Genomic DNA, 57,671 nt, shown 5'->3' with positions numbered 1-57,671 from the left:
CTCTGATGCTAGACATTTAATCAACTGCTAACGCTTTAAATACTGCATCTACTGGGTCAACGTAAAACGATGTTTGAAATTTAGCAAACAACTCTGGTGGAACACTGGCTAAATCAACCGCACTTGCCATTGGTAGAAGGATACGTTTTGCTCCTGCATCAAAAGCTACCTGTAGGCTACCTGCTAAGTTACTCACTGGGGTAACTGTGCCACCCAAGGTCATTTCACCAAAGATAGCTAATTGTATTTGTACACTGCGTTTGAGAGCAGCAGAACACAAAGATATGAACAATGCTAATCCACTTTCTTGGGGTACACCAGTGCCTTGTAAGTCTAATAATTGTAGTAAAAAATCCCAATTGCTTGGGTGGATGCTACTGCTAACCCGTTGAGCGTTAGCCTTAAAGTAATTCATGGCAATGTTTAAACTGTCTTTGATTTTTGTAGCACTGGCCACGCCTGTACGTGTCAGCTTGCCACTACCTGGAACTGCTTGCAGTTCCAATTTGAAAGCACCAATGATACCGCTATCCCCACTACTGATAAAGTGCAAGTGACCCGGAGTGAGAATATCTTGGCTAATTAGAGTTGACCCCCCCTGTTCTGGCACGGAAACAAAATGCTCATCCATTGTTTCCAAGTCAATGTAGCTGAAGTGAACATCGTAAAATTCCATCCCACCAATTTTCTTGAGCTGTTCCTTCACCCGTCGGCGCACTCGCAGCGCATATACCAGAGCATCACGTACATCTTCTTTACTAAACGAACCATCAGGGAAAAGTAATTTGAGTAATCCTGAGACAGTTTTACGTACTGCTTGTACATCCCGTTGTTTAAGGTTATTACCCAAGCGAAAGTAGCGGTCAATAGCATCAGCAAAACTGCGTTTCCGCATTTCCCGCAGCCATTCTGCTAAATAATCAACAATAAAACCATATTGATTGGTAAAATTTCCTGGGCTGAATTTGGGAATTTCCCAACCAGGGATGTAGGCGTGAAAGCGGTCAAAAAAGGCAGTATCAATCATGGCTTCAGGAAAGGGAGCTAATAAGTGAGAAGTTTTGACTAAAGATTCCACGCTTTGATCAATATTACCCACAAAAACCATAGAGGCATTAGCGGTAATTTCTGCTTTACCCCGTGCAAAAGAACCTGAAGCCATGTAGTCTTTCATGATTTGCACACCATCATTGTCATGAAAGCTGATACCTGCTACTTCATCAAAGGCAACTACATCAAATAAACCCACCAATCCAACGCGACGGGTAGACATATTGTAGAAAAGATTGGCTACTGTGGTTTTACCACCAGAAACGAGGATAGTGTTGGGAGAAACTTCTTTATAAACGTGGGATTTACCTGTGGAACGTGGCCCAAGTTCACAGCAGTTATAATTATTCTCGCAAAGAGGTATTAAGCGAGCTAGTAGATGCCATTTTACTTCTTCGCTAACTATTGTTGGTTCTAGCCCTGTTGACCGAATCAAAAGGTCAATCCATTCATTACGGGTAAAAGCTGGACGACTTGTAAATATTTCATCCATGTCCACATTCGGCATTTGAATGGGTTTGAGACTGGCCACAATAAAGGGGCTAGGTTTTGTGCCTGCTTCGTACTCCATCTGCAAAATACACCAAATCCCACTACCCAGGAGTTTGGAATTTAGCTTGACGATTTCTGGGTCAATTAGTATACCCTTAATACCCAGATTTGTTAGCTCACCTTGGTAAATATCATTTTTTTCGTTGAGTGTTACTGTTACTTGGTCAATGATTGTGAAACGTCCTAATTCCCTAATTTTAGATTTGACTAGCTCTGCTTCATCGGGACGAACATAATTTTGAGCGAGGATATTTTTGACACGAGTAACACCTTCCTCAATAGTGGTTTCGTCATCCGTGGCACAGTACATACCCAATAGATACTCCAGCACATAAACGGGTACATTTGCACCTTCTTTAATGCGTTTTGTCAGGTCTTTCCGTACTACCTTTCCAGGGTAAATACTGTTTAGCTTTTTGTTGAGGTCATCCATTGGGGGTAAGAGGGGAGAGGAAGAAGGATTAAAGGGGGATTAAGTAAATATTTTGGTATTGAATTATCAAAAATCGCCAAAGTCATTGGCAATCCCTAAGCTAATTGTCCATGTTTCTCGCAGCAATTCGCTTTCGTCATCTGCATCTTTGACAATTAAATAGGCGTTACTGGGGGGACTAGCAGTGGTTACAGTTAATCTTAAGCTAACTTCTCGATCGCTCGGATGAGGGCTTGTACTGGTTAAATTCGCTCTAGGTACATCTGTAATCGGGGTGTTGGTTTGAGGGTCATACAGGGCAACTGTAATTTGACGCGATCGCCATCTGCCCTCTACAGCTTCAGTTTGTACTAATGTTAATTTAAAGCGATTGTTTGTCACTCTTCGCACGGTAGCACTCACCTGTACCCCCACTTTTCGGGCTAGTCCTTCATCTCCTTTGACTGCCCGTTGGTGATGGTAACTAATTACAGGTACACAAATTTCTTGCAGGGATGCACCACCATGTACAAATTGTGACCCTGCACCCTGCACAGCAAAACGTAATGTCCCACGGGGGACTATGGCCAACAGATTTTCTGTGACGTAAGGTAAGCTGAAATGCAGTAGTGTGGAATCACTTACTTGGTTTGTTGCTAATAAGTAGCGGCGTTTACTTTCCAATACAGCTTCATCGCTGGGTATGGGTCGTTTATCTGCTTCTTGAATGGGATGACGTTGATATAAAAAACCATGATCTGCGGTAATGATCACGTTTGTACCATTGAGGGAATTGCAGATTCTTTTGACTAATTTCAGCAATTCTTTAATTGCAGTGTCGCAAGCAGAAAATACTTGGCGTTCACTGGATGCTTGATCTCCAATGGCATCAATGACGTTGTGATAAATGTAGATTAGACGATAAGGTTGTACTGCTGCTCTTCCTGCGTCTGTATTCATATCGAGCAAGTCCTTAGCACTGAGTACCGTTGCCTCAGCACGACTATTTTGGCTGAGTACCTTTTGTCTCGCTCCTGTGCCTTTGGTACTCATACCATCCAGCAGTACATCATCATTAGCTGGTGTTAATTCTAACTTTGACCCTGGTAAAAGTGCTGCCATTCCCAAGCGGGTAACACTCGGTAAAACACCCAAAACGGGTTCTAAGTTAGTGTCACCCCGTACTTCTTTTTTAATTACTGCTGCTAGTTCGCTGGCCACTTCATAGCGCAAAGCATCAGAAATAATCACAAAGGCTTTTTCTTTGTCGCTCCGGTCTAAAATTGGTAATACATATCTACCAAAGAATCTATGTTGTGGTGGAATGTCTGCCACTTCCCAAGTGTTCCCTAGAACATCTGACCAAGCTGAACCTAATTCATCTAAAAACCATTGGGTGTAGAAATTTTCTATATCTTCGATTAATGCTTTGAGGATATCGCCTTGAGCTTGATCACTGGCAAGGATAAAATGGCGATATGCTTGGTCAAATTGGTATAAATCGCTGGCGTAAGCTTTAAATAAAACTGGGGCAGGTTGGCGAAATCCTGCTAAATACTGCTGTTGTAACTCCCAAATTGCGATCGCAGCTTCTAATGCTTGGTAAATTTTCTCATAATTAGGAAACCAAATCAAAGTATAACGAGCTTTTAGCCAGTCTTTCCACTGTGTTATTTCTACTGTTGGTGTTCCTGTTCCGGGAATGGAAATTTGAGAAAAACCAGTTCGCAGCGTTTTCACACAAGCGCGAATTAATACCTGATCAACAACTTCAAAACTGGATGCTTCATATAAAACTGCTGGTGATTCATTTTCAATTACATCAAATATATGTAATTGATCTGCTATTTCACCGCTTAATTTTTGCCAATCAGGGGAATCTTGTTGGTCACGCATCCACTGGTCAATAAAAGCATAAGCCCGTTGCCCTGGAGTGATAACTTTGTCTGCTAACTGTGCTGGAAGCTCACCATGCAAGGACTTAGCAAAATGGGTAACGAGCAAATGGACAAATAATTTATTTAAACTGGGGTTTGGGGAAGCAAAACCTGTGTGTTCTTGAACCACATCCCAGAAAGCTTCCGGGGAAATAAACCGTACAATGTCAGACCATAGAGGATTATCAGATTCTAATAATCCTTTTAATAGTACCCGGCGGATCAAGGCACTAGCATCGGGGACTTTTAAACTGGCGAGAACAGAAAGCATGGCTAAAAGTAATCCCCGTTCGTCACTGTCGGGAGAAATAGCCATTGCTTGCAGGTCTTCAACCCGCTTTTTACTGTTAAAGAATTTTAAGTGTTGACGAATGACTTTTTCTAAATGCCGCTTATGTAATCCTAAATCGGCATAAATCAAAGCGGCTGGGTCAGCAGAGAAGGTTAACCCGCTTTTTTGGATATCTAGAAGCCAATTTTCTTGGGGTTCTGGTTCAGGAAAGGGAGCATAAAGCAGAAAATTTTGATTGGGGTACTCGATCAGTAAGCGATATTTGACTGTGAAGGGAGTATCAGCAAGTTCGAGCTTTTCGACTTCTTCTATTTGTATTTCGCTGAAGATGCTGGCAAATTGCTGGTCGGGGTCGTACCAAAACACTATCCGCCTTTGTGAGTGTAGCCAACGGGCGGAATCTTGGAAGAGGTTTTGGAGTGTGTTTTGGATACGGTTGGTGTTCATTCAAGTAATTAAATCAGTAGTCAAAAAATCTAAGGGTAAATAAACTGCCTCAAAAATTACAATTACTCATTATCTTCTTCATTAATTTCGCCATCATTCTCCTCTGTTTCTACCATTACTGGTAAATTTGTAGGAGCAGGTTTAGATTCTTTAGAACGTAACTGTTCTAAGATATTTTTTATTTCTTCAGGAATATCGTTAGGCTCAAGACATTCAAGAATAGCACTTCGTGATAACTTAAGTTTCAAGTCACTATTTATCCAATTTAAAAGAGCTTTTAAGGCTTCTTTGCCCATACCAACAATTAATAGATTATCTATATCAGTCAACGTTTCATAACTATCTAATATTTTTTTTGATGCACTTTCTACTTCGTTAAAACTACGGCAATATGGTTCTATTTCTAATAGTTTAGATATTTTGGAAATACTATTTTCCATTGTTTTATTATAATTGTAACCTCTCAGCCTAATAGTATCTCTTAGCAGTTCTCTAATTTTTCCTTGTATAAATGATATATCTGGAATTTCTTTATCTTGATTTTTTATTTTTAATGCTTTATTTATTAATGTGGAATTAAGGAGATAGTTTTCAATTTCATGCCTTTGTAACTGATGAAGAATAACATTTTTCTTGCAAGCATATTCTGCGAGATAATTACGCCACTCTGGGTTAATTCCATCTCCATCTAAGATAAAATGTATCTCAATTTCCCGCCCAACAAACTCACTTAAAATTTTATTCATTTGAAAAGGAGTTTTATCATCTTTCCCTCTACCTTTGGAGACGGGCACGGTGTTTGCTCCTGAAAAACATCCTGTATTTATGATTTTATCAAATGCTTCAATAATATCTGTTTTGTAGTCTTCAATAAATACTATTTTACCGCTAATTACTGATTTACCTAAATCATAGGTCGTTAAATCATAGTTATCAATACGAGCTAAGATTTGTTCTTCTACATCATTTGAGTTAGCCAAAGGTTTGTTTTGTCTTTCTTTTGCTGAAATAGGAATTACCTCTGATGGATCAGCAGCTCTAATAATTGAAGTAGAATGTGTTGAAATTATTATTTGAATTCCAAGTTCCTTTTGTATGTCACGTAATGTATTGGCTAAAGAGGCTTGTAAGTTAGGGTGTAGATGTGCATCAGGTTCATCAAGTAATACGACTGAAGCTTGCTCAGGACAAAAACGATAAATGGGTGCAAGTATTTGTAGAACTTGCATAAAACCGCTACCCGACGAGTTAAAATCTAGTGCTATTCTTTGTGATGCACACAAATCGCTATAGTATGCAGATATATTCAGGTCTCGATTTGGATCAAAAGAAATATCATCTAAATAAAAATTAAAGTCTCTTTTTAATCTCTCTTTAAGACTGTTAAATTTTTCAGGTGATTGTACTTTAGTATCAAGTAACAAATTTCTAATAATTGCACTGACTTGACCAGAGCGAAGTCTATCTTGTATTGCTACAGGGAAGACACGTTCTTCCAATGATAACAGCCCAACAAATCCAGAAATAAATAATGGTGGTTTTAAATGTAACTCTGGATTATTATTGAGGTCTAATTCTCCAGAGGTACACTTAATATTAAATGCTCCATATAAAGACCTAATTTGTAATTTATAAATGTTATTTTTTGTATCAACAAGTTCTATATTGGCAGAAATTTTAGAGCCAGATTTTTTTGCGTAAAAAATTTCTCGATAATCTGAAAAATTTAATCCAGGTAAAGATGCTAAACCTACTCCTTTATCCTTGATTCTTAAGAAATTACTATTGTCTACATATATAAATTGATGAATAAAAAAACTACTTAATGCTAAATTCACAGCTTGTAAAACTGTTGTTTTACCTGAACTGTTTTCACCCATTAATACCGTAAATGGACGAAGATAAACTTCTAAGTCCTCAAATTTTTTGAATTTTTGAATATTAATTCTGTCTAGCATTTTTAGATGTTTTTATTAAGTGAACTAAATTGATAACTTGATTAAAATTGCCTAATTGTCTAATTTTTTATTGAATGTCTTTGATTTATGCTTTAGGCATCAAAGGTTTAGAACAAAGTAATGCACTATTGGTTAGCTAGTTTCAATAAGTCCTGTTTCCACTGCGAAGCTTTCTCTAAATCTGCCATTTTTAAATCTGCACCTTCATAAACCAACCCCTTAAAGCGGGTGTAGTTGTATGCTACTCCATCATCAAGGTCAAGTTTAATACGCGCATCCGCTAGATGTTGCAGTTTGGCTTGGTAGTCACGCAGTTCTAATTGTTGGTCTTGCAGTTCTTTGAGGCGTTTATTGGCAGCTTTTTTGGCGGTGGTGGAGGTGGCGGTGTCTAGTTGTTGTTGCGCTCTGGCTATTTCTCCATCAAGTTTTACTTGTAACTCTAATACATAATCTGTACGGAGACGAGCAAGGGTGTCTTCATTGTAGCGGTGCAGGTAGACTAATGCGCCAAAGGCTCGTTTTTTACCACTGGTGAATAACCAGTAAATGGGGCGTTTTTTGTAGGTTTGGATGTGGTCAGATATGAACTCTTGCAGGAAGTAGCGGCGGATGCGTTCTAGGGGGCTTTCGCCGTTTTTGAGGATGAGGGCGTTGGCGATAAAGTTGAGGTTTTCGGTGAGGGTGTCGGGACTGTAAGCGACTCGCAGAAATTCCACGAACCGGGTAACGATGTCGTGATCAAAGTATGCTTGGTCTGTAATGGGAATTATGGCATCACTGCTGGCGGGGAATGATTGGTGTAGCCCAGGGTCAAAGGGTTGTCCGGCGTGGATGAGTCCGGGTTTGTCTAGGCTATAGCGTCCCATGATACAGCCGACAGCGTAGGAGATGAGGGAACGAATATCTCTGTTTAAGTCGGCGCGGCGGATGGTAATTTGGTCGTCGGGTACTTCTGGGTTGAGTTCGTCTTGTAAACCGTAGGTTTCTATCCAGTAGCGGTTATTTTCTTCTTCTAGGGTTTGGAGTGCGCGGAAGGCCGTTTCTGCTTGGTTTTTCCAAATGTCGAAAGCTTCGCTGAGGTGTTTGGTGTTGTGGCGTAATAATGGGTGGGTTTGGAAGTCCCAGGAGGTTTCAAAGTTATCCCAGTCTTGGCGGGAGATTTGAATTAGATTATTTAAAATTGTTTCTAAAATTTTTCCTTTTGTTAAGTCACTGTAAAGTAGTGGTAGTTTTTTTAAATCCCCAACTTGAGTATTTAATGTAGGATTTAAACAACTTAGGTAAATATAACTAATTTTTGAATTGAGAAAAGTTAGGCATATTGGTAGATTTTTAACTTCTGGAAAAGCACTAGAACCACCCACATCAAAAATAAATCCAGTTGGCATAAATCTACAACTAAATATACCTGAAGTTATTAGTCCCCAAGTTATACCTTTTTTAAAATAAAGGCTTTCACTTCTTGCAACATTAGGATTTTTGTTTTTTATGTATTCTTTAATCTCTTGTCCATCAGCAAACCAATTAACTACAAATTCATTATTTCCGTACCAACGCCTAAATTCGCCCCCTTTATTATAAGGAAACCACTTTTGACAAGATTCTAAAGCTATGGCTCTATTTTCTGCATAAAAATTAATATTTATAACTTGAACTTCGTGCCAAAATCTGACAAATCTATCATTGTTAGTGGTTCCCAAACCTTGACGCGGAGTAGCAATTATTTCTAAAAAAATACCTTTTTGGAAACCTTCTCTAACCTTACCGCTAACCCAGTATGCGATCGGACTCCCTGGAATCTTTACAAAATCAGCAGGTTTAGTATAATAATCGCTGTTATTGAAAAATCTTTGCTCTAATTCTTCATTACTAGCTACACTTCCTTGTTTATCGAATAATCTTTTAAATACACCTAATCCATTATAATCAACCTTGTTACGAATAATAAATGAACAACTACCAAAATCTGAACCAAAAACACCCCGGCCATTATGAACTAAACTTTCTAAAAATGTTGTTTCTAAAATTGATTTACGTAGTTCTTCAAAACCTGATAAAAACATCCAATTAGGTATTGTTAGCATTGCAATTGATCCATGATCAATGCAAAATTCAATATTTCTAATAATATAACAAGCGTATAAATCTCCCTTACCATTTTGATAATTTTTATTAACGAAATTTTTAACTACATCATTAAAAGAACCACTTCCCATATAAGGCGGATTAGCTACCACAACCCAATACTTGTTTCTCAATAGTTCAGCTTGAGAAATTAAATGATATAAAGGAATAATACTTTCTTTAAAAATAGGACTGCTGATTTCTAAATCATCTAATTGCTTCTTCAACTTCTCAGCATCAAAATTTGGAGGAGTAATCAAACTTCCCAAATTATCCGCATCCTGAAAAGCCTCAATTAACGGTTGCCAATCTTCAGGATTTAATTCTGCAACCGATGGTAAAACCTGCCCACGAGTAGAACGCACAGCCATAATATTTAAAGCCGGAGGTTTCCGCAAAATACGAGAATTAACTGCCCTTGCTTTCATCAAAACTGCAAAACTCGCCAACTGTGCTGCACGTTCATCAATATCTAACCCATACAAATTATGAGTTAAAATCAGTGCCGGAATATCTCTTTCTAAATAACCTTGTTCCTTATAAATTTCCAACAATAAATCAAAGGCATATACTAAAATATGTCCACTACCACAAGCTGGGTCAATTACCGTTAATTCTTGCGGAGTTAGGGGAGGATGTAGGGAGGAATTATTTACTCTTATTTTCTCTGCTTGTTGGAGAAGATTAAGAAGAGGTTCTTTGGTTGTTTCCTCTACAGGGGAGATAGAGTTAGAGAGAGGTTCTGAATTTTCTAAAAAATAGGGCATTTTTTCCCGCAATTTTGATTCCGGGTGAGACTCCAACCACAACCGCCCTAAGCTATTCTCTACCATATACTGGACAATCCAACGCGGGGTAAATAATTGCGTTGCGGCGGGTATATCTTTAGCTTCTACTTTGGATTTTGCACCAATTACTTCATCTTTACGTTCAGAAATATAAAACTGATACAACCAACCAACTACTTCAATATCTTGCCAATCTTCTTCAGCAATTTCCTTCACCAATCGTCGCACAATTGAATCTTGATTGAGTATATTTCCTGGTAAGAATAAAGCTTGGTAATTTTTACGTTTGTCAAACAAAACTGGAATACCTGCGGCTAAACCTTCACATTGAGCTAACAACAACCGCCGATAAAGATACTCATCGGGGTTAGGTTCTCGACTGGCAAAATTACGCCACTGGCTGAGAGTTTCTAAATTCAATCCTGGTAATTCTTCCATCTCCGCAATAGAGTAAGCATCCCGCAAAATATCAGGGTCTACTAAATTGGGGTCGCTACTACTCAAAACCCGCCCAATATACCCGTTTACTTCCATAAATCGCAATGCGGCTAAACGGTTAAACCAGGTATAGGCAATTTCATCAATTAACAAATCTACCGCTTTCGTCAGTTTTTCTGCTGGAGTTTTGGCGTTTTCTTGTTGTTGCAATAAATCATCTAAATGTAATCTCAATTGTTGATATTGGTTTGCTTCTGTAGTGTTGAGTGTTTGTCCTGCGACTAATAAACCCCCAGAAACAGTTTGCGGTTCTGTAATTTTTTTCTGAGTGATACCAAATTGAGCAGCACGGGCTGTTACTTGTTCTCTCAGGTAGCGACGCGCCCAAATTGCGAAGTTTTTAATAGCAGTGCGGTTCATAATCTCACAGGTAAATGATAAAGCTGAGGTACAGAAGCAAAGGTGATGATTATTCGAGACGGACGCGGTTATTTTGTTGAATCTTGTCTAGTAACTCTTTCCGCAATGCTTCGACATAAGCATCAACGTCTTCAGGAGTTTCTAGCACTAATTTCGCGGTAACTCTTGCTACCTGTACCGAAACAATGGGTTTAGTTTTGACTACTGGTGTCGGGTTATCACCTGGCGTTTGTAACTGACTTTGAACAATCTGCTCTGCTTGCTGGTCTACCTTTGTCAGCAAGGGTGTGAGCATTTTTTCTAACTCTGCTTGATGTGCGATCGCAGAATCGATACTTGCTACTTGAGAACCTGAATTAACAACCTGCTCAAGTTCCTGTGTAATACTACTGAGGTCTAACTTCTCAGCAACTTCTGGATGAGCAGAGGTAACATATTCGGCTACCTTTTCCCGCACTTCCTTACTCTTAGTCTGTACCTGATAGATTTGTTGACTCAAAACCTCCTGTACTTTGTCTTGCACAGGTTTAAGCAGTATTGCTAATTCAGGAATCTTGGCTGTGGGGTCAGGCATTGCTAAAATTTGTTTAACTGACTCCACCCGCTTGAGTAATTCCAGGTCTGTAATGTGGCGCAGTTCTGGTTCTAAATTCCTCAAGTCCTGTCGCGCTTGTTGAAATAATTTAATCTGTACAGTAAAGAAAGATTGCAGCTTTTGTACATCCTCAATATGTTCTTCTATTTCATCTCGTTTAGCACGAACACTACCAAAAAATTCGGCTGCACTGTCTTTAGTTACCAGTTCTCCCAACAAATCCAAATTAGTCTGTAATAATTGCACAAAAGGCAATCCATTTTGAGCTTGAGTTAACCATACTTCTAGTTGTTGACTGCGTTCTGATAAAGTTTTTTTGTAACTATCAAATAATAGTTGAGGGTCACTAGATATATTTCCATTCAGTAACTCATTAGCTAAGTCTTTAGCTATTTTTAAGCTTGCTGGGTCAATAACATCAGCCAACCGCACGGTATATGTGTCTAAACCTTGACGAGAACGTAATATTTTAACTAAGTCTTTTTCTCGGAGATTGACATTACTTTGTGCGTGTCGCAATTCGACTACACTTTTATTAGCTAATTCTGCCATTACTCCTAAAGTATCCAGTTCTGACCATCCGTAAGGACGACCAGCAAATTTATTGATTAATGCTCTGATAGTAACTTGGCGATGAACACGAGATTCTTCCTGTAACCAAGTTCGCATTTCACTATGAGCAGCTGCATTAGGTGGTTGTTGAGTAATTGTTTGTTCTTCGCTATCACGAGTTAAGGCAATAGTGACTTGTTCTTCTGTTTCAAACCCACTAGCAACATAACCCAATTTTTGATAAACGTTATTGACTAAATAGGTTAATCCTTCTATTAACAAGTTTTTCGCATCACGGTTACGAATTTCAACTTTACTACCATAAGCAAATACATCAGCACCTGCAATTAAATTTTCTAAGGTAGTTTTTATATCTTCACGCCGCTTGTTATTCTCATCTCCCCGTGCTATTAAAATTCTTTGGATACTGGGAGTAAGATTACTACTATTTTTTAGACGCAAATATTCATCTGTTTTAACTAAGGTGTTGAGGTCGTCAAGCAAGCGTTGGTCATCACGTAATCTCACTAATACCTCATAACCTGCTCCCGTAGTCCCCAGACAAAAATTATCATCCTGCATTGCAGCATAACTTTCTGCATAGGGGGTAATAATATGCAGAGTCAGATCGTTTGTTTGCTGTCCAAAGGTTTGTTCATCTAGCTTGCGATTAAATGAATACCTATGACGTTGACTATATTTTAGTTCTTTGTCAGTAAAAATTGAATTCCAAACCAATGTTTGCAGTTCTTTGAGAACTTTACTAGCATCAACTTGCGTATTTTTAATTTCTCTACCAATGTCTTGTTCTTCATGGGTGAGGAAAATATATTCATCACCGTTGCGCTGAATTAAAGTTTGTCTTTCTAAACGTCCTAATGCTGCTTCTACTTGCTGTCTTAATGCTAGTTTATCCTGGTCAATGTGACTTAAACTTAAAGTCGTCAAGTTATCCAAGTTTGACCTGATTTCTTTGATATACTTGACCATAAATAGTGTTTTTAACAGGTCAATATCAAAAGTCTGTAATTGTGGGTTACGTGTAGCCTGATTAATAACTTGGCTGATGGCAGTATCTAAAAATCCTTCAATTGCCATATAAAAGGTGTGGAAGGGAACTAGCACACCTAAAGACTGTCCGGCGACTGCTTGGGAAGCCACTTGAAAAGCATCGAGTAAAGAACGTTCTCCTGATGCTAAATGTTTACCCGAAGAACCCATGAGGCGAATTTGAGTAAACACTTTTTGTAACAAGTTAAACTGATAGGGAACAAAGGGATAAGCCGCAGTAAAATCTGGCATACTGCTATATCCCGGCATATCAGCACTATCTTGAGTAAAGGTAATTTGGTTTTTCAGGATAGCAACTTTTTGGTTATATAAAACTTCTAGTCCTGTTTGTGAAGCATCAGTTTTACCCAACAACCGCAATTTAATTACCTCGTCAGTATTAGCAGAAGATAAATTTAAAGGACGGTAAAAACGCCCAATAATTTTAGAAAAGTCTTCGCCTTTAATCTTGTTTTTGGTAATCTCATCCATTGCTTCTTGGGATGTCACCACTACCCAAGCTTTACCCTGGCAGTGAGTACCCAAATCTTCCACTACTGTCTGAAGATTTAACATTAACTTGCTATCTTCACCTATATACTGTCCAACTTCATCCACCATAAAAATTAAGCGGTGTTGGGGACTTTTGCTGTCTAAATATTGCTTAACTGTCTTAGCGAATTTCTCTGGACTCAAGGTGTAATTTTGTTCATTTAGGTCTAATAGGCGGCTTGCTGCTTCTGCACTCATTCCTGTGCTAGTTTGTAAAGCAGTGGCGATCTCATCCTGATAAAAGCCCCAAGCATCGCGGTTTTCTTCCCATACCAACCCGCTTTCAGCTAGAAAGGCATCTTTAAAAGCTTGATATTTACCTTGTTTATCTAACTGGCGTTCAAATTCTGCGATCGCTGGGACTGTACCAAAATATCCCAAATGCTCATCAAAGACTTTTTGAAAGACCTTGGTAATGCTTTCTTTATCGTTTTTATTATTGGCATCTGCCTTGGAATCAATATTGAAAAGAATGACATCACAAGAACTTTGTGCTGCTTTAGTGATTTTTGCCAGTAATAACGGGTCAGGAATACGTTGAGCGTCAAAATAGTCTAAAGCACAGCTACTTCCCAAATGGCGATTTTCTAACAGATAAGAAAGAATTTTCAAGAAGTGGGACTTACCAGATCCAAAAAAACCAGAAATCCACACGCCCATTTTATCAGTAGGATTACTGAGGGCATCAGTAAAGCGTTCAAAAAAAGTAGAAAAATGTTTATCTAGTTCACGAGTAACAACATACTCCTCCAACTCCTGACGAATATTCACATCGTCCTGCTGCCCTACTTTGATGACACCATTGATGTTCCGGTTAATATTTTTTTGAAATAGTTCAGCAATATTCATAAACAGGACTGTTGTGAGGAATTAAGGGGAAGGCACGATAGTAGTTATCGTCTTTAAAAGTGTTAAATAGGTGTAGTTCATGCCCGTCGTAGGAACCGGGAAAGAACATCACCAACGGAATTTTGTCGAGGATAGGGTGTAGGTTATTCAAAATAGTGTGCGACCTTAAAAGCGGCCAACTTGCACCAACTCCGGTCATTAACACTAACTGTTCATTACCCTGTAACTGGTTCTGGATATGGGCAATAACTTGGTCAGGTCGGACAAGTGGTGCAATAGTTTTGGCTAAGGCTGCATTCCCTTTATTTGCCTCCAAATCAAAAGCCTTTTCGAGTAACCGCCGTTCTGCCAAAATGTCAAGGATAGTTTTGTAAAGATTGATTTCCAGCACAATAAGCTGGCAAGGTGGACTCATCAATTGCGACTTCAAACGCTCAACATACTGCTGTACCAGTGGTTCATATTCAGCATCGTAATCAAAAATATAAAACCCAATCTCGTTTCCAATGCCACGGTTACTTAGTAGCCGTGCGTCTTGTAACTTTGGCAGCAGTGCGTCAAGGCGTTGATTTATCGTCAATGCAGGCATTAGTTTAACCGCTACATTTTTCAATACAGATACTAATAAAAGTAGCTTTTATAACAAAAAAATAATATTGTTTGATAGCCTATTTCACTACTTTATTTAGTTATTTATCTGATTTTTACTAGCTGGCAATATAGATACTATTTAAAACAATCTATAAATGATACATATCATTTCGCATTTATACTGTAATAAGTATCGCTGTGTCAAGGCTTTGATTAGTAACACTGAATAAATTTTGCCTTCACACCCTTGAGAATTGATAGTAAAAAGTTGCTGCCAATTGCGGTGAGCTTTGCTTACGGTCCACTCGACTATTTCAAAATTTTTGCAGACACAAAACCCTACTCCCCCATCGGATGCCGCCGCATCATCTCCCACCACTGCCACAGCCTCCCCATCCGGCGTATACACAACCTCCCCCAACATCGCAATCACAATCCTTTGCCGCCTCACCCACTCGAAACAAGTAATCACCCGAGACTTAGCCTGCTGTGCTTCCGGCTTTCTGCCCTCCTTACAAGCAACGACGAATACAGCCTCCGGTGACTTAATGCCTTTCCAAGTCCGCAGTGCTTCTTTGAGGTAAGCGATCGCACCCGGCACACTCTCCCAGTATCACCTGACTGTGCGCTGAATCTCTGCATTAAGTTGCAATTGCGGAGTGCAGGGTATTTCCCGTAACTGTTGCAATACAAGCTAAATTAAGAATTTCTGCGCTTTATTGCATATTTAGGTGAGATTACGCAATAATCGTAATGCAAAGTCATGCTTGTATGAGGTAATCACTTGTAATGGTCAAGCCTCAAATTGTTGTTCGACTGCCACCGGATCTGCTAGAAAAACTAAACAAGTATGCCCAACAATCAGGTACATCCAAAACTGATGTGGTGATTGGTGCTTTGGCTCAGTATTTGGAATGTGCTGAAGCATTGTCACTCAATCAAAAGATAGCCCAACTGGAAACAAGAGTAGCAACGGTAGAAGCGTTGGTGAAAATCAGTTAAATCAAAAGTATATACAAAAAAATTATGACAGCAGAAACTCCTACACCAAAAACAATCTGGATTATTACAGAAGAAACAGAAGCAGCAATAAGTCATGAAACAGTGACGAGAGGCTCAAGAAGTAGCCGAGACATAGGCGGAAGGTTGGGCGCAGAAATTACAGAAACAACGGAAGTGGTAATTACCAGACGAAAATCTGTAGAAGTAGGAAAGCTGAAACAGGAAATGCAAGGATTTCTGCAAGCGATGAGAGAAATGTTGGATGAAGCTGACCAGCCTGATTCAAAAATACAGCTAGATGAAATTGAACTGTCCGTAGAAATCAATGGCGAAGGGCAAATCAGCCTGTTTGGAATTGGCGGAGGTAAAGCAGGCGGGAAAGGTGCAATGACCTTTAAATTCAAACGGAAGTAGCACTGATATGGGTAAGAATTGGGCAATTGTAGTCGGGATAAACAATTACGATAACCTCCAGCCACTCAAGTATGCCAAACGAGATGCTGAGGCAATGCAGGCGTGGTTCAAAGAAGAGGCACTGTTTGACCAAGTTTTTCTGTTTACAGAAGATTCTCCACAGATTCCAACCAATCCGCCAATTTCAACCCAGCCAACTCAAGGGCGTTTCAAGCGATTTTTAAATGCACAGTTTGAAGAACCATTGTTGAAGCCAGAAGATAATTTGTGGTTTTTCTTTGCAGGTCATGGTAAACGTTTCATAGACCAAGACTATCTCATGTTTTTGGATAGCGATCCGACAGACTATACAACAGCTATATCTGTTGATTATGTAACGCAAAGGTTACGCAGGTGTGGAGCAGATAATGTAGTTTTGTTGATAGATGCTTGTCGAGATGAGGGTGATCGCTCTGGCTTAGGCATGGGGATGCAGGAACATAAAGGAGTGATTACCTTTTACTCTTGCACTGCCAATCAGAAATCTTGGGAGATAGATGAATTACAACATGGTTCGTTTACATACAGCTTACTAGAAGGACTACGGCTAAAAGGTGAGGCTAATTGTGCGACAGTAGAACGGTTAGAACACTACTTACGTTACCGTGTACCGCAACTTACTACTTATTACAAAAAATCTCAACAAAATCCGTGTTTGAAAGCGGAGCCGCCTTACAAAATGTATTATATTTTACTAGAGCAAGGAGCCAGAGTAAAAGATATAGAGCCGTTGAAATACCAAGCATTGCTGGCTGAAACTGAGGGAGATTTATTATTATCAAAACAATTGTGGGTCAGAGTTTTAGCTGTATCTCGTGGTGATTGGGATGCTGTTGAGGCTATTGAAAGAATTGCCATACGTCAGAGAGAAAGTCCTGATCCGATAATCAAAACTCTACCTTCAATTCCTGCAAGCGGAGGTAGGTCAACCGATAAATCACCCATGAATAACCAAGCAGAACATGAGCAGAATTTAACTCATTATCATCAGAAAGAACAAGCAATAATAACGCAGCAACAGGGAATTAATAGAAAACAACTAGAAGAATGGCAGAATCAACTAATTCAATCTCAGCATCTCAATCTTGCTCAAAAATTTAGAAATCATATATTACAAATAAATGAAAAATATTTCATTGAGTATCTAATAAAACGTCCTAATTATCGAATATTTAAAGATATTTTAGCAGGAGTATCATTGGTCACACTTGTAGTTTTAAGTGGCATAAATGCTTTTTTTCTGACATTACTTATTCAAGCTACTCAATTGGCAGAGAGGAATATGTGGAAGGACGCAGTGATAAAAGCTGCTAAAATTCCTTCATATACCCTTTTAACAAATAAGTCACATCAATTAATAGATCAATGGTCAATAAAATTGTTGCAGCAAGCAACTGAAAAGTATAGCAAAGAGGGCAAACTAAAGGAAGCTATAGGGATGATTGATGTTATTCCAATTAGCAGCACCAGTAGTAGAGAATCTCAATCCCGAATCAAGCAGTGGAATAAAGAGTACCAAATTAATCTTAATGCTAAGAATGCAGCAACAACTGCAATTAAAGAAAAACGGTGGCAAGATGCAATTAATGCGGCAAACAAGGTGACAACACCCTATTGGGAGAACCAAGTAGCTTGGATTTTAGAGGAGGCACATCGTCAGATAACAGAAATACAAAGCACCTCAGATAATAATCGTGAGCCAATACGATCTCTTTGGTAGTGTGTAGTAATCGGAAACGCTACTCCACCACCGGAAACCGACGCATCATCTCCACCAACGCCACCGCATCACCATCCGGCGTGTACACAACCTCACCCGACATAGCAATCACAATTCTCTCCTTCCTCGCCCACTCAAACCATTCTTTTACAGCAGATTGAACCTGTGCGGATTCCGGCTTTCTCCCGTCCTTACACGCGGCAACAAATACTGCCTCTGGAGATTTAATCCCCTTCCAATTCCGTAACGCTTCTTTGAGATAGGCGATCGCCTCCGGCACATTTTCCCAGTACCGCTTGACTGTACGCTGAATCTCTGAGTTTAGCCGAAACTGCGGGGTACAGGGGATTTCTCGTAACTGCTGCAATACTAACTGTACCTCCTGCTGACTCGGCTGTACTGACTTTTCTTGTAGTTCGGTGTAATCATCATCACCAGAGTCTCCTGATTGAAAATTTGACGCAACCTCGGCGGCGGAAGAATGACCCTCATGAGTATCTATCTCGCTAGTCGAGTCAACTAGTTCTGGTTCATCAACGTAGTGAGTGGTCTGGGGTAACTCTGATTCCTGGTCACATTCCAAAATCTCGGTTTTCACTTCCTCACTTTTTTCAAGCTCAACAGCAGAGTGTTGTTGTGGCTTTGAAGCTTTAGGATGGTTTCTGTGGTATTGTTCTGCATTGAATCTGCAATGTTCAGTTTTGCCTCTCCCAAGTTCAAGTAACTTATTCAGTACATCAAAGTTTAATTTATACTGCCATGTTCTATCTTGACCATTACCAGGATTTTTCTGCTTTTCGATAATACCCATTTCCTCCAGCCGAGCGATCGCACTTCGGATGACATGAAGACTATGCTCACCCATCAGATCAGCGTGAATCCGCTTGAGTGGTTGGTAAATCCAGGGAGTACGATGATTTAAGAGCTTCCACTTTGTCCAATGGTGGAAATACTCAATTAATTTGGCAGCGCAGAAGTTACCTGTAATATCAAGATATTCCCGGCGTAAGATAACCAGAACTGAAAATTTGCCAGTAGAGGCAATGCTACTCATATTCCACCTTCAATATATTATTGGTTGGTCTAAAACGGCATATTTTTTTGGTCTTCTTCTGGAGCTTGTGACCAAAATTCGCGGAGTGCTTGGAGTTTCTTCGCCTGAAATTGCTGTTTCTCTTCGGGTGGCAATTCACCAACTAATTGCTGTAATTCAGCCTGTTGTCGTTGCTTCAGATGCTCAGTAGTCACGGCTGGTAACGCCAGGGTTTCATCTTTTGTGGATGGTCGGAAGTTGCGGCGGCGGTACAAAAATCGGAAATGGCGTTTGTCTTGTGGGGGTAGCGATCGCCATATTTCGGCATCCCAACCAGGGGGCATGAAGTCGGCTGATGGGGTCAGTAGCGTTTGGATTTGCTCTTGTAATTGAGCGATTGCCCGACCTTGTTCTTCAATTACTGTGTTCTGCTGTTCTAATTTCTCCAATAATTGAGCAAGTAGTTCTAAGTTTTGCGGGGCTAACTCTGCTTCACGGGTTTTTACGGCAAAGTAATTCTGTGCGGCGGCAATTTCTGGTTTGCGTGAATCCCCATTCATCGCTGTGAGATAACAACCGTAGCGACTGAGTTTGAAATCGTCTCTGGGTCTACCTCCGGTACTTTTTGCGGCTGCCCGCAAAAAGTGTTTTTCGCTCTCAACGTCTATGTTTTCGCAGGCAGCAATCGCTCTGGATATCGCATCCTCAAATTGTCGCCACTGCTGATAACCCAAAATGGGCATTAACTCACGGGCTAGCCAATACTCAGACCCATCAGTATCAATTTGCTTAATTTGCTCAAATAGGCTATCAGTATTTGCTTGGGTTGATGTAATTGCATTCATAGTTAACTCCAAAATTTGACGCATGAAAATATCACCCAACACTTACGCTGGGTTTTGTTTTTCGGGCATTCGGCAACAGATGTTTAAAAAGTCACAATCTACGGGTTACAACAGCCGTAACTCATCCTTGAAATAGCGGTCAGTCTTTTTGGGCTTGTCTTTCCAATGCTCCCAAGCCACCCACACCTCATCCCCCATGTCTTCGATGACTTCACCTTTGGCGTTATACAAAGCACAATAGATATCAGCATGGGCAACGATAGACCCAAACCCTATAGTGGGAGGTTGTGCAGATTTCTCCAAAGCAGTGATTAACTCGATTTCTTGCGGTGTCAATTCTGCCCAGTAGTCCTGTTTGATAACCTCATACTCAGTAGCAACTTCCAGATAATCCCACCAACTACACCCAGGTTTAGCCAGCACCCGCCGAATATCGTTGACTGCTTGGGGAATGAGTTGCAATTGTTCGGTACGAAATGCGATCGCAGAGGGTGTTGGTTCACTCCCCAAAATTAACGCCGCAGCTTCTAACGCTTTGGTATTGTTCATTGCGCTAGCGAGATTACCCAAAGCGATACCCATGAGCCGTAAGCATTCTTGGACATTTTCTTTGGGTGGTTCTTGTGCCAGCGATCGCAGGTCAATGGTTCGGTCGAGCGATCGCTTGACTTCTTTATTCAGTGCCTTGGTAGCCTGTTTGGTTAGAGTATTACCCCACTCTTGAGCAGGTCTTTGTTGTACAGCATTCTCTAGCTCCTGAATACGTTGCTTGAGTTGTTGGTTCTCGTATTCCAATTGTCTGAGAGCTTCCATTTCCTCTAGCCGTTGCTGCAATTGGATGTTCTGCTCCTTCTGCTGTTGAAACAGTTTCTGCACAGAGGAAAGTTGTTCTTGTACCTGTTGTTCGGCTTTAGCTGTGGCTTCTGAGAGTAAGCCGATCCTCAATTCTTGCTCCAGCCGTTCCAATTCCTCCTGGTGCTGTTGCTTCAGTTGTGCGATCGCAAGAGAATATTCTTTGGGGTATGTGCGCTCACTAGAAAATGACACAATTGCGTCATTACTCAAAGGGGTCAAATCACCATTGTTAACCAACAGCCTCTCACCATCAGCAAAAGTAACAATCTGCTGGGTGGGGTTAGGCGGGTCTGCCTCAATTACTCCCTCTTCTCCACATCTGGGGTGAGATTGTGATGAAACCTTGACCGAATGACACAATTGCGTGTGACTTTTATCTTTTTTTGTGGCGCGTTTATCTGTTGGAGCAACTTGCTGAACTGCTTTAGCGAAGTCTGCGGCAGTGGGGAAGGGTTTTTCTTTGGCTGCGATCGCAACGGCTTCATGCAACTTGTCGGGCGTTTTGACCAACCGGAGTAAGGGGCGAGTTTGGGAGGGTTTGGTAATTTTGTCCTTGAGTTCGTCGGGTAGAGTATCAACTACCCGCTTGGCTGCGATTAGATCCCGTACCCGTCGATATCCTCCGTATTTGGTCAACTCTTGGTCGCAGTAACTATCAAAGCTCTTATACCCAGCCTCTTTGTAATAGGAGTTATCGAGCATCAAGCGCAATTCTTCTATTGCTTGCCATTCAAAACGGTCTATGGCAGCGAAGGTTTCTTTGATGCTGTCGTTGAGAATGCTGTAGCTGGGTACTGATATTTGTTCGCGGTCTAGTGTCAGCATGGCATTTTAGGGACTACTGAAGACAAGCAAATACTTGTCTTTGTCTTGTTTACCTTGCGCTTCAAGTGCGGATAGCAAATGTTATTCGCATTCGGGCGATTGCCTAAAAAATTAAGTAGCCGTCAAATCTGCGGCTACTTAAAATCTAACACCGAGCTAGACAAAAATCAAGAAAATTATCTAGAATATATGCACAGACCTTAAAAACGCTTCACCCCCTGTCAAGAGGGGGTGAAGTTTTCATTATTTGTACCAAGTTGTCTACTTGAGATGACATGGCTTTTAACTGGCTTTTAAGTTGCTCATTCTCTCTTGCCAGCCCGGTTGTAACTCCCCCACGACTTTCTTTAAGGCTTCTACATCCTCTACTAGCTTGACTATATCCACTACATTACTTTGGACGATCATCTCGCCAATATAATTTCTCATGTGGTTTTCAATATCTTCCGTAATCGATACACCATCTTCCTTCAATTTTGTTTTGTACTTCTCGTATAACTCGGCATCTATCTTGATACCTAGCTGGGCAGTTCGCCCTTGCGTCTCTGGCTTTTTGTTCGCAGGCATATTTTTCTGTTGGTCTTTATCAAAAATATACTCTTTATCCAGACTAATAGCTGTAAAGCTTATTGTAAGGCAATTTAACAATCTAGATTTTTATCTTGACTAAATCTAGATTACTTGCTAGATTATATCTAGAAAACAAAAGACGACCGCACCAGTCTCGCAAACTCAGCGATCGCCTTTTATCCAAGTGAATGGAGATTCTTATTATGACCTACACAACCGATACACAGCAAGCACCTTCAGTCCGCAACCGCACCCCAATAGATGAACAAGCCGCAGCACAGGCAGATTTATACAGCCATCTCGAAGACCAAGCCCAAGAGATTGCACCAGAAGAATTGACCACCCTAGAAATCAACTCCCACCACTACGAGGTTTACGCCGGGAAATGGCTAGTTGCATACATTACTTATGATTACAGTGAATTTGCCACACAACCTTGGGTAGTCATGGTGAATGGTGTTGAGAAATTCCGCCACAACACCCAAGCATGGTGCTTGTGCTTCATTGACTGCTACTACAAGGATGGTACGCTCAACCCCCAACCTAGCGCAGATGTACCAGAAGTACCATTTATCTCAGAAATTTGCTTTTACGAACAAGAAGCATTGGTCGGTGGCGAATTGGTAGCCAGCGTCAGCTACAGTCACGATGATCAGCAAAACTCTTACTGGCAAGTCATCATCAACAACGAGGAAATCTTTACAGAGTCTACTCCGGCAAGATGTCACAGCTACGTCAAGCAGCAGTATCAAGCGGGGTTATTGCCAGTACAACAGCCTTTTGTAGAACCCTGCACTACAGGTAACGAAATCATGTGCCAGATTGCCCAGGCGTGTGAACAGTTTGGTTTGGAACTACTGGACGATGGGGTGTACCGCAATGACACGAAGCTGGGTGAAGCAGGTTGCACAGATGAACAATGGTGGTTTGTCAGAGCCGATGAATCCCAGGAGAAAGTACCTTGTGACTCTGCAATGGATGCTGTCTACTGGCTGTCAATGACTGACACTCTACCTTCTGCTGAAGCTTTGGATTACGAGCAGTTGCTAGACCTGCCCTTTGACCAACTGACGAGTGTGCAATGGGAATATCTACAAGAATATGAGTCAATGCTAGAGCTAGTCGCGGCGTAAACCGGAACTCAGGAGTCAGAATAATTCTGAGTTCTGACTACTTCTCAATCATTCATCAATTAGAACAATGGAAGCAACAATATCAATTCCCCAGGGTTGGGATTACCCCAGATTTACTTTTGGGCAAAGAACACAACGGGGTCAAATTATCGGTATGAAGTATTACGCCCAAGACACATATTTAGCTGACGAATATGGTGTGGGTTGGCATTATATTCTGTTGCATAACAAGAATACTGAAGATGAACAAACTCGTCTTGAACATGAAATAAAACTGCTCTCACCACAGGAATTAAAGGCGGTTTTAGAGGCAGAAATTGGTAATCACTTGCGCCAATTTACATTGCTGAAACACGAGTTAAAAGCATCTGGTGTCAGTGTTTTTACAACTGAATCTACTTCCCAAACACAGGCAAATAGTCAGATACAGTATCAGTCTTCAATATCTCCTCCAGAATTGCACAAATTGATTGATGCGGCAAAATTCATCATCAGAGAAATTGTAAAACACCCTGATTATCTAGCACTGAATTATCAGCCCGACCTGACTATTGGTGATGCTCAAACTGCACTTTCCTATTTGCAAATGGAGATTGAATTAAAGCAACAGCCTGTCAGTGTCGAAAGCAGAAATGTGGACATCTTTCCAAGCGCAGAATCAGCCTAATTAAACCCACTAAAGGCGATTCACCAAAACAGAACTCAGAACTCAGGAGTCAGAAGTCAGGAGCAATTTTGTATAACAGTAATCGGATAAACCACCTTAATGATTAATTCTGATTTCTGATTTCTTCTTCAATATCTCGCCAAACAAAACATTAATACTGTTTTTGTATGAGGTTTATTATGAGCAACAAATGGACTCCACAAGAGATAGAAACTTTAGAAGAAATGGCAGAGTCATACACGCCAAAACAAATAGCATACAGACTAAAAAGACGTGGTTACTACCGCAGTCTCGAAGGCATCAGGAAAAAGCTTCATTCGCTAGGTTACTCTGTTCGTCCTACCCTTGATAACTACAGTTGCAATGAAGTCGCTAAAGTCCTGCAAGTGGATTCTGGTACTGTTGCTGCTTGGGTAAAGCGTGGCTGGCTCAAAGCTATTAAACCATCTGTGCATCAGTACCAAATTAAAAGCCGAGATTTGAAGCGATTTCTTCAAAACCCTCCTCGCAGAATTAGGAATCTAATTGCATCTTTGGATCAACAAGCTATTAGGTATTTGGTGGGTTAGGTGGCATTCATCAACTATTACTAAATGGGTGAGACAGGGTTGGCTCAAAGCGAAAAAACGCTCTGTTCATTGTTATCAAGTCAGAAGTCATGACTTAAAACAGTTTTTCAGAATCCACCGCAGTCAATCAGAAAGCGGATTATGGCGATAGACCCGCAAGTTATCAGTTATTTGGTGGGGTAATTGGTAGTTTCGCTTGTATAAATAACTATCTATTAAAACCCGCAAAATACTCCTGTACAACGAATTATATCAGAGGCAATGAAAGCTAGATATCAATACAGATTTTACCCAACAGACCAACAACGACAAAGCCTAGCCCAGTTGTTTGGTTGTGTTCGAGTCGTCTGGAATGATGCTTTAACTTTGTGTAAGCAATCTGAAAAACTCCCAGGGTACAATAAACTCTCTGCAATGCTTACTCAGTCTAAAAAGACTGATGAGAGAAAATGGTTGGCTGATGTTTCTTCAGTACCATTACAACAGTCGCTTAGACACTTAGATATTGCCTATAAAAACTTCTTTAATTCTCGAAACAGGAAAAGGAAAGGTAGTAAAGTTGGCGCACCCAGATTTAAAAAGAAAACCAATTCACAATCGGCTGAGTTTACCAAGTCAGGTTTTTGGGTCAAAAATGGTAAAGTTTATTTAGCTAAAATTGGGACAATCAAGCCGATTTGGTCAAGAGAATTACCATCACAACCTAGTTCAGTCACAGTAATTAAAGATTGCGGCGACCGCTATTTTCTGAGTTTTGTTGTAGAAGTTCAGCCTAGTCTTATTGTTGCTAAGAACCAAAGTATCGGTATTGACCTGGGTGTAAAAACTTTTGCTGTCATGAGCAATGGCGAAAAAGCCGTAAGTCCTAATTACCGGAAGCATGACCGCAAGATTCGCTCCTTACAGCGTAAATTAGCACGTCAGCAGAAAGAATCGCAAAGAAGAAATAAAACTCGCTTAAGAATTGCTAAACTACATAACCGAATCGCTGATACTAGAAAAGACTTTTTACATAAGTTGTCAACCAAGATAGTTAACAATAACCAAGTAATTGTTTTGGAAGATTTAAACGTATCAGGAATGATCAAAAACCGTAGGCTATCTAGGGTTATTAGTTTGCAAGGATGGCGAGAATTTAGAAACCTTTGTGAAGCTAAATCAGAAAAATATGGTCGGGATTTTCGCGTCATAGACAGGTGGCAACCAACAAGCCAAGTATGCTCATGCTGTGGTTTTCGTTGGGGGAAAATTGACCTATCTGTTCGCTCAATACTTTGTTTAAGTTGTGGTACTGAGCAAGACAGAGACGAGAACGCCTCCAAAAATATAGAGATGGTCGGCATGGGGCATCGGCACGACCTTAAACGGGCAGGGAGTGACTGTAAGACTACTTCGGTAGCTAGTTACTGTGAACTGTCAAGAATCACCGACGTTGAACGTCGGTAAGTATGTCAACATAAAGGTCAGTTGAGATTTGTCCATAGCAGTCGCCTACTAACTTGAAAGCATCCTCTTGGTCAATGATTCCTCCATTCTCACCATTAGAATCATCTACAATTAAAATGTTTAATTCTTCATTAAGTGAATTTTTACAAGAACCTAAAAAAATTGAACCGTAAGCCCCTCTGTCTTTTCTATCGGGACACAATTTATCAATCACTTCTAAACATTCCGGCGCACCAAACAGTAATCGGGTTTTAGAGGATAATAAAAGAGTATGCCCATCTGGATGATTTTTAAAATCTGATGCTTTACTATGTTCATCTATATGTCCGAAAGAAAATTCTTTACCTGGAAAGTAAAACTCTAGTAGAGTATTATCTAATTTTTCAGTTAAAATTGATTGTGGGTTCTTATTATCCCCATCAGTATGAATCCATTGATTTAATCTAGTGTCGAAATGTTTAAATTCAAGAGGCATATTTTTATTTAAATATTGAAAAATTTTCAGGAGTTTAATATGTCAGGAACAAGAATTAAACGTTGGCTAAATATGCACGGTAAAGAGTTTAATGCTGATGGAACTTTAAAACCTGAAGCCAGGGAGCAAATGTTATCTGAAGGTATGAGTAATGAAGCAATTGATAGTTATGCTCGTAGGTTAAAAATCAAATATGACGAATGGAAACGCCTTGACGAAACTGACCCCGAACCTTGGACTGTGTATACGGCATACGACTTCTTCACCACAGAAGAAAAGCAGCAGTTTAATGCTGATGGCACTCTCAAAGCGGAATATATAGAAATTGCACTCTCAAAGGGCATGAGTGAGAGCTGGTTGGCAGAGATGGAACGCCGTAAAAAGATTGATGTGGATAATTACAACCAGGTATCTGCAAGAAATGCCGAACAAGGTATCAACTTTGGTGAAGAAAAAATGAATGAAATACTTGCTAGCCGGAGAACATACGCTGAACGCCGAAAGCAGATGGAACAGGACTTGCGGAACTTTGAAGAACCGAGTAGTCTGCCTTTTGAGAAGGACACCCCTTATTTTTAAGGATGATTTAGGGAAAGCGATATCGCTTTCCCTACAATGTTTTGCCTCAGTTCTTTTTCGGAATCTGAATGGGCGAATGTGGCTTGGTAATCTGAGGCAAAGAACTAGGTGGTGAAGTGAGTAACATCAGTAAACTACCAAAACAAGTAATTACGATCAACAAAGCCAAAAGAGTTTGACTAACTTTGTGCCACGAAATGAGAGTTAGTTTAAACTGAACTTGTTTCAGGACAATTGGCTCTAACTTTTGCTCAGTTACACGATTTTGAATATATTCCAAAACCGTGAGACATTGTGAAATATCTTCACCCCTGTATACCTTCTGGCAAAGTAAAACTTCTAATCGTTCAATACGCTCTTCCGGGGTAGACAAAAATATATCAGACCAATCATTCCAAAGCTCAATCTTTTGGAAACCATCATTCAAAGGCTGAAGTTCTCGTGTATCTGACATAATTCCTATTTACCTACGACGACGTTTTTGAGAACGCTGATAATCTTTCAATATCTGGTTAACTTGTTCTGGGAGAATCACAGATGATTTATCCCAACGCAGTTGATAGCACAAGCTATTTTCAGCAGGACAAGAAATCGCTTTAGGCAGATTAGTACCCCACCACAACCCTCCTGTCAAAAACACCATCGCACAAGTTAGAAACATTAACACCCCAGAACGACCCGAACCAACCCACATCCCCACCCAGAATAAGGTGGACTTAAATTGTTCAGCGCGTTGTTTTTTGAGTTTATTCTTTCTGTCCTTGGCTTCATTCCATGCTTGTAACTTTGAGAGCTTTTCGTCAGCCAATTTAATAGCTTTAGCATTGGAAGTTTTATCGATTTGGATATCGATGGTGCGCTCGATGCTCTCAATTTCTTGGTTTAACTGGTAGTTGTATCGCTCTCGGATGCACTCGGCAATTGCATTGATTTGATAGGAGTAAGGGGTAAATTGATCCGATATTTCTGTGCGTAAAGTGTCATCGGTGATGGCTTTCCCTCAATTCTTGCCAGAATCTTTTTCTCTAGTTCCTTTAATAAATCTTCGCCCTCTTCTGGTGGTTCGGCTAATCGAGCAATCGCTTTTTGGGTGTAAACTTGCCGCACAAGTCCGCGAGGAATTTTTTCAACAAACTTATCTGTAACATTATCTACTATGCCAGTTAAGTCTGACTCGGTTTCTGTAGTAATGTCCTCAATTTGACTTGATACATCAGGTGTTTCTTCCCCTGCTAAGTTACAGGCTGCAAGGAAATGCTCGGCCTCCTGGGGAAAATATTCATCTTTTTCCCCTAGTCCACAGAAAGCCAAAATATTTAAAGCTTGCGTCAGTGTCAGTTTAAACCCAATTTCACGCGCCTGAATTAACAGTTCTGTTACATCTGATGTTTTAGCCGCTTTTTTGTGAGTCTTCTTCCCTTTATTCTTGGTTTCAGATGCAGAATCGTCATCTAACCTTTGTTGGAAAAGAGTTATAGCCTGTTCATAATCAAAGGCTTGTCCATCTTTGAACAATTGACGAACAATATCAAACCGAGTCTCAATATCTGTATCTGAATATTCTTGTGTGTCATGGGAAAGTCCACAGACTGTCAGTGTTGCCAAGACATCTTCTAGTGAGAGAGAATACACATTCTGTAGCGTTTCTTTGGTGTACGGCATAATACCACTCCTTCTAAGTGAATATATTTCTAGGAATGAAGCGTGATTTTTCGGCACTTTTTGAGCAATTGCTATTGATCAACGCCTCAAATGAGCTTGATTTAGAACATTGTTTCAACCAGATTGTCATGTTGATAAGGTAAAAAATCTACTCCTTCTCTGGGTTGTTCTGCTTCAATCAACTCGTCAGGCAAAATATCTACATCTGGGTTTTCTGGTTTAATATTCTCTGTGTCCATAGCCACGTTAGATACAGGCACGTTGGATACCACCTGTTGCACCATTGATTGAACAGGAATATTTGGGGTCAAGTTGTTAACAGGAATATTTTCTTGTAAAAACACTTCAAACAAATACGTTATGTGCAAGTTCAGCTTGTAAATAGCATTTCTGGCAGACTGCTTTACTTCCTGTTCCGAATAATTCCCATCGGCTTTTACAGCAAAAGGCAACCAGTATCCAGACAAGGCAGATAACACCTTTTCCCTCTCGCTGATGTCGTTACTTTGTTTAATGTATTTGATCAGAGCAACGCTGGACGGCTCTTTGTTCATCGAAATTCGACACCGATAATCCATTCTTCCAATTTTTTCACCCATTTGTTATACCATGTCACTTCACTTCGGATCTCACTTTTTCGCGTTGCTCCCCATCTGCACCCACAACATCAGAGTTTTGTCTTATCCCCTTAGCACATAGAAAGAAAAACAATCCATAAACATCTGTCAAGCGATAATTTAAAGACTTAGAGGCGGCTTGGGGGAAATTATTCATCAGTTGTGTCTCTAAAATTTCACACCAGTTGACATTAGAGAATGAAAACAAGTTGTTTAACTGCGATTGGAAGTAATGCGCCGTCCCTCCACTAATAATCACTTCATCCACATCACGAGGTACTTGCAACTTCAGCCAGTTAGACAGCATCATCCAATATTCCTCTTTACAGGTCGCAACAGCATGGCGAATTCTGGAAGTTTCATGCTGCCTATATACTGGATCTACTTTTAAAGCTAATTCGCCTATCGCTTTATAAGATCCATTTTTCCCCGACTTACAAATCGCTGATGTCAACTCCTCTAGGTTCAACCCCGATGTCTGACGCTTCACTGATTCCACCATTTTCGAGAAGCCTAAAGGATCTGTTTTACCTTTGCTCATCTCTCCACGATCAATCAACAAAATGCTTGCATCTCTATAACCCAACATCACTACTGCAAAAGATTTTTCTTTTAAGTCAGAGCCAGGAGTCATCCCTCTAGAGAAAATCCCCCCGCCTTCAGGAAGGCACAAAAATAATTCCAATGAAAATGATTTTTCACATCCCTTGAATTTGTATTGAGAAAGGGCTGTCGTGACCAACTCCTGAAATAACACCCGGTCTTGATATTCTCCCCAAGGCAGCAAAATCCCTAAATGAATTGCTGTCCCATTCTTTAATTCGTGTTTGTCGGCTATCGCTCCCACCATTGCCAACACCTTGGGTAACGCTAACTCAAACTTGCGCTTCTGCAATTGTAAATCAGCATTAAAACGCTTTCTGGCTAAGAACCCCACCGCTTGGCACTTATTTTGATATTCAATCCAAGCACTATTCTCAGGGTTTGACTCCCCCATCTTCGTTCGCTCATAGTTCTCTAAACTTTCTCGTGGTACTGTCACTACCTCTGGCTCGATCAAAATCAATTCCGGCTTGAAGGGATCTAACGTGTAAAACCCCTTCAATAATGAACCACCTGGATCTACAACTAACCTTAGCAGACTCATCCAAGCCACCTCACTTTTAATTTTTCCCTTGACTATTCTCTAGTAACAAAACATATCAGCAAGCCTGTTTTACTAATGTGTTATTTCTCTGTTAATTGTACGACAAAAAAATATAAATACAATGGGGATATTCGTTTTATTTATGTTATTTTCAGGCAATTCTTAGCACTTCCTAAGACTTCTTGAAAATGGCTTTTATGCTAATTCTGTGATGATCACCAGATGGCTATACTGCTTACCAAAGGCACTTTAATGGCAATTATATGTCAGCCTAATTTTGAGGTTTGACGCACAATACGCCATATTTGGCGGAAAGTTTTTGAGCTTTTTTGCTATATTAAATTAAGTAGGAATCTAGAGGAGAAAATATTTTCTTGAAGTCAAAGTCCCACGAAAAAAGTTTCAACCATCATCAGGTGCAACCAATTTTGATGATGGAAATGTTCTTTGACTTCACAACTTATTTGAAAGGCGATTATCTTCCCGATAGAGAAAATAATCGGAATTGGTTGAACCGCAATCAAAGGGGTCTAAAGTTATGTAAAAAGCTGAGGAGGGGTAGCCATGCTAACAGCAGCTAACGTCTCCTCCGAGATGGCGGTGAACTACTTCGTCAAGAATTACTATCACCAAGGAAAGTCGCTATGGAGTGGACAAGGGGCGGAGATACTGGGATTGTCAGGGGCGATTGATGACGAAGATGCTTTTAAAAATGTGATTGAGGGGAAATCGCCAGATGGTAAGCAGGTATTGAATGCCAGAGTAGTTAAAGAAAAGGAGAAAGGAGAACGCCGCGCCGCATTAGACTGTACATTTTCTGCACCCAAAAGTGTGAGCTTGATGGCATTGGTGGGTGGGGATACTCGTTTAATAGACGCTCACCATCAAGCATTGAAACAAACCCTGGAGCTAATAGAGCAGAGGTACGCCTATACCAGAGTGACAGACGATTACGGCAGACATAGGGTGAAGACTGGTAACTTGGTCATAGCGCAATTTGACCACATCGAAAGTCGGGAACTAGACCCACATCTGCACACCCATTGTTTGCTGATGAATATGACTCAAACCCCAGATGATAGATGGATGAGTTTGAGCAACGGTGAGATATTCGCCAATAAGAAATTCTTGGGCATGGCATACCAAAGCTATCTGGCGCGAGAGGTGCAGAAGCTGGGGTATGAGATAGAACCTCGCTTACATGGGCAGTTTGATATAAAAGGCTTTAAAACCCAGGATTTAGAAACTTTCTCCAAACGACGACAGCAAATTATTGCCAAAGCTGGGGCTAACTCCACCTGGGCAGAACGAGAGAAAGTTTGGGACACAACCAGACAACGCAAGCAGAATCTACCAGAATCAGAGTTACGAGCTTTGTGGCAACAAGAAGCTGCGGCATTGGGTATTACCTTTGTCCAGGCGGGAGAACCAAAATATGAACAGGCGGCTGAGGTCGGGGAGCAACAAAGTCTTAAAGAAGCCCTAGAAAATGCAATCGCACACTGTAGTGAGAGAAATGTCGCCTTTAGACTTGAAGAATTAGAAAAATTCATCCTCACTGAACGCCTAGCCACAGATGTCACAGCAATTGAACCACTGGTGAAAGAACATCCAGAACTCATCAGTCTGCCTCTGTTGACTGACCAATTCACGACAATGGCAGCAGTGCGGCGGGAACTGGCAACCATCGAATTAATGCAGCAAGGTCAAGGGAGAGTCACCCCAATTGCTCAAGTAGAAATAGTTGAAAGCCTGTTAGAGAAAACCTCACTCAATCAGGGACAGAGCCAAGCCGTACAACTAGCCGCACTAACCCAAGACCAGTTTATTGCATGGCAGGGGGTAGCTGGTGCAGGTAAAACTTTCGCTCTCAAGGAATTGAAGGAAATCGCCGCCGCAAGTGGCTACACTATTAAAGGATTTGCCCCCAGTTCAGCCGCCGCAACGGTGTTGAGTCAAGAATTAGAGATTGAGACTCAGACAGTGGCGCGATTATTGGTATCTGAACCACCACCAGAAGCGCAACTCAAGGAAATCTGGATTGTGGATGAAGCGGGTTTACTCAGTGCCAAAGATGCTCATGCACTACTGCAACGGGCAACCCTTGAGCAAGCCAGAGTTCTGTTTGTCGGAGATACCCGGCAATTATCAGCAGTCGAAGCAGGCAACCCGTTTAAATCCTTGCAACAAGCGGGAATTAAAACCGCATATCTGAATGAATCCTTACGCCAAAAAGACCCCAAACTGAAATTAGCCGTAGATTTAATTGCTGACGGCAGGGTACAAGCGGGTTTTGAGCATTTGTTAGCCAATGGCTCTATTCTCACTGTTGATGCTTCAAACAAAATCGCAGCGATCGCCAATGATTATATGATGGCTTCCCCAGAGCAACGAGTCAAAACCTTGGTTTTAGCTGGAACGAATGCCGAAAGACTTGCCCTTACCCAAGCCATTCGAGACAAGCTAAAAGATGAAGGGACTTTGGGAGAGACTGCAACCATCACCCAACTGCAAACCAAAAATATGTCAAAAGTACAGATGCGGTTTGCCCATAACTTTGAAATTGGGGATGTGGTCATGCCCACACGCGATTATAAACGTCGGGGATTATCTAAGGGTAAACTGTATGAAGTGGTAGGTCAAACTACTGACAAGTTGACCCTGAAAACTGATGATGGCAGTCACTTAGAAGTCGATACAACCTTTGACAAAGCCGTATATCACTCTCAAGAAATTGAAATTGCGGTAGGCGATCGCTTGCAATGGAAGAAGAATGATAGACAATTGGGACGACGCAACGGACAAGAATTTACTGTTACGGCGATCGCTCTTGGTGCAGCCGAGATTAAATATAGTGATGGTCGTATTGAATCAATTAGGTTACGAGAAGCGCAAAACCTAGACTATGCACTGGTCAGTACAACATACAGTAGTCAAGGTAAAACTGCTAACCGAGTCCTCATTGCGGCAGATTTTACAATTGGACAAGAAAGTTTTTATGTTGCCGCCAGTCGTGCCAAACATGAACTTCATATTTATACCGAAGATCCAACTCGATTATTGGAGTTGGCACAAGAGTCAAAAGCCAAAGAAAATGCTTTGGAATTGCTACGAACACAGGTTAAGGAGTCTCAGCAACAGCAGCTAGTAAATGTCAGCAATAAAGTTTCTACGGTAGCAACCGAAACAGTCATCTCTACTCCAGTTGTACAACCAGTTTTGAAGTCAGTAGCATCTTTAGTAGCATCTAATGTTCAAAGCAAGCTGAAAGCATCAACCGAACTTCCTTTAGTCCAACCTGTAATCCAAGAGACACCAGATGCTACCAAGGTTTTTGAAAAACCCATACTCAAACCAAAAACAGTTGTCCCTACTGTTACATTTTGGACTCCATCCTCTGCGCCATGTCCTGAGCATATAGACCCAGAACACTGGCAAGAACTGGTAGAAAAGAGCGCGATTCACCCAGAAATTGCTGCCCTCAACTTTAAAAGCTTGCATCTTGACCCCATCGAACAAGAACATGAGGCTTGGGAACATCTAATATATAGTGACAATATCTCCCGCCGTAATGATGGACGGCTTAGGGATGGCGATTTAAGAAGATATTCCCACATCGAAGCGGGTGGTTGGTGGTGTCATGCTGGGGTTGACCCTCGCTCATTTCCTTCACTGCAACCTCAACAACAACCAACTACCAAAATCTGGGGATGCTACAAGCCTAATGCTCCTAGAAATCAAATTGATGACCCCGGAAAATTCATCAAATACGAGCATCCCCCTAAAGTTGATTTAAGCATCTTCCTACTTGATGTCCCCGAAGATATAGCTGAACGCATCTACAAAAAATACGGTGTCGAACCATCCCATAGCGATCGCCAATCTGGGTTTTGGTATTGTGTTTGGAAACATCATCTCCCCATCACGATCACTGAAGGAGCGAAGAAAGCCGCTAGTCTGTTAAGTCAGGGACACGCCGCGATCGGATTGCCGGGAATCTATGCTGGGTATCGCAGTAAGAATGAACTAGGTGATCCCATTCCACCCGTTTTGCATGAAGAATTAGCTATTTTCGCCACCCCTAACAGGCATATTCAGTTTTGTTTTGACTACGAAACTAAACCCAAAACATTACACAATATTCAAATTGCTATATCACGGACTGGACGACTTTTGGAACAACAGGGAGCGAAAGTCAAAGTTGTGACACTCCCAGGTCCACATAAAGGCGTGGATGATTTTATCGTCGCTGTTGGGTCACTTACCTATGAAAAGGTGAGCCATCAAGCAATGAATTTAAAAGATTGGCAACAGCGTCATCAGCAACGTGCCATTGCCATAGAACCACCGAGGAAATTAACCCCAGAGCAACGTCAACAACGACTAACCTCTGAGTCAAATCAAACACAGGAGCAAATCAATGGAATCCCACAACAACATAGACCAAACACAAGTCATAGCACTAGCAGTCGCATCCTTAACGGAGAAGATAGAGGAATTAAGCAACAAAATCCTACACCTCGAACAGAGCCAAACACAAGAGATGACCAATTTCTTACAGCAATTAGCCGAGACGTTGAATTCCAAGAAATCGAACAATTTGGAGACGACATTGCAAGAATTAACCAAAGCATTGGAAACAATGACATCAGAAGTCAGCCAACAGAGAGAATCTCAGGACGAACTAACCAAAACGATTCAGCAATTATTGACTACACAGGTACTCACACCCGAATTTCCCAGTCTAGTTTAGATACCATCGCTGCTTTTGTTGATCAGTCCGCCATTGAGTCTGCCATAGTTGAAAAACTATCACTACTTTCTCAGGAGCTATCCCAATTCCATCATGATTTCAGCAATGAGACAACCATATTAGAGCAATTGAGATTGGTTCTTGATCACAAAAAACAAAGTCAACTTTCACAACAAACTGTGGATGCAATCGCTGACTTTATTGATCAGTCTGCCATTGAGTCTGCCCTAGTTGAAAAATTATCACTACTTTCCCAGGAACTATCCCAATTCCATCATGATTTCAGCAATGAGACAACCATATTAGAGCAACTGAGATTGGTTCTTGATCACAAAAAACAAAGTCAACTTTCACAACAAGCTGTGGATGCGATAGTTGACTTTGTTGATCAGTCTGCCATTGAGTCTGCCCTAGTTGAAAAATTATCACTACTTTCCCAGGAACTATCCCAATTTCATCACGATTTAAATCATGAAAATGTTACTCTCAATCAACTTAAAGCAGCTATTTTACAAAAGCAACAACACCAACTTTCACAAAAAGTTGTAGATGCGATAGTTGACTTTGTTGATCAGTCCAGCATTGAGTCTGTTCTTATTGAGAAATTACCAACACTCATTCATGAACTATCACAGCTTAAAAATAATGACCCTATCCACAATTTAGAACCCATAATTGATAAATTAGTTAATCGTTTTCAATATCAAGAAAATTTAAATTTAATGCTTAAACAGAAAATTCATAATCTGGATAAGCTAGCACTAAAAGCTTTATTTATCGAAGTCGGAAAATATGTTAAAGGCGAAAAAGTCACAGGCGAGACAGTTAACGAATTATTCTGTTTAGTTGGTCAAGCTGATTCACCTTTAACTTTTGAGCAAAGAATGGATACTGTTCGTCAATTAATTAGAAACGACAAATACCAACTTATGAAAAAGCTGGGACTTAATTCTCCGCATAATCAGCAAAGTTATCCCAAATTTCGTAGATGAAAAGGCAGGAAGTATTCAGCGATGGCTACGCCCACCACAGGCATCGTATTTTTTTTGGGTTGTCTAACAAAATCGCATTACTCCCTTTCTAGTTTTATCTATCTCAAGTTGATGACTTATGCTAACTACAGAATAAACTTTATCAAGTGCTTCTGATTGCTGCCTTGAAATATTAGGTGATAACGCTCCATTATGAAGAACTGGCTCTCCATTTTTCGCACGAACAATTATATTTTCACCTTGCTGCTCAAAATAGAAACTAGAACTTTCAAAACTTACAGAGCCATCTGGATTAGATTTACCCAAAATTCTCAGCAATTCTTTTACACTTTTTGCAATTGCTTTACCTTTAGCAGTTTCACTCCATTCATGAATTTTGTACCTCCAGTTATCTACTTTGCTTTTAACTTGGGTTTTCATACCATTCATTTGTTGTTTGGTATGATTAACCCTAGACATAACTGAATCTTTCAAGCTCTTAAATAAACCTTGCACTATTTGCTTCACACCGTTCTCAATCCCACCCACAAAATTTTGCAGCTTCGTATTTTTAATTGGTGGTAAAGAGCGATCAACTTTAGCTAAACTTTGCTGGGTCTTTTCAATTAACTTTTGCTGCTTCTCTAGAGACTTGAATAATTCACCAATTTGTTGTGCCAGTTGAGCAATGCTTTCCTCGCTTAGTTGGCCAGATTTTAAACTCTCAACTAATTCCTGCTGCTCTTGTACTTTCTTTTGCAGAACATTTACTTGCTTTTGCAGTTGCTCTACACTATATGTTCGCTCTACTATTGGTTTATTTTTCTGAGATTCATTTTCTTGAGTTTGAGATAGAGGCTGCGATAAACCTAATTTATCTTTTACTACTACTCCATCTTCCACATGAAATACTTCTTCTTCTCCAATTTTTATTGATACTTTACCTTTGAGATTTTGGGGTTCAAAAATAGCTTGGTTTAATTTATCTACCAAGTTTTCATTAATAAAAGGGTTAATCTTGTTGAAATTATTATCATCAACTCTTCCTCTATATACATTTTCATTATCTACAGCAATAGAGATTTCATTTGAGGATTTTATTCCTCTTTTTTTAGCACTTTCGTGAATTATCTTTATTAAATTTTCTAAAGTCTCTAAATAATCCTTTTCAATTTTTTCTGCATCAGATGTTTCAATCATGACTTACTCCCAGTTAGCATTTCAATCAAAGTAGATGGGTCAATAGTTACTTGAGGCAATGTTGCACCTCCTAGCTTATTCAATACTTCTTGACCTTCAATTTCGATGTAAGCAACGTCTCCATCAAGGAAAACGGATACATAATGGGGATTGCCTTCAAATTCTGGAACATTGTATTTTCTTAACACCCCATCAACTATGCGAACATTTACTTCTCCAGGAAGTGCATAGTAAATCTCAATGTTGTGAGGTATATAACCTTCAGGAAATGGTTCTTCATCCCAAGCATATATCACACTCATCATCTCACGAGGATATTTATGTGCTAAGGCTGCTATATCAGGTGGTAATTTAGCAATTTCATTCAAAAAATATTCGTTGAACTGACGCATATTTATTCCTTAATTTTCAAAATTCTGATTTTATATCAAACTTGCATATTCTTTCAATTGCTCTTGATTTTCTATCAGAGGCAACAAATCTAATGCTTCTTGTCGTCTTACTCTCATTTCTTCATCTGCTGGAATTTGTAAACTAGATTGCTCTGCTAATTTTTTTTGAAACTCATACCAGATTTTCACACTTTCAATTTCCGATTTTATATCTCTTTCAGGAATCTTAATTTTTTCCAAAATCGGTAAACTTATCTGTCCACGAGAGCGAAATCCTGGACTAACTATTACCGCTTTTCCTTCTGGTAAAGTGTTAAATTGATTCACTTCAAATAGTTGACGCGTGCTGTTTTGATCAGAATTAGACGTACTTGCCCCTGACTTCCCTCCCGATGAGCGAGAACGCTGTTTATAATTGACCTCAACATCACCCAAAAACTTACTAAATCTCTCGGCAGCAATATCATCCTGTGGGTTAAAAAATGCTTTAGTTGCACATCCTCCAAAAATTGCATTTGTTGTATTCTCTCCATAGGCTTCTTCTAACATTGATAAGTTTTGTAATCCCAGGATTGACACCAGTCCATCTTCCCTATTCTGGTTGAGCCAATCTACCAACGCAGGCAAATAAAGCGTAGGCAATTCATCAATTCCTAATACTAATGGGCTAGTTCTTTTACCCGACACATTTCTACTTACTAATAAATGCAATATTGATACCAACAATGGTGCAATTACATCTCGCTTTTCCTTATTCATCCCAAAAATTATCATCTGCCGACCCTTCAAATCCAATGGAATATTCGTTTTTCCACAGAAGGCTGCTAATGCTGCCGGCACCATAAACCTACTAAACAATCCACTAGCTGTACCCACTATTGAAGCTGCTGTTTCCGGCGACCCCGCTACCGACACAAACTGTGCAAACGCTTCTCTCACCATGAAATTCAAATTTTCAGCTTGTTCTATTCTGTGTACTAATTTTGGCAGTCCTAAAATCGCTTGGCACATCATGATGTCTGGGTACTTTGTCCCCTTCGCCAGCATAAACACTGCCTGTACCAGTTGATCTCCTGCATTGGTGAAAAAGCTATTCCCCGACTCATCTGAACCCAGTTGAAAGTTCCGGTTTAGCGTAATTGCTAACTGACGTGCCATCTCTGAGTCTTCGTTATTACGCAAAAAATCTATTGGGTTAGCTACTGCTGACTCTGGAAACCCTGGCGCAAGCACTGTCACTTTATACCCTCGCTCCCTTGCGTATCCTGCTAATATTGGAGCTTGTCCCTTGGCTTTGGCTATTGCCGATTCTTGCTCACTGTACTTAAAATCATATAAAACTAAAGGAAACCCCTGGTCAATAGCCGCACGGAGCAATGGTGTCACCATCGAAAATGATTTTCCACTACCTGGTCCACCACAAACTAAAATCCCACGTTGTGCTTCTGGTAAATACATTGTGGCAGCGTCTTTGGGAATCTGGGTAATTCTCCGATTATTCACGACTTTGGTTTTGGTATTTTTCGGAGTCCCCACAAACAAACAAACCCGATTATGTTTGCGTTCTCGAATCTGCTGACATCCTAGTTTACGAGCTGCTGCCTTCTCTGCACTACCTCCCCATCGAGCCGTCGCTAGTTTTCCTTTCCCTCCTTTGCTATCAATATATTTGGCTATGAGGATAACTGCACCACAAAAAAGTATTCCTAATCCGGCTGGTGAAATCAACGCTGACTCCAGCCCAGGCGGGACAAATTGATTTAAACCGACTTGGGAGGTAGTTTTAGTCATCAGAAAAATGGGTAGAAACCCCGTCCACTTCGGCAAGCTCAGTGCATCGCTTCTAGGACGGCTTTACATATCTTTTAGGCAACAATTAACCGTTAGAACGACAGATTAATTGAACTTTGCTAGAAGCAATCTGCCCTAACCGTTTCCAGTTAGCGTAGCGGGACGTTAGTCCATTGCGAATTGCGAATTGCGAATTGCGAATTGGTATTACTTCCCTGTCCCTAAAATCACTAAATCGTTTTCTTTCACTGATATCCAAGGCACTGGCCCAATAAAATATGGTGTACAGGTCTTTTGTTGAAACGGTGGATGAACGCAGATTCTCAAAAACAAACTAAAGTCCGCCGTTCCTGTCGATTCGTTTGCGCCTGTCATTGCCACCTTAAATCCATTACCATAGACCAGTCTGCCTGTCGGTTCATTACCTCCGTTGACTCCAGCTAAAAAACCATAACCGCCTTTTACTTGTTGCGATGAGCCTGATGCCCAGCGTTTTCCGTACAAAGCTCCACCCTTACCACTTAAATCTCCCAATTCTAAGTAGGAGCATTCTTTCCCCGCTTCACAAGCTTTAAATTTGGTGCTGTCTCCCCTGACAACACTACCGGAAACGTAATAACCATCCCCTACCATCGGATCTCCTTTTTCCGATTTCCCGAATACAGTGGAAGCAATGCCCACTAAACTAGTCCCAGACTTCAGTGGATTTGGCATTTGGCTAAAGGGAACTTTATTTAGTCCTGGTACTTGATTAATATAGGTGCGTTGCCACTGTTTAAACTGCCGAATTGGCGTTTGTTGTAGACCCGGAATTGATTTAATGGCATATTTATCTAAATCAATATCCCCTAGAGGACGTTCCCCGGCTTGAGGATTTGAACGCAAACATTGAGCAATCGTTCCGCTACGACATGAACTTGGTAGATAGCCACTCTCTCCCAACACATCCAAAATCGGTTTGACTCTATTAACTTTCAGATTTCCTAATGATGGAATTGCCTTCACTAATGATGCTGTCGTTTGCCATTTTACAAAACCTACATCTTTGAGTGTTGGGTCTTCATCTTTATCTAAAGACGTAATCTTGGCTATATCATCTAACGTAAAATCTCCAAATCTAAATTCATCATCTGCATCACCCAGCATGATCACAGAATCCGATTTTTGGAGAGCATTCCATGACCGAGACGGGTCATACCCAAATTTCTCTTGATATGCTTTTGGGACTTTCAGATATCCCGCTTGTTGAACTGCCGGTAACATCTCCCAAGTAATTCTTGCCCAATCTGGTATTTGACCTCGGCGTTTTCCTTGCTGGTAAGGTACTGTTGGTAAAACGCTTGCTGTATCTGCGAACGCAGATGCAGAATTTAACAGCAAACATCCACTAATCATTATGGATAACCCCTTGATGTAGCTCAATGCGTTCTTCCCCATTCAATCAATTGGTTAAAAATCTGTGCAGAAATTCCCGACTTAGAAATAGCCTCTTCGTGACTTTTACCTTGCCGTAACAACTTCACCGTATCTTGAACTTTCTTCCAGGTTGTCGAACCTACCTTAATCTGACCATTACGATTCGCTATCACTAAACCAGCAACAATGGCATTAGCATCATCTCTGTGTGTTGTGCCGTTTGGGAATGCTCCTTTAACTGTAGGAGTAACAGATTCCGTAACAGCTATTTTAGGTACATTAGATTCAGGTTGAACAGTGATTATTTTTGGCTGTCGAGTTGGCTTGGCAGATGTTCTAACTTCTCTTCTATTAGCTAATAATAAAGGTGCTGGTCTTTCTGATTCTGGTTGAATTACCAGACTTGTATAAGCTGGTTGTCCAGATGCCGGAATTAGCTTGAATTGATATTGCTTTTGTCCGTCAACACCAATTGTGAGAATAGTTATTTGAGTGCTGCCATCTCTACTTGATGTCAAATGGGGAAAATTAATTGGTTGAATCTGCCTTAAAAATAAAACTGTTGCTCCTCCATTACAATCTTGATTTGCATCTTTTGGGCATAAATTCCCATTAGAAGTGAAGCTCATTCTACTTGGATCTCCAATCCAGACTTGTTTTATTTTTTCTCCTGTCGGAATGAAGTTTATAGTTACCCCGTATCCCTTCCACACCCGCAGTTCTACCGCTTTCGATTGTCTACCTTGAGCATCTTGTGCGTAAATCGTTCTGGTATTTGCTAAGGCAGCTTGACCACAATTGACAATCATTAAAGATAAATAGAATGGTAAACCACTCTGGAATTTATGCAAATATTTCATCAGATCCTCCCAGGAGACTCCCGCTTATCCTGACAAGGAAAGCGGTGAGAGGAATGGGAGGTGAATTGTAAAACGTCCCATGAGTTAATTTTTGTGTTAACAAAAACAGTCAATGGGACAGTTGCACAATTCACAAATACCCTATGTGCCATAAGCGTAACCATCCTTTTTGTGAATAGTTTTACAGTATTTGTAAGAGATACCTTGGATTAATCCTTGTGTAGTTGAGACATTAAAACTACCTGTGGCACGAGTGGCAATCCTACCAACATAAGTACCAACTTTTTTACCTTGGATAACAACAGCTTTGACAATATCTCCAGTTTGAAATCCGAAATGGAATTTAGTTCTAGAGCAATGTCGAATGGGGAATCCGTACTTATTGGTACGACATGACTGCCTTGTACCGTGTCCATTGGCAGTAATTAATAAAGGTCTAACACCTTTGATTTTGAGTATTGGAGTTGATCCACCAACACAAGCAGCATCTAGCCAATGAGATTTGTTTAAACCTCGTTGAGTACGGTTAAACTTGGTTAAACCTCCAGAACCAGTTTCTAGTGGTAAACCAGTTGCTTTTAAAGTTTCTAGCAGTGCAAACCGAGTAGTATTTACTGCTGCCGCATCAGCTAATGGTTTTTTGGCATGATTGAGAATCTTATTCAATCTAACTGGGTCTTTTTTAAGAAAGTCTCTAATATCTTTTGTAGCTTTTTTAGTGTTACATTTCGCACAACTTAGAGTTAAATTAGTAATGGAATTTGACCCACCTTTCGCTCTAGGCTGTATATGTTCTATCTGTAGTGGAACATCTTTAATTCCACAGTAAGCACATTCTCTATGCCATTTTTCTAACAGGTATTGGCGAGTTTCATATCCGGCTAATTCTCCTTGCTGATATTCTTTACCTTGGATATCAGGATGACGAATTAATTGCATATCAAACTTAACCAGTTCTTGACTGATAAATTGAATTGGTGCAATTTTCCGTAATCTACTAACCCAAGTTTTGATATTCTCAATTCGACTTTGCAAGCTTGGTGCTAACCAACCTTTTGGTCTAGTTCTATTGAGAAACCTGGGCTGACGGTATCTAGTTTTTCTACTCCTCCTGCTTCTACGCAGTTGTCTTCTAGATGTTAGGGCATCCCGAATAGCAAACCCTCTGTGCTTTAGTTCAGCAGCGAATACTACCTCACCATTGGCATCGTTAACTATTGCTATACCTGTATATTTAGCTCCAGGGTCAAGCTTTAGTCTCAATGGAGATATATCAATGTTGGTACTTGATTTTTTGAGGATTATCGTAAACGGGAATCTTTTGTATACTGCTGTTTTTCCTCCATTTAATAATTGCCTTGCTTGTGCTGGATGAATTGGATTTAATGGTCTTTTTTGATGATCAATTACAAACACTTTGCACATGATGTGCCTCCAATTTCTTGGGTAATGTGAGCCTGGACAATGATTTTAAGGCTTTTTGCGTCAACAGCACTGGCTTAACCCATTACACCTGTTTAACTGTTGACCTCAGTGCTACAAACTGGCTGCGTATTTGTAGGTGAGATGACCTGAAAATCGTAGTGTGCGAAACACTTAGTCGGGTAAACTCTGGGCTTTAAAAGCCCCCACCATATTGCTTGCAATTGGTGGTGGGTTGTTTACAAATTAATAGTTTGATTAACAAATATTTGTACCTGCTTTCCAGCTTCAATTACAAACACTTTATCTGCTGATTGAAGTTGCTCAACTCGTTGCTGATTCTTGGTTTGTATTCCTCGAACTATTTCACTTATTGTTCCTTCTGTAAACCCTGCTAATACATCTTTATTTTCGTTACTAATTGTGCTAGATGAAAAGCCATTTGAATTAGTAGTGACTTGACTATTAGGACGATTTTGAATTTCCGCCGCTTTCGTTACTCCACTTAATACTGCTGAGAAAAGTGTCTCTCCTAAATCTCCTCCTTGACGAGATTCTGCTTTCAACAGCTTGCCATTTTTCGCTAATATCAAAACTGTGCCTTCAGGTATACTTTTCTCTTCTGTTTCACCATTATTATTGACTAGTGCTGCTACAGCTTGTAATTGAATATATTCTGATTGACTAGCTCCCTTCATTTGCACCACAATATAGGAATCTTTAGGTAATACTTCACTGCCAGTAGATGTTTTTAATGGTTTTGTTAATCTAATCAAATAACTTAAGGATTGATTTTCAGTATTATTACTCCAAACAATAGGAGTCTCTAACTTCCCTTCGGCGCGAGTGCCTACTAAAACACGCGCTTGACCATAATTTGTATTTTCTTCTTGATTTTTTGGTATTTGTTTATCTAGTTTGGGTTTCCCTATTCCACCCTTTATTTCTTCTGCACTTTCTAACTTTTCTGCTGGTAACTCTACTGTATTTGCACCAAAGCTACCCACATTCGCTACAGCTAACCATTGCTCCATCGGCTCTACCTTCGTCGCTTTGACTGTAGTTGTTGCATTTTTATGTGATAAGGCTTGAATTTGCGGTCTTGGTTGACGTTGAACTGGTAACGCTTGACGTTGCACTGGTAGTGGTTGACTCTGCCTCACTGGTGGTGTCTGTCTGCTTAAAACTTGTCTTCTTACTGGTACAGGTGTTGTAGGTGTAGTTGAAACTGCTACAGGGGTTTGGTTAGGTGTCGGTGTCGGCGTAGTTTCTGGTACTGCTTTCAAATCCCTGACTTTTTTAAAGTCAGAACTTTGACTGGTCAAGGCCAACGCTGTTTTATCTTTCCCTGTTTCATCAATTGCTAGTTGTTTTTCTACTTCTTGAACGTTCTGTTTTGGTTCAATTTTAGTAGTAGACAATTTCAAAGCGTTCATCGACCCGTTGATTACTCCTCCTATCAACATGACAAACATCAGAATTACCCCTCCAATTACAATCACTTTCAATAAGGGATTCTGTGAAACTGTCCGAGTCGTTACTACTTCTTCTGGTTCAGGAATTTCTTTGGCAATTTCTTCATCTGACGATTCAATGTTAATTCTTAAATCTTTCACCCCATTCATCGCTGCAAAGTTTTTACGCTCTTGACTTTCTCCTCCGTTACTTTCAGTTATTTCTGTTTCTATTTCTGGTTTTTCTGTTATCATCATCTGCCTAAATCTAAATCTTGAATTTTATATATTTCTAATCCAGCTTTGCGAATCCTATATGCTGTTTTTTCCAATTCAGAAGCAGTTCTAGATAAGCTCGGTGTATCTATTGCTCTCACGAAAATTGTTTTATTAAATTTTATTGGTTCACCCAACATATTACTATTATTAAAAATAATTAGGTCGGCAACCATATCTATAGTCCATTTTCCATTTCTCAGTTTTTTCGGTTCACTCAAAAAGTTAATTTTCAGCAAAGATTGAGTCGAACCGTTGAAAACATCTGGTGGAGTAAAATTTGCTAACTCTTGAAGAAATGAAACGCGAAAATCTTCTGATAATGCAAATCCTGTCACCCAAGTTTTGGTGGTGATTTTGTTCCCTCCTGCTTGCACTCCTACATCTAGTTTTAGTTTCTTCAGGGGATAGGATTCATCATTAGGCGGCACAGCATTCCAACTTAACAATCCTGTCATTGTCTGCCCTACGAAATATGCAATTGCCTCTGCCGATCTCTCGTCACTGCTAATTGGTGATACTCTTATCGATTCCCCATCACTTAACTCAACTAAAGTTGGTACTTTTGAGTTAGCTATATTTCCTAAGCTAAAAAAGTTAATCAACTGTATCAACAGTGTTAACGTTAGTATAATTGCATTCCCCATTAAGAAAATAGGGGTCAGGTTTAATTCTTTCTTTTCTAGTAATCGCATTATCTTATTACCGTTGCTAGTGCCGATATAGAAAAGTTTATTCCACTAGTAAAAGCTTTAAATACCGACATCCCTGTTCCTGTCCCTATCGCTACTGCCAGTGCTGGTGAAAATATTGCTTGCAGTAGTTGCATCAATAATAGGCTTGATGAAGGTTGATTAACAATTGAGCCAGCTATTATTCCTACTGTGATTGAATATGAAATCAGCACTAATGTTAATCCTAACCATCCAGATAGCCAAGCATATATAGGTTTAGCTCCAAAAGGTAAAAATGATAAAACTAGAAATATAGGTGCTACATAAACTGTTAATAAAAAAGACATCTGTAAAATATATTGAAATCCTGCTGATAATCCCATCAGGATTGCAAATATTGTCCCTTGTACAACTTTATTAATTATCTGTCCTCCCATATCCAGAGGATTCCAAGTCACATTAATCCCAAATATTCCTTTATCTTTTTTAGTCGCTTGTGCCTGTTTTTGAGCTTCGTAAATTTTCTCATCAATACATTTTTGACGTGGATTTGTCTTATTTCCTTGAGCATCCGTTTCTGATGTTGGTAAAGTATCACATTTAGCAATTTCAGTTTGTGCAGCAGCAATAAATGTTTGATCTGTATTTACACTCCTTATAGCGTCTTTCAGTGTGATTCCGTTTCTAGTAATCGACAGAATACTACTATTTAAATTAACTGTTACATTCCTTAATGCTAATGATGTATTAGCTAGCATTGCTCCATTATTAGAAAGCATCAAAATTACTAGCAGTGGGAAAACCATTTCACTTACTACATTCTGTGAAAAACCTTCATCGCTAATCTGTCTGTACCATCCCAATGACCAAAAACTCACTAGGAAGATTGCTATTAACATCGATACTGATACCACTGCTGTATAAATTGGGCTTTGTCCTGCGGCTAAATCTTTCCAATCTTGCTCAAACGCATTCATTACTAAGTCTGAGCCTATTTGTGCGCCTTTTACTATTCCACCAGTTAAAGACATAATTCACCCTTGTTTTTATTCTGACCAGAAGAGGCAGGGAGCAGGACTTGTACCAACAACAATCAATGTGCAATCTGCAATATTCTCGGTCAATCTACAATCTGCCCTCAGCAATCTGCAATCGCTTGACTTCTATTCACTGTTTTTTCCAAAAGGAATCTAATGCCGATCCGGCACGTAATATTTCTCTGGATGCTGCTGATGATTCTGCTTGTCTTCTTTTCTCTTCTAGACTCATTTGTTCTGATATATCAGCTAGATTCATATTTGTTGTTGCTAGCAGTTGTGTTTGCTTTTGGGACTCTTGATGAACTGATTTTGTTAGCATAGCTGTTTGCAAATTCTGTACAGCCATTTTTTTGAGAATATCTTGCGTTACAACATCGTATTGAGCTGCATCTGCTTGTTTTAATGAATCGCTGACAGCCGTATTAGTAATTTGCATTTCTTCTGCCTGATTTTTTTGCCCCTCTGCTCCTAAAACTGCCTGCGATTGGGCGCGAGTATATGTCTGATGTACATCTAGTTTCGCCTGTTTTCCTTTCACTTGTGGACTAGTATCGATTAAATCTGTATCCTCTTGTTCTGAAACTGCATCATTCACTTGTTCCCCAGTTTTTATCGGGTCTTTTTGTCCTTTTTTGATTGCTTTATCTATGGCTTTCGCTAGTTCAGTGTTGATACTCCCCCATTTGATACTGATTTTTTGAAAATCAATATCAACGTATTTTTTTGCCGTTTTTAAATGTTCTTGTCCTTTGATATATAAGTCCAATGTTTTTTCCAATAAAGTTTTTTTGGGATTATTAACTGGATTTACTACCTCCACATCTGAACTTGCTTCTACTTCCATCGTATCTACTACAATATCTTGGTTTGATGCTTCGGCTTTCACGGGGATGCTACTTAAAGATATCTGCGCCACCAAAAAGGTTACCAAAATCAACTTGATATTTTTCATACAAATCCTCCAACTTTACTGTAAAGGGTGTTTTTGAGCAATATGAAGAAACTAATGCTTCCTTTTTAACCATATCTACAGATATAGCTTTTACTTCTAAAGGGTTTGGTGGAGTATCACCCACTTTAGACAAAGATTTAAATAGTGGACTATCATAATTATCTACATTAGGAGGTATTAGATAATCTGGTTTGATTTTTATTAATAAATAACTTGAGTCTTTTGCAAATGCAGTATTGATTCCTGGTTGTTTCAAAGCTGGACTCTTTATATTGTTGTATATGAAACGGTGAAGGCTAGGATTATAGTTAATTGATACCTGCGCCAGAGAAAAACCTACTTCACACGTTTTCTCTTTTCCAGCAATAAACTTCTCATATTCAAGTTTGTGATGCTGCCAGACTTGAAAACTTCCTATTGATGTCACCCCTGCCAGTATCGCTAACAAGATTTTGTTTTGAATGAGCATGGATAGGCTTTTCATAGCGGCTTTCCTTGTTGTATACATTCGGCATAATACTTAGAAAATTCTGCCACCCATTCAAACTTATTTTTGTAGATTTCTTTAAATTCATCTCGCTTGGCTTGTTCCTCTCGACTGTTGGCAACCAATGCCAGCAGGGGATAGGACGGATAATAACGACACCTGATATATTTGTTGTTATAATCCAACAGCCACATTGTGTATAGTTGTTGAATATTTGGTGCAAAAGTTTCGTTTTTATCAATAATTTCTTTGGGAATCCCCAGTATTTCACAAAAGCTTTTCGCTGCCCCTGGAACGATTTTTCCCATCAATCTCAATGGCATATTTTGTAATATTTGCTCCCCTGCCTCCGATTTAGCAATTGATATCACATCCTGGGCTGCCAGAATAATCCGACATCCTGATTTCCTTGCCGTCGCGCATTTTCGCCCTACTAATCTTGACAACGCCGGAAAGCGTAGTAATACAGAAGCTTCATCCATGAAAAATACGCTGTTGGGTGAAGCTAATGTTTGTCTTGACGCTGCAATGTATGCCGACATCCCAAATACTTCGGCATCTTTACTCGATTGCAAATTTGTCAGGGCAAAGGTAATTAATTTGGCATCTGTTTCAAATGTTGATGGCTTACATATTGCATCCCCTATTGAACTTGACCGCCAATACTGAAGCCGCAGCCTGATATAATTCAATGCTCTATCTACGTTTTCATCTTCATACCCCAAGCTAATCTGTTCTGTACAGAAGAATTTTTCCATATCTACCAATGTGGGGGTATTCTCCCAAGCCGCAGAACCCAATCCTCCTTTCTTGGCTTCTGTAAATCGGCGTTGAATTTCCACATCCTCGTAAAAGGCTTTTACTCCCAATGGAATCAGGGATTCGATTGTTTGTGCCAAAAAACCATCAAATGATTGCGTACCCAACACCAACTGAAGCACAATCAGATTCACATCGTTTCTGTGGGCTTTTACTCTTTCTTCCCTTTGTTCAGAGGGGATTTTTGATAGGTCTAGTGGCTGTACTAAGTTGTTCGACTCTCTGGCAATATCAAAGTAAAATCCCTTGTAATACGGCGTAAAATCTCCGAATGTTCCTGAACCATCATCATTCGGTAAATCAATCATTAATATTGAATATCCCAAGGCTAAACATTCCGCAATGATGGAGGACACTAATACTGATTTCCCTGAACCTGTTGTACCGATTACCATCATGTTTTTCGTTGTGCTTAAATCGATACTTACGCCTGAGTGTCCCTCGTCAGCAATCAATTCAAATCCTTGTTTATCGTTTGAGGCTATTTGCACCGCCGGTGTTAACCCAATGATTTCACTGGCGAAAAATGCTACTCTTCTGTTGAAAGGGTTTGTTAGTTGCGGTCTTTGCCTTAACAACAAAGTTTCTAGCCAAATCAACCAACTATACTGCCTCTCACGCGTCAATTCCGTTGGTTGATTCACATACCCCGAAATTAATCTACAAGCATCCTCAATTTCTTCTGGTGTATCCCGATAAATCAAGACTATCAATGCCACATTTAGCGGTACATCACCTGTATATAGCTGCTTCTGAGCATTTACTGACCATTCTGTATTTATCTGTGATGCTACGTCTATCGTTTTTTTCGCAGCACTCATCTCTGCATTTCGGGATCTCCTCGTAATTAGCTGCTGGGTTAGCCGCACCATTTTCTGGTCGGCTGGACTCATCTCTGTGATAATTTCAAGATCATGAATGTTGTCCCTTGCAAATATCTCCCACATAAACCTCACTTGATGCTCTGTAGAAGCAAATGCTTCTGGTTTTTGGCTTAAGGTCATTACCCCAACATATTTACCCTTAGCGTTCTTTCCATTTGGCAGACATACCCACTGCCTATCTGCGTAGGGTATACCATTATTCAACAGCACGGAGGTGATATGAGCATTGTCTTTGTACTGTTCTGCTCTTGGTAGAGCTTCATGAAATTCTTCTGTTAAACCTTGCTCATCAAATACCAGAGTATGAGGTACTTTTACTGGTTTTGCTCCTACTAAATATGCTAATTCTTTCCACAATTGTTTCTCTGTTTTTGGGGCTGGGCTTAAACCCATTCCCGCTAAAATCTGCTGATACCTCAGAGAAATGTTTATGGCTTTTTCCAGGATTTGTGTCAGGTTTTTTCTGGTTATTTCTGTTGCACCTGTAGAAGTAAACCTTCTTTGTAAGAAATTTGATAGCTTTACTATTGCTCTATCTACTGCATCCCCTGCTTCTGTTCCTCCTGGTTTCACTGTAAATGTTGTATACACATTCAGGGCAATATTTTTGCGTTTTTTCTCTCTTGTTAGTTCTTGTAGTCTCGCCAGACATCCCCAATCCAAAAACTCACTTTCATCATTTACTGGATTGCTTAAACGCTCTCGAAAACGCTCGGTTACTTCTTCTTCATTACAAAATGAACTCCATCTAAATGTAAATCTTTCTCCTTGGGGAATTTCTTTACACCCATTCTCAAATGCGCTGCCTATTGCTTCTACTTGCTCTGATGAGTTGAACAATGGGTGAATGCCTCTACAACTATACCCAAACACCAACTGCAATGTACTATCCGTGTCTCCTACTTGCTTTTTACTTAGCAAGTAAGCTCCTATTGTATATCCTCCCTTTTTCAACCTCACTAAACTTGTTATATCCAGTTGGTCTTCAAAAGGATTTAGTTTTTTATTTGGCGCGTTTGTCTTTTTTAGTGCCATAATCTGACTTTTCTCGACCCTACTTTTTTCTTCTCTATGGCTGAATAATACTTGATATATCCTCGTGTCCACATTGGTACACCAGGAAATATCCTTGACCAGAATAGATAAGGTTTTTTGCCCGATAAACTTATGGTTGTTGCACTAAACCATAACCCAATTAGTATGCTCCATATCATTCCTATTCCCAATAGAAATGCCAAGAAGAATCCGCACCCAAATGAGGCTATGGCAATCGCAAATTGGAATCCTGTCAAGACTCCAATCGCTGCATTTTTTCCTAATGATTGATTTACTGGCTTAATTTCTTTCTGTTTCATTTAACAAGCTGCTGTCACGCCATTAAATAAGATATTTTGCGCTATGAACAGCACCAGCGTAATAAAAAATATCCCGATGGGTTGTTGCACCATTTGGGTTACTTCTTGTCCTTCTCCTAAGGAGTTTGCTACTTTCACTCCAGACGCTACAAAATACACAAATAGCATTACTGTTATTGCTGCATTTATCACCCCTGGTAACGCAGCTATTGCCGGATTTCCTGTCCCTGCCGATGTCCCACCAAACATACACGTCAGTGCTACTTGGGCAGGACTGAATAGCCCAAAGGCATTGGCTGGCATTGCTTGCAGTCCGATAATTACCGTTGTTCCTGTCGCATATATTTGATGCTGATATTTCCGTCCTAGTCTCCCTACAATTCTTGCCAATGTCTGAACTTCTTTCTTATCCACTTTGATTCCTCCTTCTTCTCTTGCTGATCATTTTTCAACCATTCTCTACCTGAAGTCTGGCGGATATATTCTTACTTCTTCCCTCAGCAGCTTTTTGCTTTTCTAAAGCTCTTTTTTTAAAATCATCCTCTATTTCTTCTAATGTATGCTCCCTCGCTAGTGTCCGAATTTGTTGTAGTGCCGGAACATGATATTCGTATAGTTTTGCATAACCATTTATCCCCCCTGTTCTTCTATTATTGAACTTCTTAAACTCTGGGAGATATTTACGCGCTATATTCAAATACGCATATAGTTGCCTTGCACTAACCTGTGGCTTCATCATCGCCGCTACTTGTGGTCTTGTTAGTTCTTCATATTGGCAGATTAGCCCTCCTGTTTCCATTCTTTCTGCATCTCTTAGAACTTCACTGCATATAAAAATACCCTCTCTCCGTTGCACAGGAAAGGGGCATTTGCTCATTATTTCTAAAAAAATGTTTAAGAGCAAGACTTTGGCTGTTTGCCCTGATTTGACCATTTTTCGTCTAGAAGATAACAAGCTACAAGCACGACGTTTTGAGGATTTCGATGTTTTTTTCCCTGCCTAAACCAACAACGAACTGTGTAATCACTTTCGTATCCGAGGGCAGATGCAAGTTCTTGATAGGTCAGTTTCCACTTTTTCTTAAATTCTATTGGGTGCATAGTATTTATTTGGATACTTGCATATTAATTAGTTTATTTATAACATGAAACATTAATAAAATCATAAATATTTTACAGTTTTATACATAAAATATTCAAGACTAAATATTATTTTTACCAGTTATACTTATGTAGTACAATAATGATTGTATCGATTTATCTTAACAAGAATGGCATATATATATGCTCACTTTTACTAATTTTCAATCACAATTTTCCAACTAATAAAGATAAAAAAATATGACATTATTAACCAACAGACTAACGCCAACTCCTGAACAAATCAACGATTGGCTTCAATCCCCTCGAATCAAGCAGTGGCTTAAAAAACTTCCAATGGGTATCACCGATGATCTCAAAATAGAAGCTGTCATTTCCAATTCGCAATTCGCAATTATTACCCCACACCTAAAGGTGGGGGCTTGAGTATTGATAAGCTGTTCCACATTTAACTTGCATTATTAGGGCAGGCAAGATGCCTACCCCACAAGACTTTTTGCATTGTACTATCAACATAGTCTATATACAAACAAGATGTATGGATGCCAGCAAGTATTGCTTTCTCCAAATGAGGAATTAAAAGCAATATTAGAGTTCATTTGCTCTGAATCAAATAAACTAACCAACTGTGCAATTTACTATGGCAGACAGATTTGGTATTTAATTGATAACTTACCCAGGGAGCAAGGGGGAAAACTGAGACAGAGCTTGTACTCCGCCCCAGTAAAAACGCCCGCTTATGGGCGGGGCTTGCTTGATTCTTCAAAACTTACTGCCGAGCTAGACATTAATTTGCCAACCTCAGTTCTTCACGCTTGTTGCTTGAGTTCACCATCTTCATCAAGTGCTGATTGAGATAGCTTTGAGCCGAGACGTAGAGACTGTCCCAAATCTCTGGATTGCGACAGATTTTGCTTCCTACTGTATTAAGAGCCAATTTCTCAGACACCAAGTATTTTTTGTAATAGTTTGTCCACAAATGTTGTACAAAATCCTCAGCAAACTCATCGAAAGGTATTATCCAGTTGTACTGTTCATCCAAAAACACCCGGTAGGCAGCAACAATGGGCATAGCAATATCCGCCGGCGCACTAAACCCAAAAGAATATCGACTGTCAGGCAGAAGCGTATTTTTGCGTGTATCTATTGATGCCAAGTCATTCACTCCCTTTCTTCTGGGGTTTGTGATATGCTCCTGAATAATTTCAAATACTCTTTGCTCAAGCCATAAAGCTTTGGGTAGCAGAGGTAACAAAAGAGTCAATCTTTCTCTTTCCGCATCACTTAAGCTTGGTGTGTTGCTCACAGGAGGATGTTTGGTTCTCTTGTTAGATTCAGGATTATATCTGTTTCTGTCCAGGCAGTTCATCAATTTGATTAAATGATTCACATTGCACTGGGGACTTTTGGGCGCACCGGTTTGGTTTTGATAGTACGCGATGCGGAATTTTGTTTCTTCCTCTCGTTCCAGTTTGGCTAAAAACTGCTTGACAAATTTGTAATCTCCCCTGGCGTTCACTTTAGAACGTGCATCCACCGGGGCCGTTGTATTTGATGCCAATGCTATATCTTTGGCTTCTTCTTCCGTTAGTCCAATGTGGATGGTCACTTTGACCCTAGCTTCGGTTAGGTCATATTTATAATTTCTCGCTTGCTCAAACGCTAAAACTGTATGCCCTCCATTAATAATCCCGTCACTGCCACCCTCACACGCTTCTAATACCTCTAGTTCTAGTTCAGTTTTGTTTTTGGTGGGTTTAACCTTGTTGGCACACAGCACAATTCCACTGTGACGCTCAAAGAATTTTTCTGGTTGAGTCGTCACTGAGTCAAATATTTGTCTGTATGTCGCACTTTTCTTGTTCGGTTCTCTAATGTTGGGTTCTAAAGGTAAGTCTGTTGGGAAAGTATCTACATGGACGGTAGCAATCATGCAGTGGTTGTTCGCACTGACATAGTTGTCTATTTTCAACCGATAAATTTTTGGCATATTTTGTTTTTAAACAGCATACACAATTATAGTCAACTACCTACACTGACCTGAGTACAAGATAGCGTGTAGGCTTGCAAGCTGATTCTTGCAACGTAAGAGATGACTAGCCCATGAGCTCCTTCAAGGTATTATTAGTAATAGCCTAACTAGGCTGATGAAAGCAGCAGATAAAAAGCCTGTCTATGAGGAGACTTTTCTATGACGGGGATGAACAGTGACAAACAACTGTCGAGAATAGTTTTAAAAGGCTTCAAGTCTATCGCCAAATGTGACCTTGAATTATCCAGACTTAACATTTTGATAGGCTCTAATGGGGCGGGGAAGTCTAATTTTATTGGCTTCTTCCGCATGGTTGGACAGTTGCTTGAGCAAAACCTGCAAGTGTTTGTTAGTCGTCAGGGCAGTCCTGATGCTTTATTGCATTTTGGGCGGAAAACAACGGAACAATTAGAGTGGCAGCTATACTTCGGCAATAATGGATACTTCGCTACCCTTGAACCAACCAAGGATAATCGCTTGATGTTTACTCAGGAATCCTTTTGGTGCAACATGAGTGGTGAGTATCAAATAGGTAGAGGTCATTTCGAGACAAAGGCTTTGACCAGCACAAGAACGGGAATTGATGAATCCGTTTTAGAAGCCATGCAGCAGTGGCGCGTTTATCATTTTCATGACACTAGTGAGAGTGCCTACATCAAACAGCCTCATGGAATCAATGACAATGCTTACCTACGTCCTGATGCACGTAACCTTGCATCCTTCCTCTATCTATTGCGCGACACCTACCCAGTAAATTATCAAAGAATTGTCAAAACCATTCGACTTGTTGCTCCATTCTTTGGTGACTTTTTTCTGCGTCCTGCTCCACAAAACAAGGAAATTATTGAGTTGGAATGGTTTGAGCGGGGGCAAGATATTCCTTTCAAGGCTCACTTGCTTTCGGATGGCACGCTGCGTTTTATCTGTCTAGCAACGGTTTTTCTACAACCTGAAGACCTCCTACCAGCAACAATTCTCGTTGATGAGCCAGAATTAGGACTTCATCCTTATGCTATTACCGTGCTGGCTTCTTTGATGCGTACTGCCTCCAAACAAGTGATTGTTTCTACTCAGTCCGTCGAGTTGCTCAACGAATTTGAAGCCAACGATGTCATTGTTGTAGACCGTAATGAAGGGACTTCCTGCCTTCGCAGGCTGAATCAGCAGGAATTAGAAGCTTGGCTATTGGATTATAGCTTGGGTGAGCTTTGGCTCAAAAACCTCCTGGGCGGGAGACCTACACGATGATTCGAGTCAATGTTTTCGTGGAAGGACAAACCGAAGAAACTTTTGTCAGAGAACTGCTCTACGGGTATTTTCTCTTCAAAAATATCTACCTCAATCCGATTCTCGTCAAAACCAGTTCCACTGGTAAAGGTGGTGTGGTGAGCTATGCCAAAATCAAGCCCCAATTAAATCGCAAGTGCCTGGAAGACAAAACGGCTGTCGTCACTACCATGTTTGATATGTATGCCTTGCCTAATGATTTTCCGGGGAGCAATTCCATACCCAAAACCAAGGACCCATTTCAGAAGGCTGAACATCTAGAACGGGAGATGGGCAAGGATGTTGGTCACAAAAATTTTATCCCGAATTTGCTGGTACATGAATTTGAAGGGCTGCTATACAGTCAGCCAGACGCTTTTGCCCTGTGGTTTGATGAAGGTGTGGTGAGTATTCTACAAGCTGAACGTCATGCTTTTCCTTCTCCTGAACATATTAATGATCATCCACAGAAAGCACCATCCAAACGAATTCGTAATTGTTGCAAGGGATATGACAAAGCACTACATGGTTCGCTGCTGGCAATAGATATTGGACTGGATACCATACGTCAGGAATGTCAACATTTTCACCAATGGTTATTACGTCTGGAAAATCTCATTTCCAGCTGACTGGATATGGGTTTGCAGACTAAGTGAAAAATTCTCAACGTAGTTTGTGGGTTTCTAGCTCCTTTTGTCCGCGAACCGACAAGGCGATCGCATCCAAAGTATCGTGTGTCCTAGGGAAAGGGTATTAATCGGAGTTTTTGTCGGATAAAAGATAAGGGTTACTTATTTTTTGTTCCAAGGGCGATCGCTGTCACTTTCAGCATAAGATGAGCAAACTGCTTAACTTACGCTTTCAAAGGGGCTTATTTTTCGTTGCAATGACATATTCAAGCAGCAGCCAAAGCAAAGTGAGTGCAGTGCAGATTGATATGAAAACTGCACATTAAACCTATTTTTGAAGAAGAACATCTCGTACTGCTATCATGGCAGCAACTAGAGTATCCATTTCTTCAAGAGTATGTAGGGCATTGACCACAATTCGGAGGCGAGGTTTAGCAATAAACCAAATAGGAGAGACCCAAATCCCGTAATCTTCCATAAGATGTTGAGCAAAGATTTTGGGGTTAATGTTGTTTGGCAGAACAACTGGGATGATATTTGTTTGTCCAAGAACATTGAATTCAAATTCCAAAAGACGCGAACGTAAGTAATCTGTATTTGCTTGTAAAGTTTTTACTAACTGAGGGTTTTGTCGTACCTGTCGAAAACTTTCTAAAGCTGCGGCGGTTAAGCTGGGTGCTAATGAAATAGTACCAGCACAAGGACGCGATATATCCAATAGTTCAATTAGTTCAGGAAATCTAGTGCTAATGGCTGCGCCGGCTGAAGCAGCAAACTTACTGAACGTAGTCATAATAATCGGCTCAATGCCCAGGGTTACTGCTTGATGTGGCTCAATATTAAAATGCTCGTAAATTCCACGACCAGTAGCACCGATAGCACCGCTTGCATGTGCCTCATCTAATACTAAAACCGAACCTTCATAATTTTGTAGTACTGCAAGCATATCAGGTAGAGGAGCAATATCCCCATCCATTGAAAATACAGCATCGGAGACTACCATAATACGTTCATGAGAATGAGCATAGCGGTGAAGTTTACTAGCCAAGTCATCTACATTACAGTGACGATAAGGCTTGACTTTAACTTTAGGGCTACGACTAAAAAATTGACCAGAACTGCTATGACTAGCATTGACTATAGCTGCGGTAATACAATCATGGTTTAGTACATCTGTCAGAATTAATGTTTCTTGAGTATGCTCAAACCCAGGAATAGGCATAGATAAGTGGCAAAAGCTATCCATTAAAGCTTGCATTGCCATCCAAGCGTTTAAAAAAAGTTGGGTGTGGGGCAGCCCTTTAAAACTAGAAATTTCTTGTTCTAGTAAGGTATGAAGATGAATGCGACCACTTAATACAGAGCATGAACTGTTAGATGTTCCATACTCGACAATGGCTTCAATAGCAGTACGGCGAACTAATTCTGATTGCGTTAAACCTAAAATATCGTTAGTACAAAATGTTAAAACTTTTCTTTGCTCTTGATTGAACTGGTTTTCAATTTCAACCAAATTACCATTTTTGTAATTGACAGTGTACTTTTCGGGATAAAATCCACTATCTCGCAGAGATTTTAGATAATTCTGAATAATTTCCATGCAATCACTGGACAGTTACTTTGCCCAAGATTTGTAAACATTTCTAACAATTCAGGTCAGCACTAAGATTTATAAGCATTTTAGCGACAAGC

Annotated in this window: 45 protein-coding genes and 1 pseudogene (1 of these 46 running past the window's edge); 12 read left to right on the top strand and 34 right to left on the bottom strand. The window is 40.2% G+C overall.

Annotated elements, in window-relative coordinates; genetic code table 11:
* On the top strand, positions 1 to 20 hold the end of the coding sequence (locus VB693_RS14625) for a DUF1819 family protein (RefSeq protein ID WP_323266893.1). Its footprint begins 583 nt before the window's first position; only the last 20 of its 603 coding nucleotides appear in the window; its start codon lies beyond the left edge, outside the window; its stop codon occupies positions 18 to 20.
* On the opposite strand, the gene brxL is transcribed toward VB693_RS14625, so the two are convergent.
* The 7 genes from brxL to VB693_RS14590 form a co-directional block, all read right to left on the bottom strand.
* Positions 17 to 2,035: a protease Lon-related BREX system protein BrxL gene (brxL, locus tag VB693_RS14620; RefSeq protein WP_323266892.1), complete on the bottom strand. Its 2,019-nt coding sequence runs from the start codon at positions 2,033 to 2,035 to the stop codon at positions 17 to 19. The two genes, VB693_RS14625 and brxL, sit on opposite strands and share 4 nt — an antisense overlap.
* 66 nt (positions 2,036 to 2,101) lie before the next feature.
* Positions 2,102 to 4,690 (bottom strand): BREX-1 system phosphatase PglZ type A, encoded by a 2,589-nt coding sequence (gene pglZ / locus VB693_RS14615; protein WP_323266891.1) that lies wholly within the window; start codon positions 4,688 to 4,690, stop codon positions 2,102 to 2,104.
* A gap of 62 nt (positions 4,691 to 4,752) precedes the next feature.
* Complete coding sequence (locus VB693_RS14610; protein WP_323266890.1) at positions 4,753 to 6,648, bottom strand: ATP-binding protein; 1,896 nt, start codon at positions 6,646 to 6,648, stop codon at positions 4,753 to 4,755.
* Between the two features lie 125 nt (positions 6,649 to 6,773).
* Positions 6,774 to 10,418, bottom strand: coding sequence for a BREX-1 system adenine-specific DNA-methyltransferase PglX (gene pglX, locus VB693_RS14605; RefSeq protein WP_323266889.1), 3,645 nt, complete (start codon positions 10,416 to 10,418; stop codon positions 6,774 to 6,776).
* Between the two features lie 49 nt (positions 10,419 to 10,467).
* Positions 10,468 to 14,016 (bottom strand): BREX system P-loop protein BrxC, encoded by a 3,549-nt coding sequence (gene brxC / locus VB693_RS14600; protein WP_323266888.1) that lies wholly within the window; start codon positions 14,014 to 14,016, stop codon positions 10,468 to 10,470.
* Positions 14,003 to 14,605, bottom strand: a complete 603-nt coding sequence (locus tag VB693_RS14595; RefSeq protein ID WP_323266887.1) for a DUF1788 domain-containing protein — start codon at positions 14,603 to 14,605, stop codon at positions 14,003 to 14,005. The genes brxC and VB693_RS14595 overlap by 14 nt, the downstream gene beginning before the upstream one ends.
* Positions 14,606 to 14,746: 141 nt before the next feature.
* On the bottom strand, positions 14,747 to 15,208 hold the full coding sequence (locus tag VB693_RS14590) for a hypothetical protein (RefSeq protein WP_323266886.1): 462 nt from the start codon (positions 15,206 to 15,208) through the stop codon (positions 14,747 to 14,749).
* A 188-nt stretch (positions 15,209 to 15,396) separates the two neighbouring features.
* Between VB693_RS14590 and VB693_RS14585 the strand changes: the two genes are divergently transcribed.
* Genes VB693_RS14585 through VB693_RS14575 form a run of 3 tightly spaced genes read left to right on the top strand, consistent with a single transcriptional unit; the run spans position 15,397 to position 17,782 of the window.
* Positions 15,397 to 15,609, top strand: a complete 213-nt coding sequence (locus VB693_RS14585; RefSeq protein ID WP_323266885.1) for a DNA-binding domain-containing protein — start codon at positions 15,397 to 15,399, stop codon at positions 15,607 to 15,609.
* 24 nt (positions 15,610 to 15,633) lie between these two features.
* Positions 15,634 to 16,023, top strand: a complete 390-nt coding sequence (locus VB693_RS14580; RefSeq protein WP_323266884.1) for a hypothetical protein — start codon at positions 15,634 to 15,636, stop codon at positions 16,021 to 16,023.
* A gap of 7 nt (positions 16,024 to 16,030) precedes the next feature.
* Positions 16,031 to 17,782: a caspase family protein gene (locus VB693_RS14575; RefSeq protein ID WP_323266883.1), complete on the top strand. Its 1,752-nt coding sequence runs from the start codon at positions 16,031 to 16,033 to the stop codon at positions 17,780 to 17,782.
* 19 nt (positions 17,783 to 17,801) lie between these two features.
* On the opposite strand, the gene VB693_RS14570 is transcribed toward VB693_RS14575, so the two are convergent.
* From VB693_RS14570 to VB693_RS14555, 4 genes are all read right to left on the bottom strand, one after another.
* Positions 17,802 to 18,836, bottom strand: coding sequence for a hypothetical protein (locus VB693_RS14570; RefSeq protein ID WP_323266882.1), 1,035 nt, complete (start codon positions 18,834 to 18,836; stop codon positions 17,802 to 17,804).
* Positions 18,837 to 18,865: 29 nt separating this feature from the next.
* Entirely contained in the window at positions 18,866 to 19,660 is a 795-nt protein-coding gene (locus VB693_RS14565) for a BRO family protein (RefSeq protein WP_323266881.1), read from the bottom strand.
* 105 nt (positions 19,661 to 19,765) lie between these two features.
* A complete protein-coding gene (locus VB693_RS14560; RefSeq protein ID WP_323266880.1) occupies positions 19,766 to 21,340 on the bottom strand; it encodes a hypothetical protein in 1,575 nt (524 codons plus the stop codon).
* Between the two features lie 282 nt (positions 21,341 to 21,622).
* The gene (locus VB693_RS14555) at positions 21,623 to 21,907 is read right to left on the bottom strand and encodes a hypothetical protein (RefSeq protein ID WP_214431860.1); all 285 of its coding nucleotides are present in this window, start codon (positions 21,905 to 21,907) and stop codon (positions 21,623 to 21,625) included.
* 206 nt (positions 21,908 to 22,113) lie between these two features.
* Between VB693_RS14555 and VB693_RS14550 the strand changes: the two genes are divergently transcribed.
* The 4 genes from VB693_RS14550 to VB693_RS14535 all read left to right on the top strand — a co-directional run bounded on the left by VB693_RS14550 (position 22,114) and on the right by VB693_RS14535 (position 25,725).
* Entirely contained in the window at positions 22,114 to 23,043 is a 930-nt protein-coding gene (locus VB693_RS14550) for a hypothetical protein (protein ID WP_323266879.1), read from the top strand.
* A 67-nt stretch (positions 23,044 to 23,110) separates the two neighbouring features.
* Positions 23,111 to 23,710, top strand: a complete 600-nt coding sequence (locus VB693_RS14545; protein WP_323266878.1) for a hypothetical protein — start codon at positions 23,111 to 23,113, stop codon at positions 23,708 to 23,710.
* 179 nt (positions 23,711 to 23,889) lie between these two features.
* Positions 23,890 to 24,279, top strand: a complete 390-nt coding sequence (locus VB693_RS14540; RefSeq protein WP_323266877.1) for a helix-turn-helix domain-containing protein — start codon at positions 23,890 to 23,892, stop codon at positions 24,277 to 24,279.
* 261 nt (positions 24,280 to 24,540) lie between these two features.
* Positions 24,541 to 25,725 carry a transposase gene (locus tag VB693_RS14535; RefSeq protein WP_323266876.1) on the top strand — a complete coding sequence of 395 codons (1,185 nt, stop codon included), beginning with the start codon at positions 24,541 to 24,543 and terminating at the stop codon, positions 25,723 to 25,725.
* Positions 25,726 to 25,735: 10 nt separating this feature from the next.
* Here VB693_RS14535 and VB693_RS14530 read toward each other — a convergent pair.
* A pseudogene (locus tag VB693_RS14530) lies at positions 25,736 to 26,200 on the bottom strand (hypothetical protein); the annotation flags it as partial.
* Between the two features lie 39 nt (positions 26,201 to 26,239).
* On the opposite strand from VB693_RS14530, the gene VB693_RS14525 reads away from it, so the two are divergent.
* Complete coding sequence (locus VB693_RS14525; RefSeq protein ID WP_323266875.1) at positions 26,240 to 26,779, top strand: hypothetical protein; 540 nt, start codon at positions 26,240 to 26,242, stop codon at positions 26,777 to 26,779.
* A gap of 46 nt (positions 26,780 to 26,825) precedes the next feature.
* On the opposite strand, the gene VB693_RS14520 is transcribed toward VB693_RS14525, so the two are convergent.
* The 5 genes from VB693_RS14520 to VB693_RS14500 form a co-directional block, all read right to left on the bottom strand.
* The gene (locus VB693_RS14520; RefSeq protein WP_323266874.1) at positions 26,826 to 27,233 is read right to left on the bottom strand and encodes a hypothetical protein; all 408 of its coding nucleotides are present in this window, start codon (positions 27,231 to 27,233) and stop codon (positions 26,826 to 26,828) included.
* A 9-nt stretch (positions 27,234 to 27,242) separates the two neighbouring features.
* Entirely contained in the window at positions 27,243 to 27,587 is a 345-nt protein-coding gene (locus VB693_RS14515; RefSeq protein WP_323266873.1) for a hypothetical protein, read from the bottom strand.
* Between the two features lie 74 nt (positions 27,588 to 27,661).
* On the bottom strand, positions 27,662 to 28,441 hold the full coding sequence (locus VB693_RS14510) for a hypothetical protein (RefSeq protein ID WP_323266872.1): 780 nt from the start codon (positions 28,439 to 28,441) through the stop codon (positions 27,662 to 27,664).
* A gap of 101 nt (positions 28,442 to 28,542) precedes the next feature.
* Positions 28,543 to 28,995: a hypothetical protein gene (locus tag VB693_RS14505; RefSeq protein WP_323266871.1), complete on the bottom strand. Its 453-nt coding sequence runs from the start codon at positions 28,993 to 28,995 to the stop codon at positions 28,543 to 28,545.
* Positions 28,996 to 29,053: 58 nt separating this feature from the next.
* Entirely contained in the window at positions 29,054 to 30,205 is a 1,152-nt protein-coding gene (locus VB693_RS14500; RefSeq protein ID WP_323266870.1) for a ParM/StbA family protein, read from the bottom strand.
* Positions 30,206 to 30,769: 564 nt separating this feature from the next.
* Between VB693_RS14500 and mobF the strand changes: the two genes are divergently transcribed.
* Positions 30,770 to 35,950: a MobF family relaxase gene (gene mobF, locus VB693_RS14495; protein ID WP_323266869.1), complete on the top strand. Its 5,181-nt coding sequence runs from the start codon at positions 30,770 to 30,772 to the stop codon at positions 35,948 to 35,950.
* A gap of 63 nt (positions 35,951 to 36,013) precedes the next feature.
* Here mobF and VB693_RS14490 read toward each other — a convergent pair whose 3' ends face one another.
* From VB693_RS14490 to VB693_RS14415, 16 genes are all read right to left on the bottom strand, one after another.
* Positions 36,014 to 37,129, bottom strand: a complete 1,116-nt coding sequence (locus VB693_RS14490; protein WP_323266868.1) for a hypothetical protein — start codon at positions 37,127 to 37,129, stop codon at positions 36,014 to 36,016.
* Positions 37,126 to 37,521, bottom strand: a complete 396-nt coding sequence (locus tag VB693_RS14485; RefSeq protein WP_323266867.1) for a hypothetical protein — start codon at positions 37,519 to 37,521, stop codon at positions 37,126 to 37,128. The genes VB693_RS14490 and VB693_RS14485 overlap by 4 nt, the downstream gene beginning before the upstream one ends.
* Before the next feature lie 30 nt (positions 37,522 to 37,551).
* Complete coding sequence (locus tag VB693_RS14480) at positions 37,552 to 39,312, bottom strand: type IV secretory system conjugative DNA transfer family protein (RefSeq protein ID WP_323266866.1); 1,761 nt, start codon at positions 39,310 to 39,312, stop codon at positions 37,552 to 37,554.
* Between the two features lie 207 nt (positions 39,313 to 39,519).
* The gene (locus tag VB693_RS14475; RefSeq protein WP_323266865.1) at positions 39,520 to 40,707 is read right to left on the bottom strand and encodes a hypothetical protein; all 1,188 of its coding nucleotides are present in this window, start codon (positions 40,705 to 40,707) and stop codon (positions 39,520 to 39,522) included.
* A gap of 23 nt (positions 40,708 to 40,730) precedes the next feature.
* Positions 40,731 to 41,588, bottom strand: a complete 858-nt coding sequence (locus VB693_RS14470; RefSeq protein WP_323266864.1) for a hypothetical protein — start codon at positions 41,586 to 41,588, stop codon at positions 40,731 to 40,733.
* Between the two features lie 141 nt (positions 41,589 to 41,729).
* Positions 41,730 to 43,013 carry an RNA-guided endonuclease IscB gene (gene iscB, locus VB693_RS14465; RefSeq protein WP_323266863.1) on the bottom strand — a complete coding sequence of 428 codons (1,284 nt, stop codon included), beginning with the start codon at positions 43,011 to 43,013 and terminating at the stop codon, positions 41,730 to 41,732.
* A 236-nt stretch (positions 43,014 to 43,249) separates the two neighbouring features.
* Positions 43,250 to 44,722, bottom strand: coding sequence for a hypothetical protein (locus VB693_RS14460; RefSeq protein WP_323266862.1), 1,473 nt, complete (start codon positions 44,720 to 44,722; stop codon positions 43,250 to 43,252).
* A complete protein-coding gene (locus tag VB693_RS14455; RefSeq protein WP_323266861.1) occupies positions 44,719 to 45,435 on the bottom strand; it encodes a hypothetical protein in 717 nt (238 codons plus the stop codon). Before VB693_RS14455 ends, VB693_RS14460 begins: the two co-directional genes overlap by 4 nt.
* A complete protein-coding gene (locus VB693_RS14450) occupies positions 45,435 to 46,445 on the bottom strand; it encodes a hypothetical protein (RefSeq protein WP_323266860.1) in 1,011 nt (336 codons plus the stop codon). The genes VB693_RS14455 and VB693_RS14450 overlap by 1 nt, the downstream gene beginning before the upstream one ends.
* Before the next feature lie 136 nt (positions 46,446 to 46,581).
* Entirely contained in the window at positions 46,582 to 47,340 is a 759-nt protein-coding gene (locus VB693_RS14445) for a hypothetical protein (RefSeq protein ID WP_323266859.1), read from the bottom strand.
* A 7-nt stretch (positions 47,341 to 47,347) separates the two neighbouring features.
* Positions 47,348 to 47,890 (bottom strand): hypothetical protein, encoded by a 543-nt coding sequence (locus VB693_RS14440; RefSeq protein WP_323266858.1) that lies wholly within the window; start codon positions 47,888 to 47,890, stop codon positions 47,348 to 47,350.
* Positions 47,887 to 50,631 (bottom strand): helicase HerA domain-containing protein, encoded by a 2,745-nt coding sequence (locus tag VB693_RS14435; protein ID WP_323266857.1) that lies wholly within the window; start codon positions 50,629 to 50,631, stop codon positions 47,887 to 47,889. Before VB693_RS14435 ends, VB693_RS14440 begins: the two co-directional genes overlap by 4 nt.
* On the bottom strand, positions 50,622 to 50,951 hold the full coding sequence (locus VB693_RS14430; RefSeq protein WP_323266856.1) for a hypothetical protein: 330 nt from the start codon (positions 50,949 to 50,951) through the stop codon (positions 50,622 to 50,624). The genes VB693_RS14435 and VB693_RS14430 overlap by 10 nt, the downstream gene beginning before the upstream one ends.
* On the bottom strand, positions 50,952 to 51,365 hold the full coding sequence (locus tag VB693_RS14425; RefSeq protein WP_323266855.1) for a hypothetical protein: 414 nt from the start codon (positions 51,363 to 51,365) through the stop codon (positions 50,952 to 50,954).
* Positions 51,366 to 51,399: 34 nt separating this feature from the next.
* A complete protein-coding gene (locus tag VB693_RS14420) occupies positions 51,400 to 51,885 on the bottom strand; it encodes a hypothetical protein (protein WP_323266854.1) in 486 nt (161 codons plus the stop codon).
* A 954-nt stretch (positions 51,886 to 52,839) separates the two neighbouring features.
* Positions 52,840 to 54,042 carry an AIPR family protein gene (locus tag VB693_RS14415; protein WP_323266853.1) on the bottom strand — a complete coding sequence of 401 codons (1,203 nt, stop codon included), beginning with the start codon at positions 54,040 to 54,042 and terminating at the stop codon, positions 52,840 to 52,842.
* 201 nt (positions 54,043 to 54,243) lie between these two features.
* Between VB693_RS14415 and VB693_RS14410 the strand changes: the two genes are divergently transcribed.
* Complete coding sequence (locus VB693_RS14410; RefSeq protein ID WP_237996705.1) at positions 54,244 to 55,332, top strand: AAA family ATPase; 1,089 nt, start codon at positions 54,244 to 54,246, stop codon at positions 55,330 to 55,332.
* Positions 55,329 to 55,979, top strand: a complete 651-nt coding sequence (locus VB693_RS14405) for a DUF4276 family protein (RefSeq protein WP_323266852.1) — start codon at positions 55,329 to 55,331, stop codon at positions 55,977 to 55,979. Before VB693_RS14410 ends, VB693_RS14405 begins: the two co-directional genes overlap by 4 nt.
* Before the next feature lie 328 nt (positions 55,980 to 56,307).
* Here the strand turns inward: VB693_RS14405 and VB693_RS14400 are convergent, their stop codons facing one another.
* Positions 56,308 to 57,579 (bottom strand): pyridoxal phosphate-dependent aminotransferase family protein, encoded by a 1,272-nt coding sequence (locus VB693_RS14400; protein ID WP_323266851.1) that lies wholly within the window; start codon positions 57,577 to 57,579, stop codon positions 56,308 to 56,310.
* Positions 57,580 to 57,671: the final 92 nt, after the last annotated feature.

Source organism: Anabaena sp. UHCC 0399, assembly GCF_034931465.1.
GTDB classification, from domain to species: Bacteria; Cyanobacteriota; Cyanobacteriia; order Cyanobacteriales; family Nostocaceae; genus Trichormus; species Trichormus minutissimus.
The sequence above is the reverse complement of the archived record's forward strand: the minus strand, read 5'-3'. Positions and strand labels throughout refer to the sequence as shown.

Excerpts from the sequence above, each read along its gene's own strand:
- VB693_RS14500 (WP_323266870.1), bottom strand. The coding sequence starts at position 30,205 with ATGAGTCTGCTAAGGTTAGTTGTAGATCCAGGTGGTTCATTATTGAAG.
- VB693_RS14450 (WP_323266860.1), bottom strand. The coding sequence starts at position 46,445 with ATGTCTTTAACTGGTGGAATAGTAAAAGGCGCACAAATAGGCTCAGAC.
- VB693_RS14470 (WP_323266864.1), bottom strand. The coding sequence starts at position 41,588 with ATGAAATATTTGCATAAATTCCAGAGTGGTTTACCATTCTATTTATCT.
- VB693_RS14535 (WP_323266876.1), top strand. The coding sequence starts at position 24,541 with ATGAAAGCTAGATATCAATACAGATTTTACCCAACAGACCAACAACGA.
- mobF (WP_323266869.1), top strand. The coding sequence starts at position 30,770 with ATGCTAACAGCAGCTAACGTCTCCTCCGAGATGGCGGTGAACTACTTC.
- VB693_RS14405 (WP_323266852.1), top strand. The coding sequence starts at position 55,329 with ATGATTCGAGTCAATGTTTTCGTGGAAGGACAAACCGAAGAAACTTTT.
- VB693_RS14580 (WP_323266884.1), top strand. The coding sequence starts at position 15,634 with ATGACAGCAGAAACTCCTACACCAAAAACAATCTGGATTATTACAGAA.
- VB693_RS14555 (WP_214431860.1), bottom strand. The coding sequence starts at position 21,907 with ATGCCTGCGAACAAAAAGCCAGAGACGCAAGGGCGAACTGCCCAGCTA.
- VB693_RS14520 (WP_323266874.1), bottom strand. The coding sequence starts at position 27,233 with ATGTCAGATACACGAGAACTTCAGCCTTTGAATGATGGTTTCCAAAAG.
- VB693_RS14570 (WP_323266882.1), bottom strand. The coding sequence starts at position 18,836 with ATGAGTAGCATTGCCTCTACTGGCAAATTTTCAGTTCTGGTTATCTTA.
- brxC (WP_323266888.1), bottom strand. The coding sequence starts at position 14,016 with ATGAATATTGCTGAACTATTTCAAAAAAATATTAACCGGAACATCAAT.
- VB693_RS14505 (WP_323266871.1), bottom strand. The coding sequence starts at position 28,995 with ATGAACAAAGAGCCGTCCAGCGTTGCTCTGATCAAATACATTAAACAA.
- VB693_RS14435 (WP_323266857.1), bottom strand. The coding sequence starts at position 50,631 with ATGGCACTAAAAAAGACAAACGCGCCAAATAAAAAACTAAATCCTTTT.
- VB693_RS14475 (WP_323266865.1), bottom strand. The coding sequence starts at position 40,707 with ATGATTAGTGGATGTTTGCTGTTAAATTCTGCATCTGCGTTCGCAGAT.
- VB693_RS14610 (WP_323266890.1), bottom strand. The coding sequence starts at position 6,648 with ATGCTAGACAGAATTAATATTCAAAAATTCAAAAAATTTGAGGACTTA.
- iscB (WP_323266863.1), bottom strand. The coding sequence starts at position 43,013 with ATGTGCAAAGTGTTTGTAATTGATCATCAAAAAAGACCATTAAATCCA.
- VB693_RS14565 (WP_323266881.1), bottom strand. The coding sequence starts at position 19,660 with ATGAATGCAATTACATCAACCCAAGCAAATACTGATAGCCTATTTGAG.
- VB693_RS14545 (WP_323266878.1), top strand. The coding sequence starts at position 23,111 with ATGGAAGCAACAATATCAATTCCCCAGGGTTGGGATTACCCCAGATTT.
- VB693_RS14595 (WP_323266887.1), bottom strand. The coding sequence starts at position 14,605 with ATGCCTGCATTGACGATAAATCAACGCCTTGACGCACTGCTGCCAAAG.
- VB693_RS14480 (WP_323266866.1), bottom strand. The coding sequence starts at position 39,312 with ATGACTAAAACTACCTCCCAAGTCGGTTTAAATCAATTTGTCCCGCCT.
- VB693_RS14585 (WP_323266885.1), top strand. The coding sequence starts at position 15,397 with ATGGTCAAGCCTCAAATTGTTGTTCGACTGCCACCGGATCTGCTAGAA.
- VB693_RS14460 (WP_323266862.1), bottom strand. The coding sequence starts at position 44,722 with ATGATGATAACAGAAAAACCAGAAATAGAAACAGAAATAACTGAAAGT.
- pglZ (WP_323266891.1), bottom strand. The coding sequence starts at position 4,690 with ATGAACACCAACCGTATCCAAAACACACTCCAAAACCTCTTCCAAGAT.
- VB693_RS14490 (WP_323266868.1), bottom strand. The coding sequence starts at position 37,129 with ATGATTGAAACATCTGATGCAGAAAAAATTGAAAAGGATTATTTAGAG.
- VB693_RS14525 (WP_323266875.1), top strand. The coding sequence starts at position 26,240 with ATGTCAGGAACAAGAATTAAACGTTGGCTAAATATGCACGGTAAAGAG.
- pglX (WP_323266889.1), bottom strand. The coding sequence starts at position 10,418 with ATGAACCGCACTGCTATTAAAAACTTCGCAATTTGGGCGCGTCGCTAC.
- VB693_RS14410 (WP_237996705.1), top strand. The coding sequence starts at position 54,244 with ATGACGGGGATGAACAGTGACAAACAACTGTCGAGAATAGTTTTAAAA.
- VB693_RS14415 (WP_323266853.1), bottom strand. The coding sequence starts at position 54,042 with ATGCCAAAAATTTATCGGTTGAAAATAGACAACTATGTCAGTGCGAAC.
- VB693_RS14430 (WP_323266856.1), bottom strand. The coding sequence starts at position 50,951 with ATGAAACAGAAAGAAATTAAGCCAGTAAATCAATCATTAGGAAAAAAT.
- VB693_RS14510 (WP_323266872.1), bottom strand. The coding sequence starts at position 28,441 with ATGCCGTACACCAAAGAAACGCTACAGAATGTGTATTCTCTCTCACTA.
- VB693_RS14485 (WP_323266867.1), bottom strand. The coding sequence starts at position 37,521 with ATGCGTCAGTTCAACGAATATTTTTTGAATGAAATTGCTAAATTACCA.
- VB693_RS14440 (WP_323266858.1), bottom strand. The coding sequence starts at position 47,890 with ATGAAAAGCCTATCCATGCTCATTCAAAACAAAATCTTGTTAGCGATA.
- VB693_RS14550 (WP_323266879.1), top strand. The coding sequence starts at position 22,114 with ATGACCTACACAACCGATACACAGCAAGCACCTTCAGTCCGCAACCGC.
- VB693_RS14575 (WP_323266883.1), top strand. The coding sequence starts at position 16,031 with ATGGGTAAGAATTGGGCAATTGTAGTCGGGATAAACAATTACGATAAC.
- VB693_RS14420 (WP_323266854.1), bottom strand. The coding sequence starts at position 51,885 with ATGGTCAAATCAGGGCAAACAGCCAAAGTCTTGCTCTTAAACATTTTT.
- VB693_RS14560 (WP_323266880.1), bottom strand. The coding sequence starts at position 21,340 with ATGCTGACACTAGACCGCGAACAAATATCAGTACCCAGCTACAGCATT.
- VB693_RS14400 (WP_323266851.1), bottom strand. The coding sequence starts at position 57,579 with ATGGAAATTATTCAGAATTATCTAAAATCTCTGCGAGATAGTGGATTT.
- VB693_RS14455 (WP_323266861.1), bottom strand. The coding sequence starts at position 45,435 with ATGCGATTACTAGAAAAGAAAGAATTAAACCTGACCCCTATTTTCTTA.
- brxL (WP_323266892.1), bottom strand. The coding sequence starts at position 2,035 with ATGGATGACCTCAACAAAAAGCTAAACAGTATTTACCCTGGAAAGGTA.
- VB693_RS14540 (WP_323266877.1), top strand. The coding sequence starts at position 23,890 with ATGAGCAACAAATGGACTCCACAAGAGATAGAAACTTTAGAAGAAATG.